Origin of the sequence: Gordonia sp. 852002-51296_SCH5728562-b, assembly GCF_001665475.1 — a bacterium.
GTDB lineage: Bacteria > Actinomycetota > Actinomycetes > Mycobacteriales > Mycobacteriaceae > Gordonia > Gordonia sputi.
Map to the genome: position 1 here is coordinate 1 of NZ_LZMI01000059.1, position 57671 is coordinate 57671.

The 57671-nt window shown below is 66.2% G+C and carries 49 protein-coding genes, 1 other RNA gene and 1 riboswitch (1 of these 51 running past the window's edge); of the genes, 26 read left to right on the forward strand and 24 right to left on the reverse strand.

The window, feature by feature from the left end:
• The 4 genes from A5766_RS10085 to A5766_RS10100 form a co-directional block, all read right to left on the reverse strand.
• The coding region (locus A5766_RS10085) for a glycosyltransferase family 4 protein (protein ID WP_064904675.1) at positions 1-835 on the reverse strand (835 nt) is incomplete at its 3' end.
• 12 nt (positions 836-847) lie between these two features.
• Positions 848-2338, reverse strand: coding sequence for a peptidase MA family metallohydrolase (locus tag A5766_RS10090; protein ID WP_064904563.1), 1491 nt, complete (start codon positions 2336-2338; stop codon positions 848-850).
• 12 nt (positions 2339-2350) lie between these two features.
• Entirely contained in the window at positions 2351-3430 is a 1080-nt protein-coding gene (locus A5766_RS10095; protein ID WP_442902955.1) for an NlpC/P60 family protein, read from the reverse strand.
• Positions 3431-3585: 155 nt separating this feature from the next.
• The gene (locus tag A5766_RS10100; protein ID WP_064904565.1) at positions 3586-4287 is read right to left on the reverse strand and encodes a C40 family peptidase; all 702 of its coding nucleotides are present in this window, start codon (positions 4285-4287) and stop codon (positions 3586-3588) included.
• Positions 4288-4303: 16 nt separating this feature from the next.
• Positions 4304-4488, reverse strand: a riboswitch (cyclic di-AMP (ydaO/yuaA leader).
• A gap of 629 nt (positions 4489-5117) precedes the next feature.
• Here A5766_RS10100 and A5766_RS10105 point away from each other — a divergent pair.
• The gene (locus A5766_RS10105; RefSeq protein ID WP_064904568.1) at positions 5118-6971 is read left to right on the forward strand and encodes a DEDD exonuclease domain-containing protein; all 1854 of its coding nucleotides are present in this window, start codon (positions 5118-5120) and stop codon (positions 6969-6971) included.
• A complete protein-coding gene (locus tag A5766_RS10110) occupies positions 6968-7246 on the forward strand; it encodes an Lrp/AsnC family transcriptional regulator (protein WP_005176218.1) in 279 nt (92 codons plus the stop codon). Before A5766_RS10105 ends, A5766_RS10110 begins: the two co-directional genes overlap by 4 nt.
• 36 nt (positions 7247-7282) lie before the next feature.
• Here A5766_RS10110 and trpD read toward each other — a convergent pair whose 3' ends face one another.
• Both trpD and A5766_RS10120 read right to left on the reverse strand, forming a co-directional pair.
• A complete protein-coding gene (trpD, locus tag A5766_RS10115; RefSeq protein ID WP_064904570.1) occupies positions 7283-8347 on the reverse strand; it encodes an anthranilate phosphoribosyltransferase in 1065 nt (354 codons plus the stop codon).
• A gap of 91 nt (positions 8348-8438) precedes the next feature.
• Positions 8439-8951 carry a hypothetical protein gene (locus tag A5766_RS10120; RefSeq protein ID WP_051993801.1) on the reverse strand — a complete coding sequence of 171 codons (513 nt, stop codon included), beginning with the start codon at positions 8949-8951 and terminating at the stop codon, positions 8439-8441.
• 160 nt (positions 8952-9111) lie between these two features.
• On the opposite strand from A5766_RS10120, the gene ctaE reads away from it, so the two are divergent.
• The 5 genes from ctaE (at position 9112) to A5766_RS10145 (ending at position 15201) form a co-directional block, all read left to right on the forward strand.
• Entirely contained in the window at positions 9112-9726 is a 615-nt protein-coding gene (gene ctaE, locus A5766_RS10125) for an aa3-type cytochrome oxidase subunit III (RefSeq protein WP_174273044.1), read from the forward strand.
• 118 nt (positions 9727-9844) lie between these two features.
• The gene (qcrC, locus tag A5766_RS10130) at positions 9845-10813 is read left to right on the forward strand and encodes a cytochrome bc1 complex diheme cytochrome c subunit (protein ID WP_005205528.1); all 969 of its coding nucleotides are present in this window, start codon (positions 9845-9847) and stop codon (positions 10811-10813) included.
• Positions 10810-11970 (forward strand): cytochrome bc1 complex Rieske iron-sulfur subunit, encoded by a 1161-nt coding sequence (gene qcrA / locus A5766_RS10135; protein WP_005205527.1) that lies wholly within the window; start codon positions 10810-10812, stop codon positions 11968-11970. The genes qcrC and qcrA overlap by 4 nt, the downstream gene beginning before the upstream one ends.
• Entirely contained in the window at positions 11967-13580 is a 1614-nt protein-coding gene (gene qcrB / locus A5766_RS10140; protein ID WP_005205525.1) for a cytochrome bc1 complex cytochrome b subunit, read from the forward strand. The genes qcrA and qcrB overlap by 4 nt, the downstream gene beginning before the upstream one ends.
• A 112-nt stretch (positions 13581-13692) precedes the next feature.
• The gene (locus tag A5766_RS10145; RefSeq protein ID WP_064904572.1) at positions 13693-15201 is read left to right on the forward strand and encodes a bifunctional phosphatase PAP2/diacylglycerol kinase family protein; all 1509 of its coding nucleotides are present in this window, start codon (positions 13693-13695) and stop codon (positions 15199-15201) included.
• Between the two features lie 312 nt (positions 15202-15513).
• On the opposite strand, the gene A5766_RS10150 is transcribed toward A5766_RS10145, so the two are convergent.
• Both A5766_RS10150 and ctaC read right to left on the reverse strand, forming a co-directional pair.
• Complete coding sequence (locus tag A5766_RS10150; RefSeq protein WP_064861425.1) at positions 15514-15930, reverse strand: cytochrome c oxidase subunit 4; 417 nt, start codon at positions 15928-15930, stop codon at positions 15514-15516.
• Entirely contained in the window at positions 15927-17024 is a 1098-nt protein-coding gene (ctaC, locus tag A5766_RS10155) for an aa3-type cytochrome oxidase subunit II (RefSeq protein WP_005205517.1), read from the reverse strand. Before ctaC ends, A5766_RS10150 begins: the two co-directional genes overlap by 4 nt.
• A gap of 416 nt (positions 17025-17440) precedes the next feature.
• On the opposite strand from ctaC, the gene asnB reads away from it, so the two are divergent.
• Entirely contained in the window at positions 17441-19366 is a 1926-nt protein-coding gene (gene asnB, locus A5766_RS10160; protein WP_064904574.1) for an asparagine synthase (glutamine-hydrolyzing), read from the forward strand.
• 113 nt (positions 19367-19479) lie between these two features.
• On the opposite strand, the gene A5766_RS10165 is transcribed toward asnB, so the two are convergent.
• From A5766_RS10165 to A5766_RS10175, 3 genes are all read right to left on the reverse strand, one after another.
• Complete coding sequence (locus tag A5766_RS10165) at positions 19480-20451, reverse strand: carbohydrate kinase family protein (RefSeq protein ID WP_197501409.1); 972 nt, start codon at positions 20449-20451, stop codon at positions 19480-19482.
• Positions 20452-20656: 205 nt separating this feature from the next.
• Entirely contained in the window at positions 20657-21016 is a 360-nt protein-coding gene (locus tag A5766_RS10170; RefSeq protein WP_005209017.1) for a HesB/IscA family protein, read from the reverse strand.
• Between the two features lie 212 nt (positions 21017-21228).
• Entirely contained in the window at positions 21229-22299 is a 1071-nt protein-coding gene (locus A5766_RS10175) for a glycerate kinase family protein (RefSeq protein ID WP_064904576.1), read from the reverse strand.
• 145 nt (positions 22300-22444) lie between these two features.
• Here A5766_RS10175 and A5766_RS10180 point away from each other — a divergent pair, with 145 nt between their 5' ends.
• The 3 genes from A5766_RS10180 to A5766_RS10190 are packed head-to-tail and all read left to right on the forward strand — an operon-like array spanning position 22445 to position 25767.
• The gene (locus A5766_RS10180) at positions 22445-23131 is read left to right on the forward strand and encodes a DUF3043 domain-containing protein (RefSeq protein ID WP_064904578.1); all 687 of its coding nucleotides are present in this window, start codon (positions 22445-22447) and stop codon (positions 23129-23131) included.
• 7 nt (positions 23132-23138) lie between these two features.
• On the forward strand, positions 23139-24962 hold the full coding sequence (gene cobT / locus A5766_RS10185; protein ID WP_064904580.1) for a nicotinate-nucleotide--dimethylbenzimidazole phosphoribosyltransferase: 1824 nt from the start codon (positions 23139-23141) through the stop codon (positions 24960-24962).
• Positions 24963-24969: 7 nt separating this feature from the next.
• A complete protein-coding gene (locus A5766_RS10190) occupies positions 24970-25767 on the forward strand; it encodes an adenosylcobinamide-GDP ribazoletransferase (protein ID WP_197501412.1) in 798 nt (265 codons plus the stop codon).
• Between the two features lie 113 nt (positions 25768-25880).
• Here the strand turns inward: A5766_RS10190 and A5766_RS10195 are convergent, their stop codons facing one another.
• From A5766_RS10195 to A5766_RS10205, 3 genes are all read right to left on the reverse strand, one after another.
• A complete protein-coding gene (locus A5766_RS10195) occupies positions 25881-26987 on the reverse strand; it encodes a branched-chain amino acid aminotransferase (RefSeq protein ID WP_064904581.1) in 1107 nt (368 codons plus the stop codon).
• A 204-nt stretch (positions 26988-27191) separates the two neighbouring features.
• Positions 27192-28301 (reverse strand): glycine cleavage system aminomethyltransferase GcvT, encoded by a 1110-nt coding sequence (gcvT, locus tag A5766_RS10200; protein WP_064861432.1) that lies wholly within the window; start codon positions 28299-28301, stop codon positions 27192-27194.
• Between the two features lie 58 nt (positions 28302-28359).
• Entirely contained in the window at positions 28360-29040 is a 681-nt protein-coding gene (locus A5766_RS10205; RefSeq protein WP_442902956.1) for a CHAP domain-containing protein, read from the reverse strand.
• 87 nt (positions 29041-29127) lie between these two features.
• Between A5766_RS10205 and A5766_RS10210 the strand changes: the two genes are divergently transcribed.
• The 7 genes from A5766_RS10210 to A5766_RS10240 all read left to right on the forward strand — a co-directional run bounded on the left by A5766_RS10210 (position 29128) and on the right by A5766_RS10240 (position 36615).
• A complete protein-coding gene (locus tag A5766_RS10210; RefSeq protein ID WP_064904584.1) occupies positions 29128-30702 on the forward strand; it encodes a leucyl aminopeptidase in 1575 nt (524 codons plus the stop codon).
• A 198-nt stretch (positions 30703-30900) separates the two neighbouring features.
• Positions 30901-32682, forward strand: a complete 1782-nt coding sequence (gene sucB, locus A5766_RS10215) for a 2-oxoglutarate dehydrogenase, E2 component, dihydrolipoamide succinyltransferase (protein WP_064904586.1) — start codon at positions 30901-30903, stop codon at positions 32680-32682.
• Between the two features lie 7 nt (positions 32683-32689).
• The gene (locus A5766_RS10220; protein ID WP_064904588.1) at positions 32690-33574 is read left to right on the forward strand and encodes a TIGR01777 family oxidoreductase; all 885 of its coding nucleotides are present in this window, start codon (positions 32690-32692) and stop codon (positions 33572-33574) included.
• An 8-nt stretch (positions 33575-33582) separates the two neighbouring features.
• On the forward strand, positions 33583-34314 hold the full coding sequence (lipB, locus tag A5766_RS10225; protein WP_064904590.1) for a lipoyl(octanoyl) transferase LipB: 732 nt from the start codon (positions 33583-33585) through the stop codon (positions 34312-34314).
• Positions 34311-35348, forward strand: coding sequence for a lipoyl synthase (gene lipA / locus A5766_RS10230; protein WP_064904591.1), 1038 nt, complete (start codon positions 34311-34313; stop codon positions 35346-35348). Before lipB ends, lipA begins: the two co-directional genes overlap by 4 nt.
• 102 nt (positions 35349-35450) lie before the next feature.
• Entirely contained in the window at positions 35451-36194 is a 744-nt protein-coding gene (locus tag A5766_RS10235) for a DUF4191 domain-containing protein (protein ID WP_005206465.1), read from the forward strand.
• A gap of 16 nt (positions 36195-36210) precedes the next feature.
• The gene (locus A5766_RS10240; RefSeq protein WP_064904593.1) at positions 36211-36615 is read left to right on the forward strand and encodes a nuclear transport factor 2 family protein; all 405 of its coding nucleotides are present in this window, start codon (positions 36211-36213) and stop codon (positions 36613-36615) included.
• On the opposite strand, the gene A5766_RS10245 is transcribed toward A5766_RS10240, so the two are convergent.
• A complete protein-coding gene (locus A5766_RS10245) occupies positions 36602-37099 on the reverse strand; it encodes a transporter (RefSeq protein ID WP_039855816.1) in 498 nt (165 codons plus the stop codon). The genes A5766_RS10240 and A5766_RS10245 overlap by 14 nt on opposite strands.
• Before the next feature lie 402 nt (positions 37100-37501).
• On the opposite strand from A5766_RS10245, the gene glnA (A5766_RS10250) reads away from it, so the two are divergent.
• The 3 genes from glnA (A5766_RS10250) (at position 37502) to A5766_RS10260 (ending at position 40065) form a co-directional block, all read left to right on the forward strand.
• Complete coding sequence (gene glnA, locus A5766_RS10250) at positions 37502-38935, forward strand: type I glutamate--ammonia ligase (RefSeq protein WP_064861437.1); 1434 nt, start codon at positions 37502-37504, stop codon at positions 38933-38935.
• A gap of 169 nt (positions 38936-39104) precedes the next feature.
• The gene (locus A5766_RS10255) at positions 39105-39791 is read left to right on the forward strand and encodes a DUF4189 domain-containing protein (protein ID WP_064904595.1); all 687 of its coding nucleotides are present in this window, start codon (positions 39105-39107) and stop codon (positions 39789-39791) included.
• Positions 39792-39879: 88 nt separating this feature from the next.
• Positions 39880-40065, forward strand: coding sequence for a hypothetical protein (locus A5766_RS10260; protein ID WP_049698283.1), 186 nt, complete (start codon positions 39880-39882; stop codon positions 40063-40065).
• Between the two features lie 32 nt (positions 40066-40097).
• Here the strand turns inward: A5766_RS10260 and A5766_RS10265 are convergent, their stop codons facing one another.
• Complete coding sequence (locus A5766_RS10265) at positions 40098-40937, reverse strand: MFS transporter (protein WP_231894610.1); 840 nt, start codon at positions 40935-40937, stop codon at positions 40098-40100.
• A 400-nt stretch (positions 40938-41337) separates the two neighbouring features.
• Between A5766_RS10265 and A5766_RS10270 the strand changes: the two genes are divergently transcribed.
• Positions 41338-42690, forward strand: coding sequence for an anaerobic C4-dicarboxylate transporter family protein (locus tag A5766_RS10270; RefSeq protein WP_064904597.1), 1353 nt, complete (start codon positions 41338-41340; stop codon positions 42688-42690).
• A gap of 18 nt (positions 42691-42708) precedes the next feature.
• Here A5766_RS10270 and A5766_RS10275 read toward each other — a convergent pair whose 3' ends face one another.
• From A5766_RS10275 to A5766_RS10295, 5 genes are all read right to left on the reverse strand, one after another.
• The gene (locus A5766_RS10275; protein ID WP_005206457.1) at positions 42709-43338 is read right to left on the reverse strand and encodes a biliverdin-producing heme oxygenase; all 630 of its coding nucleotides are present in this window, start codon (positions 43336-43338) and stop codon (positions 42709-42711) included.
• Positions 43335-44285 carry an endonuclease/exonuclease/phosphatase family protein gene (locus A5766_RS10280; RefSeq protein ID WP_005206456.1) on the reverse strand — a complete coding sequence of 317 codons (951 nt, stop codon included), beginning with the start codon at positions 44283-44285 and terminating at the stop codon, positions 43335-43337. Before A5766_RS10280 ends, A5766_RS10275 begins: the two co-directional genes overlap by 4 nt.
• 59 nt (positions 44286-44344) lie before the next feature.
• Positions 44345-47353 carry a bifunctional [glutamine synthetase] adenylyltransferase/[glutamine synthetase]-adenylyl-L-tyrosine phosphorylase gene (locus A5766_RS10285; protein WP_197501414.1) on the reverse strand — a complete coding sequence of 1003 codons (3009 nt, stop codon included), beginning with the start codon at positions 47351-47353 and terminating at the stop codon, positions 44345-44347.
• 57 nt (positions 47354-47410) lie between these two features.
• A complete protein-coding gene (gene glnA / locus A5766_RS10290; RefSeq protein ID WP_039855829.1) occupies positions 47411-48751 on the reverse strand; it encodes a type I glutamate--ammonia ligase in 1341 nt (446 codons plus the stop codon).
• 85 nt (positions 48752-48836) lie between these two features.
• Positions 48837-50417, reverse strand: coding sequence for an alpha/beta fold hydrolase (locus tag A5766_RS10295; RefSeq protein WP_231894611.1), 1581 nt, complete (start codon positions 50415-50417; stop codon positions 48837-48839).
• A 195-nt stretch (positions 50418-50612) separates the two neighbouring features.
• Here A5766_RS10295 and panB point away from each other — a divergent pair, with 195 nt between their 5' ends.
• The 3 genes from panB to A5766_RS10310 all read left to right on the forward strand — a co-directional run bounded on the left by panB (position 50613) and on the right by A5766_RS10310 (position 54106).
• A complete protein-coding gene (panB, locus tag A5766_RS10300) occupies positions 50613-51497 on the forward strand; it encodes a 3-methyl-2-oxobutanoate hydroxymethyltransferase (RefSeq protein ID WP_005206452.1) in 885 nt (294 codons plus the stop codon).
• A gap of 97 nt (positions 51498-51594) precedes the next feature.
• The gene (gene pip, locus A5766_RS10305; RefSeq protein WP_005206451.1) at positions 51595-52563 is read left to right on the forward strand and encodes a prolyl aminopeptidase; all 969 of its coding nucleotides are present in this window, start codon (positions 51595-51597) and stop codon (positions 52561-52563) included.
• A gap of 46 nt (positions 52564-52609) precedes the next feature.
• Positions 52610-54106, forward strand: a complete 1497-nt coding sequence (locus A5766_RS10310) for a CYTH and CHAD domain-containing protein (protein WP_005206450.1) — start codon at positions 52610-52612, stop codon at positions 54104-54106.
• 65 nt (positions 54107-54171) lie between these two features.
• On the opposite strand, the gene A5766_RS10315 is transcribed toward A5766_RS10310, so the two are convergent.
• Positions 54172-55620, reverse strand: coding sequence for an RNB domain-containing ribonuclease (locus tag A5766_RS10315; RefSeq protein WP_005206449.1), 1449 nt, complete (start codon positions 55618-55620; stop codon positions 54172-54174).
• Positions 55621-55794: 174 nt separating this feature from the next.
• On the opposite strand from A5766_RS10315, the gene rnpB reads away from it, so the two are divergent.
• Positions 55795-56198, forward strand: an RNA gene (rnpB, locus tag A5766_RS10320) — RNase P RNA component class A.
• A 115-nt stretch (positions 56199-56313) separates the two neighbouring features.
• Here rnpB and A5766_RS10325 read toward each other — a convergent pair.
• Together A5766_RS10325 and A5766_RS10330 are read right to left on the reverse strand one after the other, a co-directional pair.
• Entirely contained in the window at positions 56314-56973 is a 660-nt protein-coding gene (locus tag A5766_RS10325) for a histidine phosphatase family protein (protein WP_005206448.1), read from the reverse strand.
• A gap of 8 nt (positions 56974-56981) precedes the next feature.
• Positions 56982-57671: the 3' portion of a zinc ribbon domain-containing protein gene (locus A5766_RS10330; RefSeq protein WP_005206447.1), read on the reverse strand. 48 nt of this gene lie beyond the right edge of the window; 690 of the gene's 738 nt are visible here — the last part of the coding sequence; the start codon falls outside the window, past its right edge; it ends in the stop codon at positions 56982-56984.

Genomic DNA, 57671 nt, shown 5'->3' on the forward strand with positions numbered 1-57671 from the left:
CGCGTGTGCGCGCAGGCATGGCGAAGACGTCGGCGATGTTGTGGTAGTCCGGAAGTTCTTCTGCCGGAACAGAACCGGTGAAGATCACGTGATCAGCCACTCCCTCCTCGCGGGCGAGGCGGTGCAGTGTGTCGGCGTATGGCCCACCACCGACGATGACCAGCACGACGTCGGGCATCTCTTTGCGGATCAACGGCAGGGCACGGATGAGCATGTCCTGCCCCTTCCGCGGCACCAACCGCGACAGACACAAGATGGTCGGAGCGTCGCCGAGCCCCAACCGTGCGCGAACCTCTTCGCGGGCAACAGGATTCGGCGCGAAACGATCGGTGTCGACGCCGGGGGGAAGGTACTCGAGTGAGGCAGCGCGGCCGAAGGCCGAAGCGAAGCGATCCCTGGTGTACCTACTGACGTAGGTGATCGCGTCGGTGTGGTTTCCGATGTGGCGCAGCACTTGTCGAGCAACGGGCAGCATCGACCACCCCACCTCGTGGCCATGCGTGCTGGCGATGACGCGCTCAGCTCCCGCCCTACGCATCGCGGGAGCCATCACCGCGAGCGGTGCCGCGGCACCGAACCACACGGTCTCGATGCCCTCACTGCGGATGATCTCTGCGGCGCGACGCGCGACGAATGGCGTGGGCAGCATCAACGTCGTCCGGTGCCGGTAGACGCGATACGGTTGTCGCGCATCGAATTCCACGCTGCCCTTCCATCGGGGCGCGTAGACCACGACATCTTCGGGCGGCAACCTGTCGACGAGATTCTGCAGATACGACTGGATCCCACCGGCCCGTGGCGGAAAGTCGTTGGTCACCAACAGGGTTCGACGCACGGACCGTACTCCTTATCTCGGAACCTGTTCCGCGAGCCATCTGCGCCAGTCGGCGATCAGACGGTTGCGATCGACACCGAGAGCAGTCGCGATCGCGTTGTCTTGTCGGCCGACGTCTCCCGACGCCGCCACCCCGCGATAGAGGGCCTTCAGACGTGTTTCACCGTAGCGGTCGGCGACGTAGGCCGCGAGCGCCCACGCGGACTGGTACGCCAGAGCCGACTTGTCAGTCGCCACACCGAAATCCTCGTCCGACGGCAGCGCATCGGGACTCTGCCCCGCCCGCACCTGCGCGGCGAGATCCGGGGCGGCGTCGTCGAGACGCACGTAGGTTCCCTTACGGCCGACGTATTCGGCAACACCCTCGGTGATCCACAGCGGCGCGTCCTTTGCAGTCACCGAGCGCGTCGCGACGTGCGTGAGCTCGTGCCGCAAGACCACGGCAAGAGCCGGGGCGGGTAGGTCGTTGGCGGACGGAGCGAGCACGACGCGCTGACCGATCACCGTGTCACCGTCGACTCGATCGAACACGGTGGCCGCCGCGGCGGCGGAGGTGTCGGTCGCAGAACTGTGCGCGATCGCGGAGAACTCCTCCGGGGTCGCCGTTGCGACGACGACGGCCCGCCGCGGCCACTCCGAACCCCAGAACGCGGTGACGGCCGATACCGCCTGGCGCAGCGAGCGTCGCGTCCGATCCACTGTGACGGCGGTACCCGGGTACGACACCACTGCTGACGGCCCTCCCCCGGTGAGCACGTCCGTGGCCTCGAGACCCGGCAGGTTCCAGAGCTGGGTTGCCGGGGCGTCGTCGCCGAGAAGCGTTGCGTCGCCGACCAGTTTCCAGCTGTCCCCGTATCGCGCCACCACAAGCTCGCGATCCAGCGTGACCGTCGGCTCGTCGACGCCCGGCGTGCCGGCACCGCCGAGCGCATAACGCAACTGCACCGGCGCGACCCACGAGTCGGTACTGCCCTGCGCTTCGAGTCGGGCGGCAACCTCTGCGGGCATCTGGACCTCCGTACCCTGCGTCGACGCGAGCTGGTAGCCGAACTCCTTGAGCTTCAGAGCGGTTCCACGCGCGGGCACCGTGGTCGGCGAAGGCTGCGACTGTGAGGACGGCGACTGGGGGTTTGCTGACCGGGGGTTTGTCGACGGCTGCGACGCTGCGGCCGAGGTAGGTGTGGAGGTGCCTGTTCCGGAGAGATTATGGGCCGCGACGTTCAGGGAATCGCGGAACGTCGGAGACGTCGAGGAGTCGAGGAGTCCGTCGAGGCGAGCCCGATCCCCATCCGTCAGGGCGCGGGTGAGGTCGTCGAGGAGTCGCGCGACACCCTCCGAGCGTTCCTGCAGATAGATGTTGGGATTCGTGGTCGTCGTCGTGACCGACGACGACGTCGCTTGCTGCGGTTGACTATCCGACGAACAGGCCGACACACCCGCTGCGAGTGTCGTGGCAGCGAGGATCACACACGCGACGCGCGCAGCCGAGGCCTCAGCGTGCACGCTGTCCGCGCATCAGGCGTATCGCCGCGCGGCCGCGTACGGCCCGGCCTGGTCAATCGGCACCACCTTGACGGGTACGCCGAACGTCGACGCATGGATCACGTAGCCGTCGCCGACGTACATGCCGACATGGTGGGCATCCGGGTAGTAGATGATCAGGTCGCCGGGCTGAAGGTTGCCGCGGTCGACGGCCGTTCCGGAGCCCATCTGTGCCTCGCTCGAGCGCGGAAGCGTTTTACCCGCCTGCTGGTAGGCCCACACCATCAACCCGGAGCAGTCGAAGGAGTCAGGTCCGGTGGCGCCCCAGACGTAGGGATCTCCGATGCGGGTGAGCGCAGCCTGCACGGCAGCGAGCGCGGCGGACGTTCCCTTCGGCACCGCGCGGGGATCGAAGTCGAACTTGGGGCCGCGAAGTGCGCCGAGTTGCTTGCCGGTCATCGACTCGTACACGGCACGCACCTGGACCGCCTGCAGCTGCAGGTTTGCCTGCTTGGCCTGGACGTCGCCGCGCACACGCTCGGCAGCGGAGACGGCAGTCGTCGCCTCTGCGGCGGTGCGGTCGGACTTCGCCTTCGCCGCGGCCATCTGGGCGCGAGCCTTCTTGAGCCCCTTGAGATCAGCCGACGCCTGGCGGGAGATCACCTCGAGGCCAGACATCTGGTCGAGCAGTGACTGTGGCGAGTCGCTGACCAGCACCGCATAGAGCCGGTTGACCCGCGCACCCTTGTAGCTGGCGCGGACGATCGTGTCGACGCGCTTCTGATACGAGCTGAGCGTTTTGCGCGAGGTCTCGAGACTCTTCTGGGCCTCGGTCGAGTCTTTACGAGCCGCAGTGACGATGCCGCGCTGCTTGTCGTACTCGATCTGAGCGTTGTGCATCGCCTCCGACGACTTCTCGGCGTCGGTACTCAGTTTCTTGTACTGGGCGAGGAGCTGGTCGGGTGTGCGAGTCGGTTCCGCGTTCGACGGACCTGCTGTCGCCATCGAAAAGACTTGTGCGACAGCGATGATCACCGCTGTCACGACAACGACGTATGCCGCTCGCGATCGATGCGCCATTGCCTGCGATCCCGCAACCACTTCTGTGTTCACTCCCCTCACCGCCAGCAGCCTCCGGTCTCCGCAGAGGAGACCCGAACGCCGCGCTCCACCCTAACGTGAGTGTCGCGGGCAGCGACTGCGAGTCGGGCAGATCACGCATTCCTGCGTGATCTGCCCGACCTCACGAACTCGATCGATCTCGCCGCTCAGTAGCGACGGATACCGACCAAACTCCAATTCTTCACGACGTCCTTCTTCACGGGGACGCCGTAGGTCGATGCGTGGATGAACTGTCCGTTGCCGATGTAGAGGCCAACGTGTCCGCCACCGTTGAACACCAGGATGTCGCCCGGCTTCGCGTCGGCGAGCGAGGCAACCGCGGTGCCGCCGCCGAGCTGTCCGTAGCTGTCGCGCGGAATCGTCAGACCCGCCTGACGGAATGCCCAGCTGGTGAGGCCCGAGCAATCGAAGGCATTGGGGCCGGAGGCGCCGTAAGAGTAGGGCGAGCCGATCTTGGTCTCGGCAGCGCGCACGGCCTTCTCACCGGCGGTCTGCGTCGGTGCGAGCAGCGGAGCTCCGCCGCGCGGGCGCAGTTGCTGGGGGACCTGGTTGTCGCTGATGCCCGGAAGCGTGAACTTGCCGACGTTGGGGATCTCGACCGTGGCGTCGGGTGCCTTCGCGACGTCCTGCTTCTTGACGACCGGCGCCTTCTGCTGCTGGAACTGTGCCGGAATCTGCTTGGTGTCGACGCCGGGAAGCTCGAACGTGCCGACATTGGGCACGGTGACCGGCGCGGCCAGAGCGGGACCTGCGGCAGCGGCAAGCGAGCCGAACGTGATCGACCCGGCGATTACCGCCTTCTTTGCGACCTTGCCGCGGTCGGGCTGTTCCAAACGATGTTTGGCCACGAAGGGTGTTCTCCTTTTGTTCTCCCTCTACCGCCGACCGGGTTAGCTGTCGGGTTCGGGCCGGAAGAAATGGCCCTACGCGCATGCGATTCGAGTGCGAACACCCGGATCGAGAGCGCGATTCACCCCCATTCGGAAAGCTCCGAAAAAATGAGTGGTTCCCCGGTACGCCAAGACTCATAGCCTTGGCGATTGAGCGGTGACCCCCGCGAACCTCTCCTGTTGGAGCGGGACGCTTCGCAAAGGTCTCGGAAAGGTTACGAAACCGGATGCGTGTCTGTCCACTAACCGACAAACAGCGTGTTCGACGGCCGCACCTCAGCCCGCACGCAATGTCGGCGATCCAGACGACGAATTGGCCGCTTGAACTGCACAGATGCTTGCTCTTGCAGATCGTGCATCGGCGTTGGAGGCCATTGCAGCATGCGTGAATGTATCGATGGCGGCATGGATCTCGGCGTCGTTATCTCGGGCCTCTCTCGGCCATCCGCGCCGCGCGCCGGCGGCGGCATCCTGGCTGTTCAGCGGGCCGAAAAGCACTGTCATCACACAGCCGTCGCATGCGTGGTCGCGACCGGGGCAGGTGCTGCAATCGATGTCCATAATGTGATCTCCGTCTCAGTGGGGTGAAATCCTCGGGGATGCGCATGTCGTCGGGAGGCTTCCCCTCCTCCCGCCGGCGTCGCGCACCACTGACTCCTTCTGACGGGGAGACTAGGCACCCCCACCGACAAGTCCGGTCGACCGCGTCGAGCAGATGTCGCGCCTACAGGCGGCCCAGGGCGCGTCGCCACATCCGGAACACCCGTCTCACCAGCAACGAACCATCGATGTCGGTGGTTCGAACTATTGTTCGCGACGTGACGTCCTTTGGTGACCAGCTCTCGTTCTCTGACCTCGCGAGCTCCGACCTCGAGGGCTCCGATGTCGAGAACGCTCTCGACAACGAGTTCTCCGATCGGTCCCTGTTCGACACCACGCTCGTCGTGGTCGACCTCGAGACCACCGGCGGCAGTGCCACGAACGACCGCATCACCGAGATCGGCGCGGTGAAGATCCGCGGCGGTGAGGTACTCGGCGAGTTCGCGACCCTCGTCGATCCGGGACTACCGATTCCCCCGCAGATCGTGGCGCTGACCGGGATCACGGAGGCGATGGTCTACGACGCGCCGCGTATCGACGAGGTCTTGCCGTCATTCATCGAATTCGCGCGCGGATCGATTCTCGTCGCCCACAACGCCCGGTTCGACATGTCGTTCCTGCGGCAGAACGCCCTGCGCCTACACCTGCAGTGGCCGTTCAGCGCAACACTGTGCACGGTCACCATGGCCCGACGCATCCTCGGACGCGACGAGGCGCCGACGGTGCGCCTGTCCGCCCTGGCCGATCTGTTCGACGTCACCGTCCGCCCCACGCACCGCGCCCTCGACGACGCCCGCGCGACCGTCGAGGTCTTTCACCATCTCCTCGAGCGCGTCGGGAATCAGGGCGTGCAGAGCTATCGCGAACTCACCAGCTACCTGCCCCGCACCGATCCCCGACTGCGCGCCAAGCGGCATCTGGCCGACCGCATCCCCGCGCGCCCGGGCGTCTATCTGTTCCGCGGGCCGAGCGACGAGGTCCTCTACGTCGGCACGGCGTCGGATCTCCGTCGACGTGTGAGGTCCTATTTCTCGGGAGCCGATCCCCGACGCAGGATCGGCGAGATGGTGATGCTTGCCGAACGCGTCGATCACGTCGAGTGCGCGCACGCGCTCGAGGCAGGAGTTCGCGAGCTCCGATTGCTCGCCGCGCACGCCCCCGCGTACAACCGACGCTCGACACAACCCCACCGCGGCTGGTGGGTGACGCTGAGTAACGAGCGGTTCGCGCGGCTGCGCGTCGCCCGCACCCCGGGAGAAGTGGGCATCGGGCCGATCGGTAAACGCACCACGGCGACCGTGATCGCCGACCTCATCGCTCACGCCGCAGGGTTACGCACCTGCACAACCCGACTCGGCGCGACCGCCAGCCATCATTGGTGTCGACTCCCCGACGACGGCGGTCAAGTCGTCGGTGGATGTGCCGCCGCCTCGACACGCCCCCAGACGCTTCCCGACTACCTACCCGCGGTCACATCCGTCGTCGATCTGCTGCTCGGACGATCCGACACCATCCTCACGCGGCTCGCACACCGGCTCGACGTGGTCGCGGGAGCACAGATGTATGAGACCGCCGCGCGCCACCGGGACCGGATGGCCGCAACCATCGATCAACTCGCACGGAGTCAGCGCCTGAGTTCCCTCTGCGCGATCACCGAGCTGGTCGTCGCACGCTCGGACGGCGCGGGCGGCTGGGAGTTGGCGGTCATTCGGCACGGACGCCTCGCTGCGGCGGGCACCGCTCCTCGGGGACACGCACCGATGCCGGTCGTCGCGGCGCTGGTCTCGGCTGCCGAGACAGTGCTGCCGGACGACACCCCGCTTCGGGGCGCCTCGCCGGAGGAGGCAGGTCTGCTCTATCGCTGGGTGTCCGACCCCGCCACGCGCATCGTCGACGCCAGCGACGCGCTCGCCACGCCCATCGGATCGGCGCAGCGCTGGCTGGAGTGGTCACAGAGCGCCCACGACGCGCGGGACATCCGCACGTCGGGTCACCGGTCACGCCCGCGCGCCGATGGTGGCCGACTACGCTTGCCCGCATGATCACCGCCATCGTCCTGATCGACGCCGACGTCCACCAGATCCCCGAAACGGCACAGGCCGTTGCCGATATCCCGGGCGTCGAAGAGGTGTACTCATGTGCGGGCGATGTCGATCTGATCGCGAAGATCCGCGTGCGCGACCACGAGCAGATCGCCGAGGTCGTGACCGGCAAGATCAACCGGCTGCCGGGAGTACGACACAGCGCGACCCACATCGCGTTCCGCAGCTATTCGTCGAGCGCGGTCGAGGGCGGCTTCTCCATCGGCGAGGAGTGACCCACACCGAAGTGACCCACACCGGGCAGTCGGTACCTACTTGTCGGCGAGTTCTCCGCTGACCTGAGCCCACCGGTCGAGCAGCCGCGCGGCAGCGCCCGAATCGATCGACTCCGCGGCACGCTCGGTTGCCGCCGCGAATGCCGCGGTGAGCCCGGCGTTGTCGGTGGCTGACGTCTGCTCGTTGGCGACGAGTGCCCCCGCAGCATTGAGGAGCACCGCGTCGCGTACCGGACCCGTCGTTCCCGACAGCAGTTCCCGCGCGATGGCGGCGTTCACCGTCGCGTCTCCGCCCTGCAGCGCCGAGAGGTCGACGTAGTCGATCCCGAGGTCGCGCGGATCGATCGTCAGTTCGGTGACCGTGCCGTCGACGACCTGCCACACCGACGACGTGGTGGTCGTCGTGAGTTCGTCGAGGCCGTCGTCGCCACGCACCACGAGTACGGAACTGCCCCGCTCTGCGAATGCACGCGCGAGAACCGGAGCGAGATCGTCGAACGCACACCCGATCAATCCCGCACGCGGTTGTGCCGGGTTCGTCAGCGGGCCGAGCACGTTGAACACAGTCGGGATACCGATCTGCTGGCGTGCGGGAGCGGTGAAGCGGAACGCGGGGTGAAAGACCGGGGCGAAGCAGAACCCGATGCCGATCTGGTCGATGCACGCGGCAACCTCGGTGGCACCGAGCGAGATCGTCACGCCCAGGGCCTCCAACACGTCGGCTCCGCCGCTCTTCGACGACGCCGCGCGATTACCGTGCTTGACCACCGGCACGCCTGCAGCGGCGACGACGATCGACGTCATCGTCGAGATATTGACGGTGTGCGAGCGGTCGCCTCCCGTTCCGACGATGTCGATCGCCGCACGGTCGGTGTCGACGAGGGTGGCGTGGTCGAGCATCGCTTGCGACAGGCCTGCGAGTTCTGCCGGCGCAGCGCCCTTCATCTTCACGCCGACGCCGAACGCGGCGATCTGCGCCGACGTCGCGCTATCGGTCATGACCTCGTCCATGGCCCATCGTGCCTGGTCGACGGTCAGGTCGATGCCGTCGGTGACGGCCCCGAGGACCTGCGGCCAGGTGTAGCTCTGCTCGCTGCTCACCCCATGCACCTTAGTTGACCTGCGCACACGACCTGCTCGCGGTCACGCCCTGCGTCGTGCGATGCGCACGCAGCGAAGCCCGCGGTGCGATTCACCCCCGCCGCTGGACTATCTGCCACCCCACCGCGACACCCGCGTGCCTCGACGCCAAGCTCGCCATTCGCGAGCGCTCCTGCGAGAGGTGCAGCGCGTCGACGAGCTGGACGCGCGCAAGAACCACCGGTGCCAACCCGGCCGGAATCGCGAACCGGTCGGCGACAACGTCGACGGGTATCGCCTCGTACTCATCGAGCGCAGCCAGGCCCACTGCCGCCTCGACACTCTGGTCCGGCAGCGCCAGGACATGCCTCACCACGGCCTGAGCGTCGGGACGCAGCGTCGAAGTCTCGAGGATCGATGAGCTCGACGCTGCCTCGTCGTCGGACTCACCGACCACGACGACGTCGCGCTCGGTCACCGTGAGGACGTCGCGCGGCGTGGCTCGGCCTCCGATCATCGCGCGCCGCAACGTTTCCCAGCGTCGCGGCGCCATCGGCCGACCGTTGAGATCGAACTGTCGGCCGTCGCGCCGCGACTCCGGATCGTCGTGGTCGGAGGTACCCATGGAATCGAGCAAAGCACGGCGCCGACCCCTGGGTCCACCGGCACCCCTGACACGCCGAAAGACACCTCCGACCGGCGCCTACCAGCGGGAAGAGAAATAGTTCCCACGAATATCCGACCCGAGTGGTCAGGGCGTACTACGAACCGTCATACTTCAACCTGTGACTAGCGCTGTAGGTACCTCGGGAACAGCCATCACCTCGCGCGTGCACTCGCTCAACCGCCCCAACATGGTGAGTGTCGGCACGATCGTGTGGCTGTCCAGTGAGCTGATGTTCTTCGCTGGACTCTTTGCGATGTATTTCGTCGCACGCGCCAACGCCGGCCCAGCCGGTTGGCCGCCGGAGCCCACCGAACTGAATCTGAAACTGGCCATCCCGGTCACCACCGTCCTCATCTTGTCGTCGGTGACCTGTCAGATGGGCGTGTTCGCCGCCGAGCGCGGCGACGTCTTCGGGTTGCGCCGCTGGTACATCCTGACGTTCGTGATGGGCGCCTTCTTCGTCTGCGGCCAGGCCTACGAGTACTACCACCTGGTCGCCGAGGGCACGACCCTCTCGTCGAGCGCCTACGGCTCGGTCTTCTACATGGCGACCGGCTTCCACGGCTTGCACGTGATCGGCGGTCTCGTCGCCTTCATCTTCCTGTTGGTCCGCACCAAGCTCGCCAAGTTCACTCCGAACCAGGCGACTGCTGCGATCGTCGTGTCCTACTACTGGCACTTCGTCGACATCGTGTGGATCGCCCTGTTCGTCACCATCTACTTCATCCGATGAGCACTTCATCCGATGACACCGATCGCAACGAATAACTGACATGAGGCGAGAACGGTTCCATCCCGAACCACGTTCTCGCCAACAGCTGAGAAGTCCGTCCGCTAGTAGAGAGACCACGATGAGTTCATCTCCACCGGGACCGTCGGATAGCCCTTCCGACGTCGGTCAGGTCGACACAGTTACCTCGAGCAAGGCGCCGAACGCCGCGAAGAAGGCTCGTTCGCGTCGCAAGTTGCGCCGCCGCGCCAGTGGCGCGCTGCTGCTGCTCGCCGGCCTCATGATGGCAGGCGTTCTCGCGTCGTTGCTGTCGCCCAAGCCCCAGGTCGCCGTCGCAGATACCAACGACGCCGCTCTGATCCAGGACGGCAAGAAGCTCTACGAGAGCTCGTGCATCACCTGCCACGGCGCCAATCTGCAGGGTGTGGCCGACCGCGGCCCCTCGCTGATCGGCGTAGGCGATGCGGCCGTCTACTTCCAGGTTTCCACCGGCCGTATGCCCGCCGCACGTGGCGAGGCTCAGGCCCAGCGCAAGCCACCGAAGTTCGACACCGCGCAGATCGACCAGCTCGGCGCCTACATCCAGTCGCAGGGTGGCGGTCCGCGTCCGCTGTTCGAGAAGAATCCGGATGGCACCCGCAAGACCGAGAAGGTCATGCAGCGTCAAGCCGACGGTTCGATGAAGGAAGTCGTCCTGCCGGTCCTCGCACAGGACTCGCTGCGCGGCGACAACCTCGGCCGCGGTAGCGAACTGTTCCGTCTGAACTGCGCGTCGTGCCACAACTTCACCGGACGCGGCGGTGCGCTGTCGTCGGGTAAGTACGCGCCGACGCTCGACCACGTCAAGGAACAGCAGATCTACACGGCGATGCTCACCGGACCGCAGAACATGCCGAAGTTCTCCAATCGCCAGCTCTCGCTGGACGAGAAGAAGGACATCATCGGCTTCATCAAGTACGTCACCGAATCCAAGCCCCAGGGCGGACTGAGCCTCGGCGGCTTCGGCCCGGTCAGTGAGGGCATGGTGATGTGGTTTGTCGGAGTTGTGGCGGTCGTCGCCGCCGCGATGTGGATGGGATCACGAACATGAGCACCACGGACAAGGACACTCCGTCCGCTGATGAGCTTGACCAGATGACCAACGATGAACTGGTCAAGCTCGGTACCAACCTCGACGGCGTCGAGATCATCCATCGCGGTGAGCGCTTTCCTGAGCCGGGCACGAAGGCCGAGAAGCGCGCAGAACGCCAGATCGCCGTCTGGCTGATCATCGCAGGCATCTCCGCGCTGGCCTGCTTCGTGATCTTCCTGTGGAACCACTGGGAGTTCGCGCTGCCGGGGACCTCCGACTACTGGCGCTACACCCTCAACACACCGTTGCTCGGTGTGACGTTCGGTCTGTCGATCCTGTCGATCGGCGTTGCGCTCGTCCTCATCACGAAGAAGTTCATCCCGTCCGAGATCGCGGTCCAGGACCGTCACGACGGTCCGGGATCGACCGAGGTCGACAAGAAGACCATCGTCGCCGAACTCGTCGACTCGGGCTCGAAGTCGACGCTCGGCCGTCGCAAGATGCTGATCGGCTCCGGCCTCTTCGCATTCGGTGCGCTCGCGCTGACCGGCGTCGTCGCAGGCCTGGGTGGATTCATCAAGAACCCGTGGGCCAAGCGCGAGGACGCTCCCCTGTGGCATACCGGTTGGTCGCCGATCTACAACCCCAAATCGCAGCCCAACGAGACCGTCTTCCTTCGTCGCGATACCGGCAACCCGCACCAGGTGGCCCTGGTCCGGCCCGAGGACCTCGACGCAGGCGGCATGGAGACCGTGTTCCCGTGGCGCGTCTCCGATGGATATGGCGAGACCGAGGAGTCGCGCGAGAAGCTGCTCTGGGGACTGCGCTACGTCTCCAACCCCGTGATGCTCATCCGCTTGCGTCCCGAGGACGCAGCCCGGGCGATCAAGCGCAAGGGCCAGGAGAGCTTCAACTACGGCGACTACTTCGCCTACACGAAGGTCTGCAGCCACCTCGGTTGCCCGACCTCGCTGTACGAGCAGCGGACCAACCGCATCCTCTGCCCGTGCCATCAGTCGCAGTTCAACGCACTCGAGTACGCCAAGCCGGTGTTCGGTCCGGCCGCGCGTGCACTGGCGCAACTGCCGCTGACGGTCAATGATCAGGGGTACATGGTTGCCGCAGGCGACTTCATCGAACCCGTCGGACCCGCATTCTGGGAGCGCAAGTCATGAGCAATCGTCTCGCGAAGCAGGCCGAAGAGGTCGATTCCCGGTACCACCTCGCCGCGGGTATGCGGCGCCAGATCAACAAGGTGTTCCCGACCCACTGGTCGTTCATGCTCGGTGAGGTCGCGCTCTACAGCTTCGTCATCCTGCTGATCTCCGGTGTGTACCTGACCTTCTTCTTCGATCCGTCGATGTCCGAGGTCACCTACCACGGCGCATATCAGCCGCTCAACGGCGTCATGATGACCCGCGCGTACGAGACCACCCTGAACATCTCCTTCGAGGTGCGCGGCGGTCTGTTCGTACGCCAGATCCACCACTGGGCAGCGCTGCTGTTCGCGGCATCGATCATCATCCACATGGCCCGCATCTTCTTCACCGGCGCGTTCCGTCGCCCGCGTGAGGCCAACTGGATCATCGGCTGCCTGCTGCTGGTCCTGGCGATGTTCGAGGGCTTCTTCGGCTACTCACTGCCCGACGACCTGCTTTCGGGCACGGGCGTTCGCGCCGCGATGAGCGGCATCGTGCTGGGAATCCCGCTGGTCGGTACCTGGATTCACTGGGCACTGTTCGGTGGACAGTTCCCCGGCGACATCATCATTCCGCGCCTCTACGTGCTGCACATCCTGCTGTTCCCGGGCATCATCCTCGCTCTGATCGGTGCCCACCTGGCGCTGGTGTGGTACCAGAAGCACACCCAGTTCCCCGGCCCGGGACGCACTGAGAAGAACGTTGTCGGCGTCCGTATCCTGCCGGTGTTCGCCGCCAAGGGTGGAGCGATGTTCGCGTTCACCGCGGGCATTCTCGCGATCATGGCGGGCATCTTCCAGATCAACCCGGTGTGGGTGATCGGACCGTACAACCCCGCACACGTGTCGGCCGGTTCTCAGCCCGACATCTACATGATGTGGACCGACGGTCTAGCCCGTCTGATGCCTGCGTGGGAGCTGTACCTGGGTCACTACACGATTCCCGCGATCTTCTGGGTCGTCGTGATCATCACGCTCATGTTCGTCGTGATGTTCGCCTACCCCTGGATCGAGAAGAAGTTCACCGGCGACGACGCTCACCACAACCTGCTGCAGCGTCCGCGCGACACCCCGGTGCGCACGGCTATCGGCGCGATGGCGTTCTCGTTCTACATCATCCTGACGTTGAGCTGTATGAACGACATCATCGCCCTGAAGTTCCACATCTCGCTGAACGCGACGACGTGGATGGGTCGTATCGGTCTCATCATCGTGCCGCCGATCGCCTACTTCATCGCGTACCGGTGGGCCATCGGCCTGCAGCGCAGCGACCGCGCGGTGCTCGAGCACGGCATCGAGACCGGCATCATCAAGCGTCTGCCTCAGGGCGAGTACATCGAGATCCACCAGCCGCTCGGCCCGGTCGACGATCACGGTCACGCGATCCCGTTGCCGTACGAGGGCGCTGCGGTTCCGAAACGAATGAACAAACTCGGGCAGTCCGGCGCTCCGGGCACCGGTTCGGTGCTTGTCGCCGACCCGCCCGAGCAGCAGAAGCGCAACGTCGAGTTCGAGCACGAGCAGGAACGCGAAGAGATCGACGCCCTGCGCGAATTGCAGGCCAAGGGCGGCAACCCGCTCGACTGACCAGCTCTCGAAAACAGCAGTCTCCACACGGCTGCCGTCGCACTCCCGACGGCAGCCGTGTGTTGTTGTGGGACAAGCACTCCCCTCCCCCGCCGACCGCTACGGTTGAACGATGACACGAGTGCGACACATCGGACATCGCGACAAAGACCAACTACATCAGCTGACGAAGGAGCTCGGCACACTCGACGCCAACCTCTTCCAGGCGATCGCTCGTTCACCGAGCCCGCTGCTCGATAAGACGATGCCCAAACTCACCGCGGCAGCCGACTATTCGAAGCTGTGGATGGGCATCGGAGCCGGACTCATACTCAGCGGGCGCCCTCGCTGGCAGCGAGCAGCGGTCCGCGGGCTCGCGTCGCTCGCAGTGTCCAGTCTCGTCACCAACCAGGGCGCAAAACGGATCCGGCAACGCAAGCGACCCTCACCGTCGGTCGTGCCACTGGTGCGGCGGGCGGCGCACCAGCCGACGTCGAACTCTCTGCCGTCAGGCCATTCAGCAAGTGCCGCAGCCTTTTCCGTCGGTGTGGCGCTCGAGTCCCCGCCACTGGGCCTGGTCATGTCTGCACTCGCAGGCCTTGTCGGACTGTCCCGCGTCGCCACCGGAGCGCACTATCCGGGCGACGTGTTCATCGGGTTCGGGATCGGCGCAGCGGTAGCCACGCTCGGTGGCAAGATCGCGCCGCCGATCATCCCGCACAACATCGCGACACCCACCCCCACCACCGAGGCTGCGGCGCTACCCGTCGACGGTTCGGGACTGGTGGTCCTCGGTAACCCGGCGTCGGGTGACGGCAACAGCGAGAAGGTGCTTGCGGCCGTCCGGGCGGAGCTGCCGGGCGCCGAGATCATCGAACTCGGGCCAGATGACGACTACGCGTCGGTCGCGCGTGACGCAGCTCGACGAGCCAGCGCGCTCGGGGTGTGCGGCGGCGACGGCACGGTGGCCACCGTCGCGGCAGCGGCGCACGCGGCCGACCTCCCGCTCGCCGTCTTCCCCGGTGGCACGTTCAACCACTTCGCACGCGACATCGGGTGCGACACCGTCGATTCAGCGCTCGCCAAGGTAAGTGCGGGCGTCACGACCGCCGTCGACGCGGCAACACTCAACGACGAACGGCTCATCCTCAACACGGGGAGCATCGGTGCCTACCCCCATTACGTACGCGCCAGGACCAAGTGGGAGCACCGCGTGGGCAAGGGTGCTGCCAGTGCACTGGCGATGCTCCAGGTCGCCCGTCACTCCACACCGGTCGAGATCACCATCGACGGTAAGACCGTCAAGACATCACTGTTCCTCGTCGGAACGTCGATGTACGGCTCGGCAGGGTTTGCACCGGCACGACGCGAAAGACTCGACGACGGGCTCCTCGACGTCCGCTTCCTCGAGGCAGGCAAGCGGCTGGCGACCCTACGGGTACTGGCGAGCCTCGTGACCGGGCTGCTGCAGCGATCGAAGCTCTACCACGAGATGCAGGTGCCCGAGTTTGCCTTCACCACCGACGAACCCACCACCATCGCCCACGACGGCGAGGTCGGCGAGTCGTACACCTCCGCGCGTTTTCGCGCCGAGTACAGAACTCTGAAGGTCTACGGCCACAGCATCGTCGACGAGGACTGAGCCTTACGCGGCGGGCCGCACCACCCACGAGACCGCCGGATCACCAGACCGCCGCATCACCAGACGTCCCCGGCTCTCCACTCGCAGGAGAGCCGGGCGGCGGTTGAGTCAATCTCGACGTCGCGAATCAGAACCGCCCCTTCGTTGCACCGAGCGCGTGGTCGAGGTCGGTGTTGTCGAAGTCACCGTCGAACGCGGCGTCGAGTAGGCGCATCAGTTGGGGCATCCGCCCCGGCTCGAGGTATGCGGTATGACAAAGCCGCACCCGAGGGTCGGATGCGGCTGTCACGGAATGCGAAATGGGTTGGTGTATCAGTGCTTTTCGGGTCCGACGATGTACTCGAAGACGAGACCTGCCGCTGTGCCGATGATGCAGGCCGCGGCGAAGATCGCCAGCCAGATGTTGCCCGTCGCGAAAGCGATGGCGAACAGTGCAGCGCTCGCCGCGATCAGGATCGGCCACCAGGAGCCCGGGCTGAAGAAGCCCAGCTCGCCCGCGCCGTCCTCGATCTCGGCGTCTTCGTAATCCTCGGGACGGATCTCGACGCGTCGTGAGACGAACCGGAAGTAGGTACCGGCGATCAGGGTCAGACCGGCGCTGAAGAACATGCCGACGACTCCGACCCATTCAACGCCGTTGTCGGTGAGCGCGGTCAGCACTGTGTAGATGACACCGGCGCCTGCGAAGAAGAGCGTGAGCAGCTCGAAGAGTCTCGCTTCGATTTTCACTGGAGTGCTCCGATCGTGCAGTTCGCAAGCTTCGTGTTGCCGGCGTCACCGGAGGCTCCGACGGACCCGTCTGTGGCCCGACGCGTATCGAACGGAACGGTCACAACCGACTCGGGCTGCTGGCAGATGTGCTGCAGCGCCTGCGCGTTCGTCTTGCCGGGATTCTCCTGCCGGTACTTGATGTACGCGTCGAAGTCCTGTGGCGACACTGCACGAACCTCGAAGTTCATCATCGAGTGGTACGTGCCGCACATTTCCGCGCAGCGACCGACAAATGCACCTTCACGGTCGATCGAAGAGATCTGGAAGCGGTTGTCGGTGTGGTTCTGCTTCGGGAACGGCATGACGTCGCGCTTGAACAGGAACTCCGGAACCCAGAACGAGTGGATGACGTCGGCAGACGCCAGATCGAACTCGATCCGCTTGCTCGTCGGCAGCACCAGAACGGGAATCGTCGCCGACGATCCGACAGTCTCGATCTGGTTGAACTTCAGGTAGTCCCGCACGTCGTTGCTACGGCCACCGTCGGGGCCGGGGAGCTCGATGGTCTCGCCGTCGTGGATCTGACGGGTGTTCGCGGTCTCGAGATCGAACGGGTTACCGTCGCGGACGAAACCGTTGTACTTACTACCGTCGTCGAATGTGACGTCGCGGTAGCCGAACTTCCAGTTCCACTGGAACGCGGTGACGTCGACGACGACCTTCGAATCGTCGGTCTTCTTCTCGACGTTGGTCTGCACGATGACCGTGAAGTAGAAGAGCACCGCGATGATCACGAACGGGATGGCCGTATATGCCAGCTCGAGCGGCACGTTGTAGGCGGTCTGACGAGGGAACTCGTCCTTGCCCTTACCCGGCTTGTAGCGGTGGAAGGTGATCGTCCAGAAGATCAGAGCCCAGACGATGATGCCCATCACGAGTGCCGCGATGACCGACCAGCTCCACAGGTTGCCCATGTCAGTGGCCTCGGGGGTCACACCGTGCGGCCAGCCGAACCGCATCGCGGTTCGTCCGTCGCAACCCGACATCAACAGTGCGCCGACGCCAAGCGCCGCGACAGCTCCGACCCGCTTGAGGCCGACCCGGTTGGCCATCCGCGACGCCGACGTGGCACGCCGTACGCGGGGCCGTTCACCGTGTGCCAATTTCACGCCTTCCTGCCAGCTCGGAACCGTCGATCAGACGTCCGAGTCGCATCCCACCTGACCTGCAATGACACGCTTGGCGACATCGAACCCGCAGGCAACTGTCACCGTGCAGCGGGCACCGAAGCGCAGCCTTCGCGCCATGTACTACGCAGCGTAGACCAACTCGCGGGAACTTTTTCGGTTGGGGTGACTTCGCGCGTCGAAATCGTTTTCCGGCCCAGGTAATCCCCTCTCGACCGCGTGTTTCGACGACCCGCGAGCCCTATCCGGAAGGGTGTGTCGACCCCGCATACGGCATACTCGTCACCGCGGCGGTGACGTCATCGCCGCCCCTATTTTCCACGTCGAAAGAGGCTTTACTGGTGTGTGGCTTGCTCGGTCTGCTGACCTCCGATGAGACGGCGGCTGGTGCCGTCGACCTCGTCGCCAACGCCTCGCACTGCATGCGCCACCGCGGCCCGGACGAGCCCGGCACGTGGAACGACGCCGACATCGTGCTCGGCTTCAATCGCCTGTCGATCATCGACATCGATCATTCGCATCAGCCGCTGCGGTGGGGACCGCCGGAGAACCCCGACCGTTACGCGCTCGTCTTCAACGGCGAGATCTACAACTACCTCGAGATCCGCGCGCAGCTCGCCGCGGACGAAGGCGCGACCTTCCGCACCGAGGGCGACGGCGAGGCGATCGTCGCGGCCTTCCATCACTGGGGACCCGACGCCGTCCGACGTCTTCGTGGCATGTTCGCCTTCGCGATCTGGGACACCGAGACACGCTCGCTGTTCCTCGCCCGCGATCCGTTCGGTATCAAGCCGATGTTCATCGCGACCGGCCCCGGCGGGACCGCGTTCGGCAGCGAGAAGAAGAGCCTCCTGGAGCTGATCGGGCGCCTCGGCCTGCCCGACACGCTCGACGAGCGCGCACTCGAGCACTACGTCGTGCTGCAGTACGTTCCAGAGCCCGAGTCACTGCACTCGTCGATCCGTCGGCTCGAGTCGGGTTCGTACGCGACGGTCCGTCCGAGCGGCGCGCCGTCGGTCACCCGGTATTTCAGCCCGCAGTTCTCGGTCCGCCCCTTCACCGACGCCACACGTCAGAAGCGCTACGACGAGATCGCCGACGTCCTCTCCGACTCCGTCGCCAAGCACATGCGCGCCGACGTCACCGTCGGATCGTTCCTGTCCGGCGGTATCGATTCGACGGCCATCGCTGCGCTCGCGATCCAGCACAACCCCGATCTGATCACCTTCACCGCGGCGTTCGAGCGCGAAGGCTATTCGGAGGCCGACGTCGCAGCCGAGTCTGCGGCCGCCATCGGGGCCCGGCACATAGTGCGGACCGTGACCCCCGAGGAGTACATCGCCGCGATCCCGGAGATCATCTGGTACCTCGACGATCCGGTCGCCGACCCCGCACTCGTCCCGCTGTACTTCGTGGCCCAGACCGCTCGAGAGCACGTCAAGGTGGTGCTCTCGGGCGAGGGCGCCGACGAACTCTTCGGCGGGTACACCATCTACAAGGAGCCCCTCTCCCTGAAGGGCTTCGACCGCCTGCCCTCGACGCTTCGACGCCTCGCGGGCAAGGTCTCCGACCGCATCCCCGAGGGCACCCGCGGCAAGAGTCTGTTGCATCGCGGATCGCTGACACTCGAAGAGCGCTACTACGGGAACGCACGGAGCTTCGACGACGCCCGGCTCCGCGCCGTGCTGCGCGACTACCGTCCCGAGTGGACCCACACCGACGTGACCGAACCCGTCTACGCGCGCAGCGAGGGCTGGGACCCTGTCGCGCGGATGCAGCACATCGATCTCTACACATGGCTGCGCGGCGACATCCTGGTCAAGGCCGACAAGATGACGATGGCCAACTCACTGGAACTGCGCGTGCCGTTCCTGGACAACGAGGTCTTAAAGGTCGCCGAGGCGCTGCCGTTCGACGAGAAGATCAGTCACGGGACCACCAAGTACGCTCTCCGCAAGGCGCTCGAACAGATCGTCCCGGCGCACGTCCTGCATCGAAAGAAGCTCGGTTTCCCTGTCCCCATCCGCCACTGGCTTGCAGGCCCGGAGATGTACGACTGGGCGCGCGAGACGATCGAGAAGTCGCAGACCGACTATCTGCTGAACAAGCAGCCGATCCTCGACATGCTCGACGAGCACCGCGCAGGCACCGTCGACAACAGCCGGCGCCTCTGGACGCTCTTGATGTTCATGATCTGGCACGCGATCTTCGTCGAGAAGACGCTCATCCCCAACATCACCGACCACAGCTACCCCGTGCGGCTGTAGTGATCTCGACAAGCTCGATCAGCGGAGGTGGCTCGCCCCGCTGGTTGAGCCGGCCGCGAGCGCAGCGAGCAGCCGTAGTCGAAACCACCCCACCCGCCGCGCGGAAGCCCCGCTCAGATCGCGGCGGCGATCTCCTTCGCGGCGTCGGCGCCATAGGCGCCCTCGATCCGAGTGAGCGCGGCGTCGCGGTCCCACGACCAATCCTGCGTCGACACCGTTTCGAGGACCAGTACGGCGACCATCGAACCGACCTGTGCGGCGCGCTCGAAGCCGAGGCCCGCCGACAGCGACGAGAGGAATCCCGCGCGGAAGCCGTCGCCGACGCCGGTCGGGTCGACCTTCTCCGTCTCCGGAACAACGGCCACATGCGTGCGCGTGCCGTCGCGGTCGACAATTTCGACACCGCCGGAACCGAGGGTCGTGACGCGCACGCCGATCAACTCGGCGACCTGCGCCTCCGACAGCCCGGTCTTCTGACGCAGCAGACCCCACTCGTACTCGTTGGTGAACAGGTAGGCGGCGCCGTCGATGAGCTCCCGTGCCTGCTCACCGTCGAGTCGCGCGAGCTGCTGCGACGGGTCGGCGGCGAATGGGATGCCGAGACGTCGACATTCCCTGGTGTGCCGCAGCATCGCTGCCGGATCGTCGGCACCGATCAATACGATCTCGGGTGCACCGACGCGTTCGACGACCCCGCCGAGATCGATCTCGCGCGCCTCACTCATCGCTCCCGCATAGAACGTCGCGAGCTGCGCCATCGTCTCGTCCGTGGTGCACATGAAGCGAGCCGTGTGGTGCGTCTCGGAGATGCGTACTCCGCGGCAGTCGACGCCGTGCGCCTCGAGCCACTGGCGATAGTCGTGAAAGTCCGATCCCACAGAACCGACGAGCACCGGCGACTGCCCCAGCTCGCCCATCGCATACGTGATGTTGCCTGCGACACCGCCGCGTCGGACCACGAGATCCTCGACAAGGAAGCTGAGCGAAATGTGCTCGAGATGATCGGCGAGAATCTGCTCCGAGAACTTCCCCGGGAACTTCATCAGATGATCTGTCGCGATGGAACCACATACAACGATTGCCACGTACTCTCCAAGCCTCTCAGCGTTTGTGATGGCCCGCCGCGCGAGCCGGCGTTTGAGATGGCCCGCCGCGCGAGCCGGCGTTCGAGATGGCCCGCCGCGCGAGCCGACCATGAACCGCATCACACGCTACCGAAAGCCCCGGAAAAGACTGACCGCACCCCGGCGTCGCCGAGGTGCGGTCAGAAATACAGGCGTACTACAGCCGTCAGTTGAACGAGTCGCCGCAGGCGCAGCTACCCGTCGCGTTGGGGTTGTCGATGGTGAAACCCTGCTTCTCGATGGTGTCGACGAAGTCGATCGTGGCGCCCTGCACGTACGGCGAGCTCATCCGGTCGACAGCCAGCTTGACGCCACCGAAGTCTGCGGTGAGGTCGCCGTCGAGCGAGCGGTCGTCGAAGAAGAGCTGGTAGCGCAGGCCTGCGCAGCCTCCGGGCTGCACTGCGATACGCAGCGCCAGGTCGTCACGACCCTCTTGATCGAGCAGCGCCTTGGCCTTGGCGGCTGCAGCGTCGGTCAGGATGACGCCGGTGGTGGTCGCGGTTCCGGATTCGTTCTGAACGGTCATCGATGCTCCTCGTACTGTGATGGTGCCGTTAATGCTCGGCCCCGGTCGTGCTGCCATGTGTCACACAGCTCTGATGTACGCCGCGCTGTGGCAGCGACTCGAACGCGTCGGCTGACGATGCAGGCCTTTTGTTCGTCTGTTGTCAACGGTACCCCCTATGTGCATATTCCCGGAGTGTGCACACACCTGTGGGTCGTCGACCGCAGGCTTTCTCACCCACTCGGGAGCCACGACGCCGCGGCGCGCGCCGCAAGAGCGGTGAGTTGATTTCGTGCGTCGCTCATCGCGAGTTCGACCGATCCCGCCTGGTCGACGATCGAGTGGGCGCCGGCAATCCCGGCCTCGGCGATCTCGTCCGGAGTCAACGCCACCTGACCCGCGAACACGACCGTCGGCGCACCCACCTCGGTTGCCGCGGCATTCAGCGCCGACACGACCTTCCCGCGCAGCGTCTGGGAATCGAACTTTCCCTCACCGGTCAGCACCAGATCCGTACGAGCGATCGCAGTGGCCTGATCGGTCGCCTCTCCCACAACCGTCGCACCGGACACGCGACGCGCACCCAGTGCGAGCAATGCCGCCCCGAGCCCACCAGCGGCCCCGGCTCCCGGCTCACCACTGACGTCACGACCAGCGATCGATGCCAGCACCCGCGACCACTGCGCGAGTCGGTCTTCGAGACGCCCGACGGTCTCGGGGTCCGCACCCTTCTGAGGGCCGAACACAGACGCGGCTCCCAGCGGTCCCAGCAGGGGATTCTCGACGTCGGACGCAGCGATCAGCGCGACGTCGGCGAAACGCTCCGCTGCCCGCGCCGACCCACCCAGGGCGTCGATCAACCCATGGCCGCCGTCGGTCGTGGCACTCCCACCCAGACCAACGACCACTTCGCGGACCCCGGCCTGTAATGCAGCGTCGACGAGCAGCCCGACACCGTAGGTGTCTGCCGACTGCGCGGTGCGCGGCGTCGGCCCACCACCGAGTTGATGCAGGCCGCACGCCTGCGCGCACTCGATGTAGGCGACGAGCCGCTCGGGCTCCCTGTCGTCGAGCAACCACTGTGCCGTGATCGCGGCGCCGAGTGGCCCGACGACCCGTTCGGTCACCGTGCGTCCGAAGCGTGCTGCGAGGACGTCGACGAATCCCGGTCCGCCGTCGGACTGCGGCGCGAGTGTGATCTCGTCGTCGGGCCTGCCCGCCGACCATCCTTCGCCGATGGCGTTCGCGGCCTCGACCGCCGTGAGCGTGTCGCCGAACGAATCCGGCGCTATCAGGACTCGCATCCGCCCCACCTCTGCTCGCTCGACACCCGGGCGTCGACGCAGGTGCTCGCGGTCGTCTCCCACACTCGTCTCCTCGGGCCCATGCCCGGGAAGTATAGGGAGGTCGACGAACCGCGGCAGCGCTAGATCGCCTACCCTCGAAGACGTGAGACTGCCATGGAACAAGGACGACGACACCGCCGACGAGGGCCCCCTGTCGCTCAAAAAAGCGCCGACGACGACCGTCGACGACACGGAGACCGAGTCCGAGACCAAGGGCAGCGCATACACAGCGGGTAAGGGACGCCCGACACCGTCGCGTCGCGAGGCAGAAGGCCGACGACGTGGCCCGGTCGCGCCTCCGCCGACGACCCGCGCCGAGGCACGTGCGCGCAAGAAGCAGCTCAAGAGCTCGATGTCGCGTGAGGATCGTCGCAAACTCAACGACGATCGCCGCAACCAGCGAGCCAAGCAGCGCGAAAAGATGATGGCAGGCGACGAGCGCTACCTGATGCCCCGTGACAAGGGGCCGGTGCGGCGCTACACCCGCGACCTCGTCGACTCGCGACGCAACTTCGCAGGACTGTTCATGCCGTTCGCGGTGGTGCTGATCGTGGTGATGTTCCTGCCGTCGATCGCCGCGTACGCGAACTTCGTATTGCTGGCATTCGTGGTGCTGATGGCCGTCGACGCCGTCATCCTGGGCAGGCTGGTCAACAAGCGCGTCCGTGAGCGCTTCCCCGACACCGACGACACCGGCTTCCGCCTCGGCTGGTACGCCTTCACCCGCGCCATGCAGCTCCGCCGGATGCGCGCACCCAAGCCGCAGGTGTCTGCGGGCGACGAGGTCTGAACCGGCAATGACCACGAGGGGCACCCGCACACTGGTGCTCGGGGGCGTGCGGTCGGGCAAATCGGGGGTCGGCGAGGCACTGCTCGCCGAGCACTCTGAGGTCCGCTACATCGCGACCGGGCCGACACTGACCTCCGATGCGGAGTGGGTCGCGCGAGTCGAGGAACATCGACGACGCCGCGACGAGCGGTACACGACAGTCGAGACCACCGATCTCACCGCCGAGCTGTCGACAACGCCCGATGTCGCCACACTGGTCGACGACCTCGGCAACTGGCTCGCCGCCGACATCGACGCCACCAACGGCTGGGAATCTCCGATCGACCGCTCCGACCGCACGGCGCAACTGTGTGCGGCGATCAGCGACGTCACCTCGGATCTGGTGATCATCAGCCCCGAGGTCGGGCTCGCTCCGGTCCCACCGACCCCCGCCGGCCGCGCATTCCAGGACGAACTGGGCGCAGTGAACTCGGCCGTGGCAGCCGTCTGCGATCGCGTCCTGCTCGTCGTAGCCGGCCGCGTCGTCGAACTCCCAGCTGAATTCCCAGCTGGACTCCCCTCCCCCGTTGCTCAGAAGGCACAGCAGGAAGCGGCACCAGCGGCGGCAACACAGAAACCGGCAGCGACACCGGACGTCGCACCGGCAGCAGCAGTGCTCGCACCGGCAGCCGCAGATACGCCACCGACGGCCCCCGAAACCACACCGGCGGCATCCGGCAACGTTCCGGAGACCAGCGACATCGTCGCGACCGACGCCGAGGTCTTCGACCACATCGACCGTCCCGACGAGTCCGTCGCGCAGGCGGCACGCGAGCGTCAGCTCACGTTGACCAAGCCCGCAGGTTCGCTCGGCAGGCTCGAAGACCTCAGCGTGTGGATCGCCGCATGCCAGGGCGTGTGTCCGCCCCGCTCGATCGAGCAGGCGAACGTGGTGGTGTTCGCGGGCGATCACGGTGTGGCGCAGGCGGGCGTCTCCGCCTACCCACCCGAGGTGACCGCCCAGATGGTCGCCAACATCGCCTCAGGTGGGGCCGCGGTCAACGTCCTCGCCCGCCAAAGTGGCGCGACGGTGCAGGTCGTCGACATGTCGGTCGACGCCGACACCGCACCCGGGGTCTCGCGCTACAAGGTACGACGCAGCAGCGGCGACCTCCGAGCCACCGATGCGCTGACCATCGCGGAGGCTCGCAAGGCCATCGCGGCGGGACGCGCAATCGTCGACGACTTGGTCGACTCTGGCGCCGACCTTCTCATCGCGGGTGAGATGGGCATCGGAAACACCACTCCCGCAGCGGTTCTCGTCGGTACCCTGACCCGTCACGAGCCCGTCGAAGTCGTCGGCCGTGGCACCGGCATCGACGACTCCGGCTGGATGCGAAAGACCGCAGCCATCCGTGACGGCATGCGACGCGGCCGACGCTACATCCACGATCCCCTCGCACTCGTCGCGGCCGTCGGCGGCGCCGACATCGCCGCGATGGCCGGGTTCCTGGCCCAGGCCGCCGTGCGTCGCACACCGGTGATCCTCGACGGTGTGGTGGTCACGGCGGCGGCACTCGTCGCGGCCGAACTGGCGCCCGGCGCCGTGAGCTGGTGGGTTGCCGGTCACCGGTCGGTCGAACCCGCGCACACCTTCGCGCTCGAACACCTCGACCTCGAGCCCATCCTCGACCTGCGGATGCGCCTCGGCGAAGGCAGCGGCGCACTGATGGCGCTGCCCGTCGTCTCCTCGTCTGTGGAGATCCTGCGGGGCATGTCGACGTTCGACGAGGCGGGAATCAGCGATTCCGACTCGTCAGCGGCCCTGACCACCAGCGACGCGGGGGTCTGACCCGGGCGTGGGCGGCAGGATATCGCCGGCCGACGCACTCGCGGGCGCGTTCTCATGGCTGACTGTCGTGCCGATCCCATTGCGCAACAACACTTTTAATCGACGATTCGGTGGCGCCTCGATCGCCGCGGTCCCGGTTGTCGGCCTCGCCCTCGGCGCTCTTGTCGCTGTCGTGGCGTGGGCACTGAGCCTGACCGACCTCTCCACCGCCTTGATCGGCATTCTGCTCGTCGTCGTCCTCGGTGTCGGGACACGGGGCATGCATCTCGACGGCTTGGCCGACACTGCGGATGGCCTCGGATGCTACGGCCCGCCCGACCGGGTCGCCGAGGTGATGCACAGCGGCTCAGCGGGGCCGTTCGGGGTTGCGACGATCGCGGCAGTGATGATCATCGACACCGCGGGATTCGCTGCGCTAGGCGGTGATTCACGATGGCTTGCGATCGCCGCAGCGGTGTTCGTCGGACGCGTGGCCGTCGTGATCGCCTGTCGACGGTCACTTCCGCCGGCACATTCCACCGGGTTCGGCGCACTCGTCGCGGGCACCCAACGGGCATCGGTCGTCGTGTGGTCGGTGTCGGCGATCGTCGCGATGGTGTTCGCGGGCGGTTGGCAGTCGCTGTCACCCAACGGATTCGACGTCGGATCGGCGTTGCGTGCGGCCATCACCGCCGTGATCGTACTGGGCTTCGCATGGTTGTTCACCCGGCACTGCGCGCGCCGCATGGGCGGGATCAACGGCGACGTCCTCGGCGCGGTGATCGAGCTGTCGACAGCCATAGCCCTTGTGGGACTACTGATCTGACGTCGGAGTCCGCCCCGCTACCGACCCGGCGGATTCTGACCCGGATACACCGCGGGCCCCCGAAACCTGAGTGTCGGGGGCCCATCGGATGTCTGCATCACACCGGATCTGGATCAGGCCGGGTACAGGGTCGTCATCCATCCGTGGGTGTCGGCGAACGTACCGCGCTGGATGCCGGTGAGTGTGTCGCGAAGCGCCTGCGTGACCTCACCGGTGGTGCCGTTGCCGATCGTGTAGTCGTCGGTCTCGCTCTTCACGTGGCCGACCGGCGTGATGACCGCAGCGGTACCGCACGCGAAGACCTCGGTGATGTCGCCCGACGTGACGCCCTTGCGGAGTTCCTCGGTGGAGATGCGTCGTTCCTCGACGGAGAACCCGGCGTCGATCGCAAGGGTGAGCAGCGATTCACGCGTGATACCCGGCAGCAACGAACCGGACAGTTCCGGGGTGACCAACCGCGCGTCGGCTCCCGAACCGAACACGAAGAACAGGTTCATGCCGCCCATCTCCTCGATGAAGCGACGCTCCACCGCGTCGAGCCAGACCACCTGGTCGCAGCCCTGCGCGGTGGCCTGCGCCTGCGCCAGGAAGGCCGCGGCGTAGTTGCCGCCGCACTTCGCGGCGCCGGTGCCACCGGGTGCTGCGCGGACGTATTCGGTCGACAGCCACACGCTCACCGGCTTGATCCCGCCGGAGAAGTAGGCGCCCGCGGGCGAGCCGATCACCGAGTAGACATACTGCGACGACGGAGCGTTGACTCCAAGCCCCGCCTGCGAGGCGAACATGAACGGGCGCAGGTACAGCGATTCCTCGCCGCCGGCGGGCGGAACCCATGCGTTGTCGGCGTCCAACAGCGCGCGCAGCGATTCGATGAAGTCGTCGACCGGCAGTGGCGGCATCGCGAGGCGCTCAGCGGAACGCTGCAGCCGCAGGGCGTTGGCCTCAGGACGGAACGCGGCGATCGAACCGTCGGGCTGCCGGTACGCCTTCAGACCCTCGAAGACTTCCTGTCCGTAATGCAGAACCATCGCCGACGGATCGAGCGCGATCGGTCCGTAGGGCGTGACCTTCGCACTGTGCCAACCGCGATCTACGTCGTAGTCCACCAGCACCATGTTGTCGGTGAAGTACTTGCCGAATCCCGGCGCGGAGAGGATCTCCGCCCGACGGGATTCCGACACCGGATGGGGATGCTCGGTACGGGTGAACTGCAAGGTCATTGGCCTATGGTAACGCCGCGAGGAAAAGCAACCCTCACCGACCACCCACGCTGATCGAGACGCCCCACCCGCTGATCGAGCTTGTCGAGATCACCCGCTGATCGAGCCCGTCGAGATCGCCCGCTGATCGAGCCTGTCGAGATCACCCGCTGATCGACGCCCCACCGCTGATCGACGCCCCACCGCTGATCGAGCTTGTCGAGATCACACGTGCGACTCGACGAACGGCGGGATCACCACCTCGCAGGTCAGCTCACGCCCGCGGACGTCGATCACGACCTCCGCACCTTTCTTGATGCCCGACGCCGTGTCGATCAGCGCGAGCGCGATGCCCTGCTTGAGGGTCGGAGAGAACGTCCCGGAGGTCGTCTCGCCGACAGTCTCGCCGCCCGGCCCGGCCAGCACCGTCAGTCCCGCGCGCGGAACGCCGCGGCCGGTGGCCTTGAGTCCGTAGAGACGCCGGGCAGGTCCGGCCTCCTTCTCCGCCACGAGGGCGTCGCGACCGAAGAACGCGGGCTTGCCCCACCCGACCGCCCATCCGCTGCGTGCCTGGTTGGGCGTGATCTGCTCGGTGAGTTCGTGACCGTGCAGCGCGTAGCCCATCTCCGTGCGCAGGGTGTCGCGAGCACCGAGTCCGGCGGGCTGGCCCCCGGCGTTGGTCACCTCGGTCAGCAGCGCGTCGAAGACGGGCCCGGCATCGCTCCATCGCGGGAGGATCTCGTACCCACGCTCGCCGGTGTATCCGGTACGGCACACTCGCACCGGATACGACGCATCGTCGGTCTTGAGATCGGCGTCCGCGTACGCCATGTACTCCATGTCGGTCGGAAGACCAACGGCGGCAAGCACATCGGGGCTCTTCGGTCCCTGGACGGCAAAGACCGCGTAGTCACGATGCGCGTCGATGATCTCGATACCGTCGGGCGCGACGGCCTGCAGCGCGGCGACGACCTTCGCGGTGTTCGCGGCGTTGGGAACCAGGAACACTTCGTCGTCGGAGACGAGGTAGGCGATGAGGTCGTCGACCACTCCCCCGGACTCGTTGCAGCACAGTGTGTACTGCGCCTTGCCCGCGTGGATCTTCCCGAGGTCGTTCGTGAGTGTCGAGTTGACGAAATCTGCTGCGCCAGAACCCTTCACGAGCGCCTTGCCGAGATGACTGACATCGAAGATCCCGACGGCCTCGCGAACGGCGTTGTGTTCCGCGACGGTGCCCGCATATGAGACGGGCATGTGCCATCCACCGAATTCGGCGAAGGTGGCACCGAGTGCGTAGTGGCGGTCGGCGATGGGTCCGGCGAGCAATTCGGTCATGCGGGCAGATTACCGATCCACGTCGAGCCCGCGCACCTCGCACGACACGACGGCCGACTCAAGGGACGCCATAGCCCTGCACGCCCTCGACCGTCCGCAGATCGAAGTGGTCGACCGTGATCCCCTGCGCTTCGGCACCGCCCACCGTCGTCACGACGTTGCCGTCACGCGCGACGACGATGTTCGTGTGCTGGCGAAAGTGACTGGGCTTGTCGTAGAGCACGATGTCGCCCGCGGCGGGCACCCGCGAGGCCGGACGCCACCGCCCGCTCGCGTGCAGATAATCGGTCAGCGTCGCGACGCCAGGGATTCGCCATGATCCGGAGTTCGGATTGTCAAACGGCACACCGGCTTTGCGCATCACGGTGCTGACGAAGTCGGCGCACCACGATTCGTCGACTCCCTCGGAGTACGTCGTGCCCGCCGCGTTGCGGTCGTACTCGGAGTGCACGACGTCGACGATCCGCGCGCGCACCGGATCCGCTCCGCTGGTGTCGACCGTGGGGAACGCCTGCCGTGACGAACCCACGCCGACCTTCGCGTCGGCACGCGAGAGCGGATCGTCGTCGCCAGAAGCGGCGCGTAGTCCGACCACCGCCCCGGCAGCGATCACCACCACGACCACCGCCCCGGCAGCGATCACCACCACGACCACCGCGACGAACCACCATCGACGACGACGTGTGGCAACCCCGGCCGTCGCGCGCTGCCCGGTGCGCCTCGTCGTACCCACGCTCATCGGGTCACTCTAAGCAGGGTTGCCGGTGTCGGACCCGCTCTGGGGAGATCGTGTCGGTCCGCGGAATGACGTGGCAGAGTTGAGCGGGTGAGTAAGAACGAGAGCGTCGACCGGACACGCGGTCCCAAGATCCAACTGGCAACCTCCCTCGACAAGAACGACGAGGTGCTCGTCATCGGGCTCGTATCACCCGAGAGTCCCAACCCCGAGGACCCGAACTCCAAAAACACAGACTCCAAGGACACTGACTCCGACGCGGCGCCCACCCTGTTCATCGGCGACGGGCTCCTCGACGACGCGCAGGCGTCGGCCGTCAGCGATGCGCTCGTCGCGGTCGGCGCCAGCGGCGCACACGGTGATGTGGCCACCGTTCCCGCACCTGAGTCGCTCGGCGTCGACGCCGTGGTGGCCGTCGGCCTCGGCTCGTCCGACGACGTCGAGAATCCCGAGAAGCTCCGCCAGGCCGCGGGCATCGTGGCCCGTGCACTGAACGGTCGCGAGCGAGTCGCCACCACTCTCGCCGCCGGAGGCATCGAGCCCGTTGCCGAGGGCTTCTTCCTCGGCGCATACCGGTTCGACGAATTCCGTTCCGCCAAAACGCTTCTCAAAAAGACTCCGCCGACCACGGTGCGCCTGCTCGTCGAGAACACCGGCAAAACCGCCACCGCGCAACTCGACCACGCCGTCGCCGTCGCTGATGCCACCGCGATCGCCCGCGACTTCGTCAACACCCCGCCGAGCCACCTCTACCCGGAAGAGTTCGCCGAGCGCGCACGCTATCTCGGTAGCAAAGTCGGCTTGAAGGTCGAGATCCTCGACGACACGGAGCTGGAGAAGGGCGGGTACGGCGGCATCATAGGCGTCGGCAAGGGCAGTTCACGCCTGCCGCGACTGGTCCGGCTGACGCACACGGGAAAGAAGGACGCCAAAAAGGTGGCCCTCGTCGGCAAGGGGATCACCTTCGACACCGGCGGCATCTCGATCAAACCCGCAGCCAACATGGATCACATGACCTCCGACATGGGAGGTGCCGCCGCCGTCATCGCGGCCACCATCCTGGCCGCTCGCCTCGACGTCGACGTCTCGGTCACTGCGACCGTGCCGATGGCCGAGAACATGCCGTCGGGTACCGCGCAGCGCCCCGGCGACGTACTCACCCAGTACGGCGGAACCACCGTCGAGGTCTTGAACACCGACGCCGAGGGCCGCCTGGTCCTTGCCGACGCGATCGTGCGCGCATGCGAGGACGAACCCGACTACCTCATCGACACCGCGACGCTCACCGGCGCCCAGATGGTCGCACTCGGGGCACGTACACCGGGTGTGATGGGCACCGAGGAGTTCCGCGACCGCGTCGCCGAACTCTCGCAGGAAGTCGGCGAGAACGCGTGGCCGATGCCGCTCGCCGCGGAGCTACGCGCCGACCTGAAGTCGCGAGTGGCCGACCTCGCCAACGTCACCAACCACCGCAACGGCGGCATGCTCGCCGCGGGCCTGTACCTGAAGGAGTTCGTCGCCGACGGCGTGCAGTGGGCCCACATCGACGTCGCCGGACCGGCTTTCAACTCCGGAGCACCGTGGGGTTACACCCCCAAGGGCGGAACCGGCGTCCCGGTCCGCACCATCGCGCGCGTGATCGAGGACATCGCCGAGAACGGCTGAGCGCACCCCTATCCGCCACCGTCCCCGACTCGCCAACGCAGTTGCGTCGACACGCCACATGGCGCGGGCCGGTGGCGGGTAGGGTTTAGCGCGTGGGCATCGGCCACCCGCCGACGCCCGTGTCCCGGAGGCGCACACACCACCGCGACAGACCACACATAACCCAGACACGTATGTCGAGTCGAGGAGTCAACAACGATGGCCTTCTCCGTCCAGATGCCAGCCCTTGGTGAAAGCGTCACCGAAGGAACAGTCACGCGGTGGCTGAAGGAGGAGGGAGACACCGTCGAGGCCGACGAGCCATTGCTCGAAGTCTCCACCGACAAGGTCGACACGGAAATCCCCGCTCCGACATCAGGTGTGCTGACGAAGATCGTCGCCCATGAAGACGACGTCGTCGAGATCGGCGGCGAACTGGCAGTCATCGGCGAAGCGGGCGAAGAAGCACCGTCGGATGATTCCGATTCGTCGGGCGATTCCGATTCGGCTGCCGGCACCGAGCCCGAGCAGGCCGCAGAACCAGAGCAGGAGCCCGAGGCGCCGTCAACCGACGCCGACGCCCCCGCCGAGAAGCCCGTCGCGCAGGCGGCGCCGAGCGGATCGACATCCGGAACCGATGTCCTCATGCCGGAGCTCGGTGAGTCGGTCACCGAAGGCACCGTCACCAACTGGCTCAAGCAGGTCGGCGACGAGGTCGCCGAAGATGAGCCGCTTCTCGAGGTCTCCACCGACAAGGTCGACACCGAGATCCCATCTCCTGTCGCGGGCACACTGATCGAGATCGTCGCCAACGAAGACGATGTCGTCGAGATCGGCGGCAAGCTCGCGGTCATCGGCGACAAGTCCGCGGCCGGCGCAACTCCCGAGCCCGAACCCGAGCCGGAGTCCGAGCCCGCCAAGGCAGAGTCCGAGCCCCAACCGGAGCCAGAGCCCGAAAAGGCTGCTCCGGAACCCGAGCCCGCCAAGGCCAGCACCGCCCCCGCGGCCAAGGAACCCTCCGATCCACCGACCGTCGAATCCACGCCGTACGTGACCCCACTGGTCCGTAAGTTGGCCTCCGACAACGACATCGACCTCAACTCCATCAAGGGCACCGGTGTCGGAGGCCGTATCCGCAAGCAGGACGTGCTCGCGGCGGCAGAGGCCAAGAAGGCTCCCGCACCCGCTGCTGCTCCTGCCGCGTCGTCGACGCCGGCTGCTGCCGCGGCGTCGAGCCCGTCGGGCCACGGACCCGAGGTCCGCCCCGAGCTCGCCAAGCTGCGTGGAACCACGCAGAAGATCAACCGCATCCGGCAGATCACGGCGAAGAAGACGCGCGAGTCCCTACAGGAGAGCGCACAGCTGACCCAGGTCTTCGAGATCGACATGTCGAAGGTCGCGACCCTGCGCAAGGCTGCCAAGGAGTCGTTCAAGGCGGCCGAGGGTGTGAACCTCACCTACCTGCCGTTCATCGCGAAGGCCGTCGTCGAGGCGCTCAAGGCGCACCCGAACGTCAACGCGTCGATCGACGAGGAGAAGAAGGAGATCACCTACTACGACAAGGTGCATCTCGGAATCGCCGTCGACACCGAGAACGGACTGCTGTCCCCGGTGATCCACAACGCCGACGACCTCTCGCTCGCCGGTTTGGCGCGTGCCATTGCCGACATCGCGGCACGCGCTCGCTCGAACGGCCTCAAGCCCGACGAGCTCGCGGGTGGCACGTTCACCATCACCAACATCGGCAGCCAGGGCGCGCTCTTCGACACACCGATCCTCGTTCCGCCGCAGGCAGCGATGCTCGGCACGGGCGCGATCGTCAAGCGTCCGGTCGTGATCACCGGCGACGACGGTTCGGAGTCGATCGCGGTCCGCTCGATGTCGTTCTTCCCGCTGACCTACGATCACCGCCTCATCGACGGCGCCGACGCGGGCCGCTTCCTGACGACCATCAAGAAGCGCCTCGAAGAGGGCGAGTTCGCAGCGGAACTCGGGCTGTAAGGCTCGCATGCTGATTGCCGTCGCGGGTTCCCACGGGCTGATCGGTTCGGCTCTGGTCACCTCGCTGACCGATGCCGGCCACACTGTCCGACGCCTGGTTCGTCACGAACCACTGTCCGACGACGAATTCGGTTGGGACCCCGAGACTCTCGGGGTTCCGGCCGAAGCCCTCGACGGTGTCGACGCCGTGGTCAGTCTCGGCGGGGTCGGGGTGGGCAACCAGTTGTGGACGGGTCGGTTCAAACAGGAGCTGCGCGACACCCGGATCACTCCGACCGAGGTGATCGCCGAAGCCGTGCGGAAGGCGGGAGTCCCCACCTTTCTCAGCGCCAGTGCGTCGGGCTACTACGGCGACACCGGCGAACACGAGGCGATCGAGTCCGACGGCCCGGGAAGCGGTTTCCTCGCCGACCTCGTCGTCGACTGGGAGGACGCAGCGGTGCGCAACGCGGGCGAGAACACTCGCGTCGTGTTGTTGCGCACAGCTCCGGTGCTCTCCGGCTCCGGCGGGCTGCTCGGCAAGCTGCGGCCTCTGTTCAAGCTCGGCCTCGGCGGCACCATCGGGAGTGGGCGCCAATACTTTTCGTGGATCACGCTTGTCGACGAGATCCGCGCCATCGAGTTTCTCCTCTCGTCGACGATCAGTGGACCGGTGAACCTCGCGGCTCCCGGCGCAGTACCGTTCGCCGACTTCGTGTCGGCGTTCGGTCGGGCCGTGCACCGTCCGACACTCGCGCGAGTGCCCGGTTTTGCCGCGAAGTTCGTGGGCGGCGAGATGGCGCAGGAAATGATTCTGTTCAGTCAGCGCGTTGCACCAGGAGTGCTCAGCGACAACGACTTCACCTTCACCCACCCGGACATCGACTCCGGACTGGCCTACGCGAATCGGTAGGGCTCCCCATGCCACGCGAATCCATCCGTACGGATTCTGAGACTCCTTTCGAGGTACGCACCCTCGGCGTTGTCGACTATCAGGACGCGTACGAGACCCAACACGCCCTCGCTGCCGAGCGTGCCGACGGCACGCTCGGCAGCGATCTCCTCCTGCTACTCGAACACCCCTCCACGTACACGGCGGGCAAACGCACCGAGCCGTCCGACCTGCCGACGAACGGCGCGAGCGTCGTCGACGTCGACCGCGGTGGACGCATCACCTGGCACGGCCCCGGCCAGCTCGTGGGCTACCCGATCGTCGCTCTCGCGCAGCCGCTCGACGTCGTCGACTACGTACGACGCATCGAGTCGGCGCTGATCGCGGTCTGTGCGCGGTTCGGCGTCACCGCCGGACGCGTCGACGGCCGGTCGGGAGTGTGGGTCAGCGACGACGCGGGCGAACGCAAACTCGGCCAGATCGGTATCCGCGTGGCGCGCGGAATCACTCTGCACGGGTTCGCACTCAACGTGAACCCCGACATGAGCGCATTCGACGCCATCGTCCCCTGCGGCATCGCCGACGCCGGCGTCACCTCGCTCGCGCTGGAAGCGGGCCACGAGATCACCGTCGACGAAGTGCTCGTCGACGTCGTCGACGCGGTGCGCTCGGCGTTCGACCACCGCGACGTCGGCGCCGATGTGATCGGTGTAACGGACCCGCAGTCGACCGTCGAGCCGGGCGTAGCATCGGTGCGGTGACCGTGTCTGATTCACAAGCCTCCACTCCCACCGCCCCCGTCGGCCGCAAGCTGCTGCGTCTCGAGGTCCGCAACGCGCAGACCCCGATCGAACGCAAACCCAAGTGGATCAAGACGCGCGCGACGATGGGCCCCGAATATTCGGAGCTCAAGGGACTCGTGAAACGCGAAGGGCTGCACACGGTCTGCGAAGAAGCGGGATGCCCCAACATCTACGAGTGCTGGGAAGACCGCGAGGCCACCTTCCTGATCGGTGGCGAACAGTGCACCCGACGCTGCGACTTCTGCCAGATCGACACCGGTAAGCCGGCAGAACTCGACCGCGACGAACCCCGCCGCGTTGCCGAGAGTGTGCAGGCGATGGGTCTGCGGTACTCGACGATAACCGGCGTCGCACGCGACGACCTCCCCGACGAGGGCGCCTGGCTCTACGCCGAGACCGTGCGAGCCATCCACCGCCTCAACCCCGGCACCGGCGTCGAGAACCTGATCCCCGATTTCCACGCCAAGCCCGAGCTCCTCGACGAGGTATTCGACGCACGTCCCGAGGTGCTGGCACACAATCTCGAGACCGTCCCCCGCATCTTCAAGCGCATCCGGCCCGCGTTCCGGTACGAGCGCTCCCTCGACGTCCTCACCCAGGCTCGCGATTTCGGGCTCGTCACCAAGTCGAATCTGATCCTCGGCATGGGCGAGACGCCCGAAGAGGTCCGCGAGTCCATCGTCGACTTACACGAGGCGGGCTGCGACATCCTCACCATCACGCAGTACCTGCGCCCCTCGCCGCGGCACCATCCCGTCGAGCGGTGGGTGAAGCCGGAGGAGTTCGTCGAGCATTCCGACTTCGCGCGCGAGGTCGGATTCGCCGGTGTTATGGCCGGACCGCTGGTTCGCTCGTCGTACCGCGCCGGACGTCTCTACGCGCAGGCGATGGCTCACCACGGCCGCGAAATCCCCGCCGCAATGGCTCATCTCGCCACCGAGGGGTCGGCGAGCCAGGAAGCGTCGAGCGTCCTCTCCCGCCTCGCGCACTGATTTCCGACGAGCGCCCACCCCGTCAGCGCCGCAAACGCCGACGCCTGAGTGCTCGGCCAACCCCCGGCGTGCCGGTCGGTGGTCGGACGTATCCTAGAGGGCATGGCAAAGGCGTCTGCAGCAAGCAAAGAGGAAAAGGCCGCGGCGAAAAAGGCTCGTCGTAAGGCCTCGCGCGAGCGTTACACGCAGCTCTGGCAGGCGTTCCAGATGCAGCGTAAAGAAGACAAGCGGCTCATCCCGTACATGGTCGGCGTCTTCCTACTGGTCGTCGCGGTGTTCGTCGTTCTCGGTCTCGTGCTTGGTAGCCCGTGGCTGTTCATCCCGGTCGGCGTCATCCTCGGACTGCTCGCCGCGTTCGTGCTGTTCGGGCGTCGTGTCCAGAAGACCGTGTACACGCGTGCCGAGGGACAACCCGGCGCGGCCGGTTGGGCGTTGGGCAACATGCGCGGACAGTGGCGGGTCAGCCAGGCCGTCGCGGGCACCAGCCATCTCGACGCCGTGCATCGCGTAATCGGCAAGCCCGGCGTGATCCTGGTCGCCGAGGGTTCTCCCACACGGGTGCGCTCGCTGCTGGCACAGGAGAAGAAGAAGGCTGCACGCGTCGTCGGCGACACCCCCATCTACGAGGTGTACGTCGGCAACGACGACGACCAGGTACCGCTTTCCAAGCTCGAACGCCACCTCAACAAGCTGCCCCGCAACATCGACGGCAAGCGCATCGACGCCCTCGAAGGGCGGCTCAGCGCGTTGAGCAGCCGCGGCTCCGGACCCGCGATGCCGAAGGGTCCGCTGCCCGCGAACGCGAAGACGCGCAGCATGCAGCGCACCGCGCGTCGTCGTAGCTGAGGCGGTCCGCACCACCATGCGTGAATTCAGAGAAGCCGTCGAGCGCGGCGACGAGGCCGCGATGGCCGCATGCCTCGCCGACGACGTCGTCTTCACCAGCCCGGTCGCCTTCACCCCCTACGAGGGAAAGGCCATCACAGCGGCGATTCTGCGCGGTGTGATGCGGGTCTTCGAAGACTTTCATTATGTGCGGGAGATCGGCGCTCCCGACGGGCGCGACCATGCACTGCTGTTCGAGGCAAAGGTGTCGGGCAAGACCGTGTTCGGTTGCGACTTCTTCCGCCTCGACGACGACGGTAGAATCGTCGACTTCACGGTGATGGTGCGGCCACTGTCAGCGGCGGTCGCACTGTCCGAGGCGATGGGTGCCCAGTTCGATCGGATTCGCACAGAGGCGATGGCAGAGCTCAGCGGGTCCTGATCATTGCGGTGCCGGTCGCGCGATCATGCAGCGCGCGGCCGTTGTAGTCGTTCATGAGCGCGGGCACGATGAACACGATGAGCACCTGGCGCGCCAGCGCACGGATCGGGCCCACGGCCGCGAAGTGCTCGGAGCCGCTGACCTCCGCCGAGGTGCGATCGGGGCCGTAGTCGACGCGTGCCACCCGCGTACCCACGGCGAATTGCCCCGGCGTGAAGCCGAACAACGTCACGGTGACGACACCGACGACAAACCACACCGCCAGGATGACCGTGCCCATGTCGGGTGAACCGAAGCGGACGAACAACAACGAGAGTCCACCGGCGATCAGCCAGTCGACCATCAATCCGGCGACGCGATGCCAGCCACCCGCGAGCGAACCCGGACCGGTCTCGGGAAGCCCGAGGTCGGCGCCACGGTATTCGACGTCGACGTCCTGGCCGGCCTGCGGCCCCGACAGCCATGATCCGGTAGCGCGACCCATCGCAGGCACCCTCTCTCCTCGTCCGCGACGGGGTGAACCCCGCCGGAATGTACGCCCGACGAGCGGTGCAGCGCGCTCGTCTCTGCACGTCAGTGTATGCCCCGCACAGGAGGGCACCGGCAGCCCCGCACACGACGGCACCGGCGCTCATCGTCGAGCATCGGTACGCATCGTCGACGAGTGGTCAGATTCACCACGCGCGCAAGGCCGGAATCAGGAATAGTTATGGTGTCCCACGTCCGCGGTGTGTAACACAGGAGAAACACGTCCTTGACGCGCGGGCAACGTCCGATCCATACGGTCTGAGCTGAGATCCGCTGCTGTCTCTCGGTGGCGGACGAGCGTGTCGGGTGACCGTCTCGTGGCCACCCGCCGGCGAAATAGTGAAGGAGTCACCGCACGGTGTACAGCAGCAAAGAAGAACTACTCGAGGGCATCAAGAAGGAAGGTGTCGAGTACGTCGACATCCGATTCTGCGACCTGCCCGGCGTGATGCAGCACTTCTCCATCCCGGCGACGGCGTTCGACGAGAGCGTCTTCGAAGACGGCCTCGCCTTCGACGGTTCGTCTGTCAGTGGATTCCAGTCCATCAACGAGTCGGACATGATGCTGCTGCCCGACCCGGCAACTGCTCAGATCGATCCCTTCCGCAAGGCCAAGACGATGAACGTCAGCTTCTTCGTCCACGACCCGTTCACTCGTGAGGCCTACAGCCGCGACCCGCGTAACGTCGCCCGTAAGGCCGAGGACTACCTGGCCTCCACCGGCATCGCCGACACCTGCTTCTTCGGTGCTGAGGCCGAGTTCTACATCTTCGACGGCGTGTCCTACGGCTCGGAAATGAACGGCACCTACTACGAGGTCGAGTCCGAGTCGGGCTGGTGGAATGCCGGTTCGCCCGTCGACCCCGACGGCTCGCCGAACCTCGGTTACAAGGTGCGCCCCAAGGGCGGCTACTTCCCGGTGGCGCCGTACGACCACTACGTCGACCTGCGCGACGAGATGTCGACCAACCTGACCAACGCGGGCTTCGAGCTCGAGCGTGGCCACCACGAGGTGGGCACCGGCGGCCAGGCCGAGATCAACTACAAGTTCAACACGCTGCTCCACGCAGCCGATGACGTGCTGCTGTTCAAGTACATCATCAAGAACACCGCATGGGCGAACGGCAAGTCGGTCACCTTCATGCCGAAGCCGCTCTTCGGAGACAACGGCTCGGGCATGCACGCTCACCAGTCGCTGTGGAAGGACGGCAAGCCGCTGTTCCACGACGAGGCCGGCTACGCGGGCCTGTCGGATCTGGCTCGCTACTACATCGGCGGCATCCTGCACCACGCTCCGTCGCTGCTGGCGTTCACCAACCCGACCGTCAACTCCTACAAGCGTCTGGTGCCGGGCTACGAGGCTCCGATCAACCTGGTCTACAGCCAGCGCAACCGGTCGGCCTGTGTGCGTATCCCGATCACGGGCAACAACCCGAAGGCCAAGCGCCTCGAGTTCCGCTGCCCCGACAGCTCGGGCAACCCGTACCTCGCCTTCGCCGCGATGATGATGGCCGGACTCGACGGCATCAAGAACAAGATCGAGCCGCACGAGCCCGTCGACAAGGATCTCTACGAGCTTCCTCCGGAGGAGGCCAAGAGCATCCCGCAGGCACCGACCTCGCTGAGCGCCGTCATCGACAAGCTCGAAGAGGATCACGAATACCTCACCGCCGGTGGAGTGTTCACCGAGGACCTGATCGAGACCTGGATCGCGCTCAAGCGTGAGAACGAGATCGAGCCGGTCCAGATCCGCCCGCACCCCTACGAGTTCGCGCTGTACTACGACTGCTGAGTCCCAGCACAACAGCACCGCACACCGCCCGCCCGACGACTCGTCGGGCGGGCGGTGTGCGTCGGGAGTCATCGACTGTGCGTTCTGGCGTCATTCACACGGCCAGACCCCGACGCCGACAACCGAACTCGGCATCGGCGCACGGACGACGCCGTGCAATGCTGTTCGCATGACCTACCCCGGATCGGGACCGAACGGACCGTGGCCGCCGCAAGGTCCTCCTCCCCAGGGCCCACCACCGCAGGGCCCGTATCCGTTCGGTCCCGGTGGTCCGGGAGCCGGAGGATTCGGGGGACCCCCGCAGCCTCCACGGCGCGGGAACGGCACGCTCGTCGCCATTCTCGCGGCCGTGGGTGTGCTGGTGATACTCGCGATCGTTGCGGTGGTCGGCGTGGTGATCTGGGCATCCAATCGCTCCGACGACTCGTCGACCGTCGCGTCGTCGACGAGTACCACGACCACGACGACCGATGACTACAGCGCGCCGACCACCCGCGACTACGATTCGACGGCCACTCCCGTCCTCCCTCCGCCCGCAGCCCCCACCACCACAGCCATCGACTATTACGGCGCCATCGCGGTGTCGACGCAGACCAACCAGATCGGTTATGCCGTCAACTCGCTGACGCGGGCGGACGCCGAGCGTCAAGCTCTCGATCAGTGCGGGGTTTCGAGTTGCCAGGCGGCGATCTGGTGGCGCAACGCCTGCGGCGCCATCGTGCAATCCCAGACCGACCTGTCGTGGGGATGGGCGTGGGCTACAACCGAACAGGCCGCCAGCGACGCAGCCACCACGAGGCTGACGGGTGGTTCGCCGAAGGTGATCTTCAGTCACTGCACCACCAACGCGGGCTAACTCTGCTGCCCTGGTGATGCACTTCACAGCGGGTAATGGGGCCTTCGTACCCTCACACCAAGTGCCAACTACACGTAATCTCTTGGTCATGACCCGCATGCTTTTTGTTGAAGATCTCGTGCCAGGTGACCGCATCAGCATCGACGGGATCAAGGCCGTCGTACGCAAGCAGGTGCCCCACGGCGAGACCCAGCGACTCATCGAACTCGCACACAGCTCCGACAGCCGCACCGACATGATCGTCGACGTCGGCGTCAAGATCGAAGTCTTCTGAGTCACTGCTCCTGAGCTGTCACTGCTCCTGAGTCACCCCACCTGTTCGTTCACGCTCTTGTCGGTGGCCTGCATGTCCGACGTCGTCGTCATGCAGACCACGAGCAGCGCCGTGGCCAGAAGCACTCCGCAGCCAACCCACGCCGCGGCCGACGCCCCATCGACGAAAGCTCCGCGGGCGGCATCGAGCACACTCGATGCCCGGTCCTCGTCGAGATGTCGCGCGGTTGCCGTTGCGCCCGCGAGGCTCGTGCCCGCCTCCCCGACTGCCGGCTGCGCCGGAAAAGCCATGCGATACACCAGGTTCAGCACACTTCCGAGCAGCGCGATACCGACCGCTCCACCGAGTTCGCTCGACGTCTCCAACAGCCCCGACGTCGCACCCGCACGGTCGGCAGGCGCGACACCCATCACGTAGTCGGCGATCACCGACGATGCCGAAACGATCCCCGTCGCGAGCAACGTCGACCCGATCAGTGCGACGAGAAGCGTGTGCACCCCGAGCAATCCCGCGAGCACCCCGAATCCTGCTGCTCCTGTCAGCAATCCGGCGATCATCACCGTCGGTCTGCCCCATCGCACCGAGGCGACGGCTGCCAGTGGTGCGGCCACAGCGACCAACGCGCTGGGCGCGATACTCCACAGCGCGGCCTTCAGCGGCGAGTAGCCGAGCACCGACTGCAGATACTGCGTCACGATGATCGAGTTCCCGAGCAGCGCGAACATACACACGACGTTGGTCCAGATCGACACAGTGAAGCGCCGATCGTCGAAGAGGTCGAGGTCGATCATCGGGTCGTCGAGCCGTCGTTGACGCGCAACGAAGACCGCACCGAGCGTGAGTCCGACGACGAGTGCGACCGCCCCGTCCACCGACCATCCTTCCGCGGCGAACTCCTTGACCGCACCGGCCTGGTCAGACCTGCCGCGCAATAGGCGTCTTTGTCTGTATGCCAGAAAAGGAAACTCGTGACCGAATCCCGTGGATGGGTCGAGTGCACTCGGCGAATCATTTGAATTAATTCATAAATCCAATCGGCACGAAATACATACGCGCACAACATCGTTGACTCCTGCGACTCGGACAGCCGCGGATTCGTGACCAATTCAATGCGATTCCGCGCCTCGCCAAGGGATCGGCCTATTCCCCATGGCGATTGGTCTTATGGTGTGTGAACAACACAAGATCATGCATCTCGAATTGAGCTCAAGTGGCTCGACTCCAGCCACATACCCATGCCCGCGGCCGTGTGCCCGGCCGGAGGAAACACCCGTGTACGCGCTATACGTCATCGTCCAGATCCTGCTGTTTCTGATCCCTTTGGCACTAGGAGCCAAGTACGGCCCGATGGCGCTCATCGGTATGTCCGGCGTCTCGGTTTTCATCCTCGTCGAGTTCATGCGTCTGCGGCCGGCATCCCCACCGCTGACCGCCATTTTCATTGTGCTGGCGGTTATTTCGGCCAGTGCAGCGATGTCTGCGGCCGGCGGCATGGACTATCTCGTCGGCATCGCCGAGAAGGCGTTGCGGGCCCATCCCACACAGATACCCGTCGTCGGACCGCTGGTGGTGTGGCTGTTCACCGTGCTGTCAGGTACCGGCAACATCGCCTTCGCGCTGATCCCGATCATGTACGAGGTCTCGTACGCGGCCAAGATCCGGCCGGAACGAATCCTCTCGACGGCAACCACCGTCTCCCAACTCGCACTGCTGGCCAGCCCGGTGGCAGCGGTGACGTACATCTTCCTCACACTGACCGAGGGCACGGGCAACACTCTGGGCAAGATTCTGCTCGTCACCGTCCCCAGCACACTCATCGCGACGATCCTGACTTCGTTGCTCATGTCGCGGTGGGGGAAGAATCTCGACGACGACCCGGAGTATCAGCGGCGCTTGGCGGCCGGCGAGGTGGAACCACCCAGGCCGGCCGGCGAGGAGGTCGATCGCGAGCTGCCGCCGCGAGCGGCGTGGAGCGCCTACATCTTCCTGGTCGGCGTGATCATCGGTGTCGTACTGGGACTGTTCCAGTCTCTGCGCCCGCACTACGAGAAGTCGCTGTCCGACGGGACCTTTGAAGAGGCGACCGTGTCGATGACCTTCCTGATCCCGATCATCATGTTCGCCGTCGCCGGTTTGATCATGATCGTCTGCAAGATCAAGACGAAGCGAGTGCTGGAGGAAGACATCATCGGTACCGGCCTGATCGCGGCACTGTTGCTGACCACGGTGCCGGTACTGGCGGGCACCATTTTCAACGACCACACAGACGAGATCGTCTCGTTCGTCAACAGTGCCATCGGGCTGTCCGTCGTGCTCTTCGCCTTCATCCTGTTCGCGTTGACAGCGCTGATCCAGAGTCAGTCGGCAACCGTCGCGATCATCGTCCCGGCGGCACTCACGGCAGGTCTGGGTGTCGGACCTATGGCTGGCATGCTCGGCGCCACGGTCGGCAACAACGTACTCGCGTCGATGAGTGGCCTCGGCCAAGCCTGCATCCTGACCGACAAGACCGGGTCGACCAAGCAGGGCTCATTCCTGATCAACGGCTCGTTCCTGGCGCCGATGCTCTTGTGCGCGGTGTTCTCCGTCGCCGCAGGCCTGCTCATACAAGCAGTGGTGTACTGACCGGGCCTCCGGGATAGATCACGCTGCGGTCGCGTCCCCGTCGAGATCGGCAAACAGTTCCTGATTCAACTCGAACGCCGAGATCGCTTCCGCCACAAGGTTGTCGACGTCGTCCTCGTCGATGTCGAGCGCATCGATCCGGTCGCGATAGGCGTCCTTGTAGCGCTTGAGCTTGTCGATGCCGTCGAACGCGTAGAAACTCAGCGTCGACGCGTCGAGGCCGTAGTGTTCGCGCATGCGATGAGCGACAACCTGTCCGCCCGACAGATCGCCGAGGTACCGCGTGTAGTGGTGCGCGACGTACCGTGCCGGGTCGTGGACCGTCGCCTCGATCGTGTCGACATACCGTTGCACGGCAGGCAGTGGCGTGATCATCTCCGGGTCGATCCCGAGTGCGACGAGGTCGGAGCGGAGCCTTTCGGTCCGACGCAGGCGGTCGTCGAGCACGGCGTCGGCAATCGGGTCTCCGGCCAACGCCGAGCCGACCTCTTCGAGCGCGCGGTAGACGAAGTACAACTGCGCTGCCAGCCGTCCGTACTGGTCGGCGTCGAGGCGGCCCGACAGCAGATCGTCGATGAAGGTGGCACTCTCGGCCTGCTGGTGTGCGACGGCGGTTGCCTCGCGCAGCCGTTGGGAGATGGTCGTCATGATGCAACCAGTGATACCACCACGCCCCGGTGATCGGAACCGCGGAGGTCGAAGGTATCAACCGACGACGCGATGAATCCGCGGACGACGACGTGATCGAGCGCGAGGAACGGCGTGCCGCCCCACTTGTCCGTCGGATAGGTGGGCACGAAACCCGCGCCGGATTGCTCTGTGGTGTCGGCGAATCCGTTCTGGAGGAAGTCGCGGTAGCGCACCTGATCCCACGTCGCGTTGAAGTCGCCCGCCATGATTGCCCGCCCCGCCGGAATCGACTGCATCCGAGCGTGCAGCAGGCCCATGTCGCGTACCCAGACATCCGTGCGGCCTCGCAACGGGGCTCCTGGATGCATCGCGAACACCTGGGTGTCGCGTGCGCCGGGCAGATCGGTGCGCGCCTTCAGATTGTGCAGCGCGGTGTTCGGATCGATCTCTCCCTGCCCGGTCAGCGGCGTACGACTGAAGATCGCGGTTCCCATCGCGAGCGTGCCGGGCGAAGCATACGAGTACGGCAACTCCCGGCCGACACCACTGGCCTGCAATCGCGTGAGCGACTCGGGCGTCACCTCCTGAAACGACGCGAAATCGACGCCTTCGCGCGTCACCACATCGGCAAGTTGGTCGACGTCGGCGCCGCCGAACAGCAGGTTGGCCGTCAGCACGGTGAACCGCTCCCCCGCGGGCGGCGACTGCCCGACCCACAACGGCAACTGTGTGAAGCACAACGCCAGTACCGCGGCGATCGCCACCGGCAGAGTCAACCAGCGTCGGAACACGACGAACACGACGACGGCGAGCACTCCGGGCACGATCGCGAACGGCACCGCGCTGGTGAGGAAGATGGTCAGTTCACCGCGCGAGCGAGAGTAGTGCAGCCAGACCGCGACACCGACTGCGACCACCATGGCCCAGCCGACGAGCAGCAGTGCGAACCTGAAGAACCGGCGCATCAAGCCCCACCAACTCTCATCAAGCCCCACCAACTCTCATCGAGCCCTACAAACTCTCATCAAGCGCCGAAGACCTTGAGTACAACGGCTTTTGCGCGGCGGGTGACCCGGAGGTAGTGGTCGAGGAACTCGGCCGCCTGATCCTCCGGCCAGCCTGCAGCAAATGCTATCTGCCGCAACTGCTTTCCCGGGCCGGGGAGCTGATCGACGGGTTTGCCGCGCACCAGGACCAGGCAGTTGCGTGCCTTGGTCGCGGTGATCCACGCGTCCTTGAGCAGCGCGACGTCGTCTTCGGCGAGCAGTTCCGCCGACCCGATCGCGTCGAGCGACTGCAGCGTCGACGTGTTGTGCAGCGACTGGTAGCGGTGTCCGTACTTCAGCTGCAGCAGTTGGACGGTCCACTCGATGTCGGCGAGTCCACCGCGGCCGAGCTTGGTGTGGGTGGCCGGATCTGCTCCGCGTGGCAACCGCTCGGCATCGACACGAGCCTTGATTCGACGGATCTCTTTGACAGAGTCAGCGGAGACGCCACCTTCGGGGTAGCGGATGCGATCGGCCATGTGCAGGAACTCGATTCCGAGATCCTCGTCGCCCGCGACCTGGTGTGCGCGAAGCAGTGCCTGCACCTCCCACGCCTGGGCCCACTGCTCGTAGTACGCGGCGTAGGCGGCGAGCGTGCGCACGACGGGTCCGTTGCGCCCTTCCGGGCGCAACCCTGTGTCGACGATCAGCGGCGGGTCGTCGCTGGGCGTTCCAAGCATCGAGCGGACCACCTCGGCGATGGTCTGCGCCCACCGCACGGCCTTGGTCTCGTCTTCGCCGGGATTCGGTTGGCAGACGAAGAGCACGTCGGCGTCGGAACCGTAGCCGAGTTCGCCACCGCCGAGCCGACCCATACCGATCACCGCGATCCGCGCGGGTGCCGCGCGGCCCTCGACGCGTTCGGAATCCTGGATCGCAAACGTCAACGCGGCGTTGAGAACTGCGGCCCAGACACTCGACAGCGCCTCGCACACCTGCGGTACGTCGAGCAGGCCGAGAACATCCGCGGACGCAATACGCGCGAGTTCGGCACGCCGATGCGACCGCGCTGCCGCAACCGCTCGACGCAGGTCGGGCTGTCGCACTGTCGACGCGACGAGTCCCTTCGCCACGTCCTCCGGACGTACCTCGCACAGTCGTGGGCCGTCGGCACCGTCGGTGTAGAGATTGATCACCTCAGGCGAACGCATCAGCAGGTTGGCGATGTACTCCGACGTGCCAAGCACATGCATCAGACGAGCCGCGACGACTCCGTCGTCACGCAGCAGACGCAGGAACCAGTCGTTGTCCATCACGTCGCACAGCCTGCGATAGTTCAGCAGACCGGCGTCGGGATCCGGTGTGTCACCGATGTATTCGAGCAACTGCGGCAGGATCAAACGCTGCACCTGACCACGTCGACCCGACGCGGATGCCAGCGCACGGATATGACTGAGTGCCCGCTCGGGCTGCGCATAGCCGAGCGCGGAGAGGCGCCGCTGCGCCGACTCGTCTGTCAGCGTCAGTTCAGTGGTGTCCAGGCGGACCGCGGCTTCGAGCAGCGGGCGGTAGAAGAGCTTCTGGTGCAGTCGTCGCACACGGAGGCTCTGATGCTTGATCTGCCTGCGCAGCACCGACGTTGCGTCGAGGTCGCCCTCCCGCCTGATGTGCGCGGCGCGGGCAAGCCACCTCATGTTGTCGTCGTCGTCGAGCTCCGGGAGCAGGTGGGTTCGCGACATGCGCTGCAACTGCAGCCGGTGTTCGAGCAGCCGGAGGAACTGATACGACGCATTGAGGTTGGCGCCGTCGTCGCGGCCGACGTATCCACCCGCCGTCAGCGCATCGAGTGCCTCGACGGTCGAACGGACCCGCAGCGACTCGTCGACGCGGCCGTGGACCATCTGCAGCATCTGCACGGCGAACTCGACGTCGCGAATACTGCCGCTGCCGAGCTTGAGGTTGCGGTCGCGTTCTTCTTCGGGCACAAGCGATTCCACACGACGTCGCATCGCCTGGACCTCGGGCACGAAGTCGTCGCGCTCGGATGCCTGCCACACCATCGGGTTGATGGCGTCGTGATACCGCTGCCCGAGTTCCATGTCGCCGGTCATCGGTCGCGCCTTCAGCTGCGCCTGGAACTCCCACGTCTTCGCCCACCGGTTGTAGTAGGCGACGTGCGAATCGAGCGTGCGGGTGAGCGCCCCGGACTTGCCTTCTGGGCGCAGCGCGGCGTCGACCTCGAAGAAGGCCAACGACCCGACGCGCATCATCTCCCCCGCGATGCGTGCCGACGTTCCGTCTGCCGGCTCACTGACGAACACCACGTCGACGTCGCTGACGTAATTCAGTTCTCGTGCACCGCATTTGCCCATAGCGATCACCGCGAGCCTGACCGGGATCGGCTTGTCGCCACACACCTCGCGGAATGCGACGGCCAGCGCCGCGGTCAGCGCGGCGTCGGCGAGGTCGGCGAGGAGCGCTCCGATCTCGGGAAACCAGATGACCGGTTCGTCCTCGACCGTCGATGCGACATCGTGCGCCGCAACCTGCAAGACGAGGTTGCGGTAGGCCGCCCGCAACGCCACCACGGCCTTCGGGCCGCTGAATCCCGCGCGGTAGATCTTGTTGCCCCGCTCGGTCTCGCCCGGCTCGGCGACCGCGTCGACGGCCGCGAGCATCTGCCGGTTGATCTCGTCGGTGTCGGGGAGTTCGGCCGGAATCAGACGACGCCACGCCTCCGGCTCGGCCACCATGTGGTCGCCGAGGGCGTCCGACGACCCGAGGACCGCCAGGAACCGACCGCGAAAGCCCTTGTCCGTGCGCAGCAGCGTGTCGATTTCCGACCAGTCGTCGCCCACCTGCGATCGCATCCGGACGATCGCGCGCAGCGCGAGGTCGGCGTCGGGTGAGCGCGACAACGCCCACAGCAGTTCGATGGACTCCTCGTTGTTCCACCCGAGGTCGGAGAGATTCTTCTCGGCGTCAGGGTCGAGCAGACCCAGACGCCCCACCGCCGGTACGCCGCCCCGCCCTCGAAGTGTTGTCACACCTAAGAAAATAGCGCCCCGCCCACTGATACCGGACACGGGTTGCCAACAAAGCAGCTACAGCGGGAGGTAGTTCCTCAACTCGAACGGGGTGACCAGGCTGCGGTAGTTGTCCCATTCAGCCCATTTGTTGCGCAGGAAGTAGTCGAAGACATGCTCGCCGAGCGTCTCTGCCAGCAACTCCGACTTCTCCATCTGGTGTAGCGCGTCGGCAAGGCTGCCGGGCAGTTCCTTGTAACCCATTGCGCGACGCTCCGCAGGCGTGAGTGCCCACACGTCGTCTTCGGCCTCGTCGGGCAGTTCGTAATCCTCGACGATCCCCTTCAACCCAGCGGCGAGCAGCACCGCGAAGGTCAGGTAGGGGTTGCAGGCCGAATCGGGGCTGCGGACCTCGACGCGGCGCGACGACGCCTTGTTCGGCGTGTAGAGCGGCAGACGCACGAGTGCCGAGCGGTTCGCGCCGCCCCAGGTGGCCGCGGTCGGTGCCTCCCCACCGTAGATCAGGCGCTTGTAGCTGTTCACCCACTGATTGGTGACCGCACTGATCTCGTTGGCGTGGTGCAGGATTCCCGCGATGAACTTCTTGCCGGTCTCCGACAACTGCATCGGGTCGTCGGGGTTGTGGAAGGCGTTGGCGTCGCCCTCGAACAGGCTCATGTGGGTGTGCATCGCCGATCCGGGGTGATCGCTGAAGGGTTTGGGCATGAACGTCGCCCAGACACCCTCACCGATCGCGACCTCCTTGATCAGGTACCGGAACGTCATCACGTTGTCGGCCATCGAGAGCGCATCGGCGTAACGCAGGTCGATCTCCTGCTGTCCCGGCGCGCCTTCGTGATGCGAGAACTCGACGGAAATGCCCATCGACTCGAGCGCCTCGATCGCGTGCCGACGGAAGTTGGGAGCGGCGTCGTGCACGGCCTGGTCGAAGTAGCCACCGCTGTCGGCGGGCGTTGGGACGCTGCCGTCGAGGGGGGCGTCCTTGAGGAGGAAGAACTCGATCTCGGGGTGTACGTAGCAGCTGAATCCCTGGTCAGCTGCCTTGTTGAGCTGGCGACGCAGCACGTGCCGCGAGTCGGCCCAACTCGGTGTGCCGTCGGGCATCACGATGTCGCAGAACATGCGTGCCGAGTGATGCCTGCCCGACGACGTGGTCCACGGCAGGATCTGGAACGTCGACGGATCAGGCTTGGCGACGGTGTCGGCTTCGGAGACACGCGAGAATCCTTCGATGGCCGAGCCGTCGAAACCTATACCCTCTGAGAACGCGCCTTCGAGTTCTGCGGGCGCGATCGCCACGGATTTCAGATATCCCAGGACGTCGGTGAACCAGAGACGAACGAATCGGATGTCGCGCTCTTCGAGGGTCCGCAGCACGAATTCCTTTTGGCGATCCATGACCGCCGACATTAGAAGTAGCCTGTTAAATCGGTGTTACGTTCATAATTCAAACTCGACAACCTGCACATTTGGCGCAGCCATCTCAGCATGCGAGAGGCCCATTCAACTCAGCGAGATTCGAAAGGTAATCGTCGACGGCCCTGTCGACGCACCGATTACCCTGTAGCGCCGCAGTATGGCCGTATCCGTCGACTGTGATCAACGTGCCGCGGGTGCGCCGAGCAATCTCCTCGCCCACGGCGTACGGCGTCGCCGGATCATGCGTCACGGCGACGACCAGCGGCGCGGGAGACGGCACGCTCGCCGCCGCTCCGGTCTCCGACTGCATGCTCTGGCTCGACGTCGCCGCTGCGTCACTGATCGGCGGCCAGAAGGCGCACGGATCCAGCGGTGCATGCCCGGTCCCGCGACCGTCATCGGTGTAAGGCGCGGCGGCGCGCAGTCTGCGATCGAGGTCGTCATTGTCAGCACGGTCGGTGATGCGCGGACCGTCGGCGCACCCGATCGCGAGGTAGGCGTCGGCCGAGTTGTCATAGCGTCCGCCGGGTCCCCAGCCCTCCAACAGGTCGGCTAGCGACATCAGCGACTCGCCCCCGCGTCCGGCAGCGAGGTCGGCGAGTCCCGAGCGCAACGTCGGCCACAGGTCGGTGCGATAGAGCGCCATACTCGTGCCGTCGACCGCCGATTGGAAGTCGAGTGTGCGACCAGACCCGGCGGGCGCGGGGCTCCGCGTCAATGGCCGTACGAGGCGTTGGTAGTGCACCAGCGCGTCCGCGGGGTCGGCGCCGAGCGCGCACCCCGGCACCCGCGTGCAGTCACGAGCGAAGCCGTCGAACACCTCCTGGAATGACCTCGCCTGCGTCACGGCGGCGTCAATCGGAGCCGCGTCGGGGTCGACCGCCCCGTCGATGACCATCCGAAACAGGCGGTCCGGGTAGCGCTGCTGGTATTCGAGCCCGATCTTCGAGCCGTAGGAGAACCCGATGAAGTCGATTCGGGAGCGGCCCAGTGCCGCGCGGAGCCGGTCGACGTCGTCGACGACCTGGGAGGTGCCGAGGAGTCCGAGGAACTCGTCGCCGGTTCGCGTCGAACACTTCTGCGCAACGCCACGGTTCATCGCCTCTGCGTCAGCGATTCCCTGCGGCGAACGATCACCGGTGTCCGCCTCGCGCTCGGCGTCGAGTTCGGCCGCTGTCCGACACCGCACCGTCGGGACCGACGCACCGACCCCACGAGGGTCGAACGCGACGACGTCGCTGTGCGTCGTGAATCGTTGTGCCGCAAGACGATCCGCGGCTCCGAGGAGATAGTCGACGCCCGAGGCCCCTGGCCCTCCGGGATTGACGATCACCGTCGCGTCGCTGCGCTCCGACGCCCGGAGCCGGGCCACCGCGAGCGTGATCGTGCGACCGTGCGGCTTCGAGGGGTCGAGCGGCACCGCGAGCGTCCCGCACTCCACCCGCGCGGCCGACGGGCCTGCGCCCACACCGTGTGCGCACGCTCCCCAGTCGATCGTCCCGACCTCGGCGGCGCGATCGGTCGACGCGCAACCCGCGCACACCAGCAGCCCCACCATCACCGTGGTCAGCAGCCGCCCCACGCGACCCTGCCCGCACGCACGTCGAGACCGCAGAGGCCTCCGCGCGAGAAAAGAGCAGGTCACCACGGTGATGGTACGGACGCGCGTGTCGACACCGCTGGTCGAGCTTGTCGAGACCCCGAGTGCACATGCCTGCGCGATGTGAGCAATCACACGTCTATCGCGGGTTTTCACCCAGCACTTCGGTGGGACCATGGAGGCGTCCGAACACAGCCCGGGTACCCGCCACGCGGGACTCGAGGAAGAAAAGAGACAACGATGTCCCACGAGGCAGCTCATTCCGACGCGCCCATCTACGGTGGCGCTCCCACGTCCGGCACTTCAGCATCCGGCGAATCCGCACCGCGTCGACGCACCACCCGCATCCATCATCTGGCACAGATGAAAGAGCAGGGCGAGAAGTGGTCGATGCTCACCGCATACGACTATTCGACGGCCCGCATCTTCGACGAGGCCGAGATCCCCGTTCTTCTGGTCGGCGATTCGGCCGCCAACGTCGTCCTCGGTTACGACACCACCATCCCCGTCTCCATCGACGAGCTGATCCCGCTCGCACGCGCCGTCGTCCGCGGCGCACCCCACGCGCTCGTCGTCGCCGATCTCCCGTTCGGCAGCTACGAAGCAGGCCCGCAGCAGGCACTCGAGACAGCCGTCCGCTTCTTCAAGGAGACCGGTGCACACGCGGTCAAACTCGAAGGCGGAGAACGCGTTGCCGACCAGATCGCCACGCTGACCGCAGCCGGAATCCCCGTGATGGCGCACATCGGTTTCACCCCGCAGAGCGTCAACGGACTCGGCGGGTTCCGCGTCCAGGGTCGCGGCGACGCGGCGGACCAGCTCATCGCCGACGCGATCGCCGTCCAGGAAGCCGGCGCATTCGCAGTGGTCATGGAGATGGTCCCCGCAGAACTCGCGGCACAGATCACGCGCAAACTCACCATCCCGACGGTCGGCATCGGAGCGGGCAACGAGACCGACGCCCAGGTACTCGTCTGGCAGGACATGGCAGGCTTCACACACGGCAAGACCGCACGGTTCGTCAAGCGGTACGCCGACGTCGGCGGCGAGTTGCGCACCGCCGCAGCAACATACGCCGACGAGGTGCGCCGCGGGGTATTCCCCGCTCCGGAGCACAGCTACTGATCGTCTGATCTGATCCGCGCGCGGGGCGGCCGACCCGACCCGCGCGCGGATGCGATCGGCGCGGCCGATCCGAAACAGGTCGGCATAGGGTGAGGGCATGCGAAGCCTCTACCCGCCCATCGAGCCCTACGCGTCGGGACACCTGGCTGTCGATGACGGCCAGGAAATCTACTGGGAGACCTCAGGCAACCCCGACGGCAAGCCTGCGGTGTTCGTCCACGGCGGCCCCGGCGGAGGCACCGGCCCCGATCAGCGACGCTTCTTCGACCCCGCGCGCTACCGAATCGTCCTGTTCGACCAACGCGGATGCGGAAAGTCGCGCCCCCACATCGCCGACGGCGCCGACCTCTCGGTGAACACCACACCCAAGTTGATCTCCGACATGGAGTCGCTGCGCACGCACCTCGACATCGAGCGCTGGCAGGTCTTCGGCGGCTCGTGGGGTTCGACGCTCGGGCTCGCCTACGCGCAGGCGCACCCCGACCGCGTCACCGAGTTGGTGCTCCGCGGGATCTTCCTGCTGCGTCGCAGCGAAATCGACTGGTACTACAACGGCGGTGCGGCGCACATCTACCCCGACGTGTGGGAGTCCTATCTCGCGCCGATCCCCGAGAACGAACGCGACGGCGACCTTGTCGCCGCCTATCACCGACTACTCACCTCCGACGACACCGACGTCGCGGTCGCCGCCGCACGGGCCTGGACCGGCTGGGAGCAGGCGACGAGCTACCTCATCCCCAAGCCCGAGGAGGCAGCGGCGTCGAAGGAAGACGTGGGATCGCGGTTCGACCTCGCATTCGCCTCGATCGAGAACCACTACTTCGTTCATCACGGCTTCCTCGAGGATGGCCAGCTACTCCGCGACATCGACCGCATCGCACACATCCCCGCGGTGATCGTGCAGGGCCGATACGACGTCGTATGCCCGATGCGCAGCGCCTGGGATCTGCACCGCGCATGGCCGTCGGCGACGCTGCACGTCGTCGCCGATGCCGGCCATGCGTCCTTCGAACCGGGCATCGCACATCATCTCGTCGAAGCAACCGATGTCTTCGCCGATCGCTGACTCGCTCGCCTAGACTCAATTCAGCCATTACCGACAGGAGGACGAGTTGCCCGCAAGCGAGCAGGTCGAGGTGGAGCTCAAATTCGATGTCGATCCGGGCATCACGCCGCCCGACCTTCGCGTCCTCCCGGGCGTGGTGGCGGCCACGGAACCGGAGACGTTCACCCTCGACGCAACGTACTTCGACACAGAGAACCTCGACCTCGCGTCGAACCGAATCACCATGCGGCGCAGGCGCGGTGGACACGACGAGGGATGGCACCTCAAGCGCCCCGGCGATGTCCCGGGCGCACGACGCGAACTACAGGTGACTTTCGACGAGGCTCCCGCCGACGGCGACATCCCCGACGCACTCGTCGACCCGGTACTCGTCTACACCCGGCATAGGCCACTGCTACCGGTGGCGGCGATCTCGACGGTCCGCACGATCACGACGCTGCTGGGCACCGACGGCGTGAAGCTTGCCGAGTTCGCCGACGACCGCGTGACCGCGCAGTCGTTGCTGCCGGGCGGGTCGTCGCAGCAATGGTCCGAGTGGGAGTTCGAACTCCTCGAGGGCGGCACTCAGAAACTACTGAAGGCCGCGCACAAACTGCTTCGTGGCGCCGGTGGTCAGGAACCGTCGAGTGCGTCGAAACTCGCGCGCGCCATCGGCTCGACGCCCGCGGTGACACCGCCTCCCACGCTGGGGCGCCACCCATCGGCGCTCGAATTGGTGATCGCCGACGTCACGCGGCACCGCAATTCCCTCATCGCCTGGGATCCGCTGGTTCGCGAGGACGCCGACGACGCGGTGCATCAGATGCGCGTGACCGCACGCCGCATGCGCAGCGTGTTCTCCGGCTTTCCCACAGTGCTCGACGCCGCCCGCACCGAACACATCGCGGGTGAACTGAAACTGCTGGCGCGCATCCTCGGCGACGCACGCGATTCCGAAGTGCAACTGGAGATCGACAGCACTCTGCTGCGCGACGAAGTGGCATCGGAGACGCTGGTGAACGCGCTGGCGGGCACGGAATCCGCGGCACACGATCGCGCCGTCGCCGCGACCCACGCGGCGATGAACTCGCAGCGCTACTTCCGACTGCTCGACGCCATCGACGAATTGATCGCCGATCCACCAGCCGGACCGGATGCCGACCTGCCTGCGACGACCGCCGTCGACAAGGCGATCAGCAAGAGCCGCAAGCACATTCGGAAGGCACATCGCGAGCTCGCGGAGTTGCCCGAAGGATCGCACGAGTGGTCGGAGCAACTCCACACCATCCGCAAACGCGCAAAACGACTGCGCTACAGCACCGATGCCGCCGAACCGCTGCAGAAGAAGAAGTACAAGCAGATCTCGAAGACGGCGAAGGACCTCCAGTCGGCGCTCGGCGACTACAACGACTCGCGTATCAATCGCGCACGGCTGGCCGAGCTGGCGGCGTCGGGCGAGTTGTCGGGCATGGATCTGTTCGTGCTCGGTCGAATCGACGCCCGTGAACAGGCCAACGGAGAGCAGGCGATTGCCGCATACCGCAAGGCCGCCAAGGATCTCTGAGCCGAAGGCGGTCCCGGACTGCTGAGCCGAAGCCAGTCCCGGACTGCTGACGCCGAAGGCTGCCGCTAGGCGTTCGATGGTGCGAAGCGTACTTTGCGCGACGCCGGATCGGCTGCGGTCAGGGTGACGTCGATACGCGAGGCCGCGGTCGGAGTGCCGTCGCATTCGGCCAGGATCGGCGGTTGTGCGATGAAGATCTTCGCGCGCTTCTTCGCTGCCGCTCCGGTCTTCGCTGTCGCCCCGGACAGGACCACGGCGTCGAAGCGCTCGCCGACTCGGTCGGCGAGTATCACCGACTCGGCGAGGTCGATACTCTCCCGGTCGGCAGACGACCCGAGCGAGTCGGCAGAACGCAGGATGCCCGGCAGTGTCGGCAACGCACGTAACACCCAGTCTGGCACCGGGTTTCCCGATGTGACGGCCAGGCACACCTCGGTGGCGAATCGATCGCCGAGGCGTCGCAGTGGCGCGGTCACGTGTGCGTAGACGCCACCGATCGCCGAGTGGACCATCTCGTCGCGCGTTGGAGGGGCCGTGTCCGCCTCACCGGTCTGCACGCCGAGCGGGAGGTACCCCGCGCCGCGCATCAGCGAACTCGCCTGCGACATCAGGGCGAGGGTCGACGGCTCGTCGACCGGCAGTGCCGCGAGGAAATGTCCGGGGGTCGCGTCGTCGGGCCACGCGACGTCGAGAGCGTCGGCGGTCGCTCTGAGCTTGTCGACGGCGTCGGCAGGTGCCGGTGGAAGCGTGCGCAGCAGACCGATACCCGCGTCGGCCATGATCTTTCCCGCACAGGTGCCGGTGAGAAGCGACAACTGCGAGTTCCACATATCGGCGGGCGTGCGAGCCGCAAGGGCGAGCACCCATCCGTCGTCGACGCGGGTCACCTCCTGGTCGGGAAGGTCGAGTTCGATTGCCCCGCGCGCCAACGCAACTCGACGTCGGAGCTCACCGAACGCGGGCAGCGCGCTGATCGACGGATGCAGGGTGCGTGCGGCGGCGTCCGCCGTCACTCCCGCATAGTCGAGTCGTGCGACCGATTCCACGAGTGCACGCTCGAGGTGTACTCCGGTCACGTCGCCGTCCGGTGCAACGCGGATCGTCCACAGCACCGCGGGGCGCGTCACGCCGGGGAGCAGCGATCCCGATCCCTCCGACAGCACCCTCGGATGCAACGGCACCGAGCCGTCGGGGAAGTAGATGGTCGCGCCTCGACGTCGACTCTCGGCGTCGAGTGCATGCTCTGGCCGAACGAGCGCGGCGACGTCGGCTATCGCGTAGTGGACCTCGAAGCCGTCTGCGTCGAACGACATCGCGACCGCCTGGTCAAGGTCCATCGACCCCGGCGGGTCGATCGTGACCAGCGGGATGTCGCGACGGTCTACCCGCTCGGCGTGTGCGTCGACCGCGTGCTCCGCCTCGTCGAGCGCGGCTTCGCCGTAGTCCTCGCAGATCCCCAGCTCGGTGCGGATCGACTCGAAGTCGATGTCGGGGGCGGAGAATCTGCGCTGCACTCTTTCGACACTATCGCCGACCGTGCGCTCCAGAGTGCCGACTGGGCGCCTCAGACCGTCGATTGTGCGCTCCTGACCGTCGACTGGGCGCAGCAGAACGTCGGCTGGGCGCTCCCCGCAGCTCCAACGGGCGTGCTGGATGCCCGTGTCAGCGGGCTAAGCTGTACGGGCGAACGAGTCGGCCGGGCGGCCGCGGCGAGCGGAACGGCCAGATCACTGGCAATGCCGCGCGCCGAGGAAAGTCCGGACTCCGCAGAGCAGGGTGGTTGTCAACGGCAACCCGGGGTGACCCGCGGGACAGTGCCACAGAGAACAGACCGCCGATCGAAAGATCGGTAAGGGTGAAACGGTGCGGTAAGAGCGCACCAGCGACGCGGGTGACCGCGTCGGCTTGGTAAACCCCACCCGGAGCAAGGCCGAAGCACGGACCGCGAGGTGCGTGTGCACGGATGATCGAGGGCTGCTCGCCCGAGTCCGTGGGTTGGCTGCTCGAGGCACCCGGCGACGGTGTGTCCAGATGGATGGTCGCCGCCGACTTCGTGTCGGCACAGGATCCGGCTTACACGCCGACTCGTTCGCCCTCGGTCCGGATATACCCACTCGGCACGACACGACGCCCACTCGGCTGTACACGACACCCAGTCGGCAGTACGGGACGCCCAGTCGGCAGTACGGGACGCCCGGTCGGCAGGGTCAGTTCAAGTGGGCGGTCTCGTTGACCGAGCGCACCACCGAGCCGCCGTCCGGGTAGAACTCGGTCACCGACACCGACGCGAGGTCGAGGTGGAGGTGGAACAGCAGCTCCGGTCCGACTGTCAGCGCATGTTGGAGCAGCGTCTTGATCGGTGTCACGTGCGACACCACCACCACGGTCCGCCCCGAATACTTCTGGACCAGTTGGTCTTTCGCCGCGATCACCCGCTCAGCAACCTGCGCGAAGCTCTCGCCGTCGGGTGCCGGGGCGGTGTAGTCGCCGAGCCAGCGGGCGTGTACCTGCGGGTCGCGGGCCGCGGCCTCGGAGAACGTCAGCCCTTCCCAGCCACCGAAGTCGTTCTCGATGAAGCCTGCATCCTCGATCACCTCGCCGCCGATCCGGTCGACGACGGCCTGCGCAGTCTGGCGTGCGCGGTCGAGTGGCGAGCTGACCACGGCAGCGACGTCGGCCTCAGCGGCGATGCGCGACGCCGCGGCGAGTGCCTGCTGTTCCCCCAGCTCGGTCAGCCGGGGGTTGCCCCGGCCCGAATAGCGTCGTTCGATCGACAGCGGCGTCTGGCCGTGTCGCAGCAACACCAGGCGCGTCGGTTCTGCACGCTGCCCCTGCCACGACGGCGTGGCCGCCGAACCGGAGCTCACGGTTGCGCCTACAGACCGGACTCGTTGGTACGGACGAGAACTGCGCCGCATTCCTCGCACCGGACCACGTCGTCTGCGAGGGCAGCGGCGATCGAGGCGAGGGTTCCGCGGTCGAGCTCCATCCGGCACGCTCCGCAGCGTCGCGCCCGCAGCAGTCCCGCACCGATCTTGCCCGCGGCGCGCTGCCGGTCGTAGATCGCCAGGAGGTCCGCGGGAATGTCACCGGCGATCGCCTCGCGGCGTGTGATCGCGACCTCGCGATCAGCGTCGACAGCAGCCTTCGCCTCGTCGCGTCGCTTCTCGGCGTCCGCGAGCTGGGTCTGCAGATGTTCGACGGTCGCCGAGGCGCGCTGCCGTTCGGCTTCGACGGCTTCCTGTCGTTCCATGACGCCGAGCAGGTCGTCTTCGAGTACGGAGCGGCGGCGGGCGAGGCTACCGAGTTCGTGCTGCAACTCCGACAACGCCTTGGGCGCCAGTCCCCCACCGGCGAGCAGCGCGGAGTCCTTGCGCTCGCGGTCGGCCATTCCGGTCACCTCGCTGTCGACGCGTCGATACTCGCGGGTGAGGTCTTCAGCGGAGATGTCGGCGCGCACAAGGTCGTCGCGAGTCGAGTCGATCTTGGTGGTCAGCTCGGCGATCTCGGCCACCTCCGGCAGCGATTTGCCGCGATGGTCGACGCGGGCAACGGCGGCATCGGC

Bases quoted from the DNA above. Each gene is read 5' to 3' on its own strand.
- A5766_RS10205 (WP_442902956.1), bottom strand. From the start codon at position 29,040: ATGAGCGTGGGTACGACGAGGCGCACCGGGCAGCGCGCGACGGCCGGG.
- A5766_RS10245 (WP_039855816.1), bottom strand. From the start codon at position 37,099: ATGGGTCGCGCTACCGGATCATGGCTGTCGGGGCCGCAGGCCGGCCAG.
- A5766_RS10105 (WP_064904568.1), top strand. From the start codon at position 5,118: ATGTCGGTGGTTCGAACTATTGTTCGCGACGTGACGTCCTTTGGTGAC.
- A5766_RS10220 (WP_064904588.1), top strand. From the start codon at position 32,690: ATGCTGATTGCCGTCGCGGGTTCCCACGGGCTGATCGGTTCGGCTCTG.
- A5766_RS10235 (WP_005206465.1), top strand. From the start codon at position 35,451: ATGGCAAAGGCGTCTGCAGCAAGCAAAGAGGAAAAGGCCGCGGCGAAA.
- A5766_RS10255 (WP_064904595.1), top strand. From the start codon at position 39,105: ATGACCTACCCCGGATCGGGACCGAACGGACCGTGGCCGCCGCAAGGT.
- A5766_RS10110 (WP_005176218.1), top strand. From the start codon at position 6,968: ATGATCACCGCCATCGTCCTGATCGACGCCGACGTCCACCAGATCCCC.
- cobT (WP_064904580.1), top strand. From the start codon at position 23,139: ATGACCACGAGGGGCACCCGCACACTGGTGCTCGGGGGCGTGCGGTCG.
- panB (WP_005206452.1), top strand. From the start codon at position 50,613: ATGTCCCACGAGGCAGCTCATTCCGACGCGCCCATCTACGGTGGCGCT.
- A5766_RS10240 (WP_064904593.1), top strand. From the start codon at position 36,211: ATGCGTGAATTCAGAGAAGCCGTCGAGCGCGGCGACGAGGCCGCGATG.
- lipB (WP_064904590.1), top strand. From the start codon at position 33,583: ATGCCACGCGAATCCATCCGTACGGATTCTGAGACTCCTTTCGAGGTA.
- ctaC (WP_005205517.1), bottom strand. From the start codon at position 17,024: ATGGCCAACCGGGTCGGCCTCAAGCGGGTCGGAGCTGTCGCGGCGCTT.
- A5766_RS10175 (WP_064904576.1), bottom strand. From the start codon at position 22,299: ATGCGAGTCCTGATAGCGCCGGATTCGTTCGGCGACACGCTCACGGCG.
- sucB (WP_064904586.1), top strand. From the start codon at position 30,901: ATGGCCTTCTCCGTCCAGATGCCAGCCCTTGGTGAAAGCGTCACCGAA.
- A5766_RS10120 (WP_051993801.1), bottom strand. From the start codon at position 8,951: ATGGGTACCTCCGACCACGACGATCCGGAGTCGCGGCGCGACGGCCGA.
- qcrC (WP_005205528.1), top strand. From the start codon at position 9,845: ATGAGTTCATCTCCACCGGGACCGTCGGATAGCCCTTCCGACGTCGGT.
- pip (WP_005206451.1), top strand. From the start codon at position 51,595: ATGCGAAGCCTCTACCCGCCCATCGAGCCCTACGCGTCGGGACACCTG.
- A5766_RS10195 (WP_064904581.1), bottom strand. From the start codon at position 26,987: ATGACCTTGCAGTTCACCCGTACCGAGCATCCCCATCCGGTGTCGGAA.
- A5766_RS10275 (WP_005206457.1), bottom strand. From the start codon at position 43,338: ATGACGACCATCTCCCAACGGCTGCGCGAGGCAACCGCCGTCGCACAC.
- A5766_RS10280 (WP_005206456.1), bottom strand. From the start codon at position 44,285: ATGCGCCGGTTCTTCAGGTTCGCACTGCTGCTCGTCGGCTGGGCCATG.
- A5766_RS10170 (WP_005209017.1), bottom strand. From the start codon at position 21,016: ATGACCGTTCAGAACGAATCCGGAACCGCGACCACCACCGGCGTCATC.
- A5766_RS10145 (WP_064904572.1), top strand. From the start codon at position 13,693: ATGACACGAGTGCGACACATCGGACATCGCGACAAAGACCAACTACAT.
- glnA (WP_039855829.1), bottom strand. From the start codon at position 48,751: ATGGATCGCCAAAAGGAATTCGTGCTGCGGACCCTCGAAGAGCGCGAC.
- gcvT (WP_064861432.1), bottom strand. From the start codon at position 28,301: ATGACCGAATTGCTCGCCGGACCCATCGCCGACCGCCACTACGCACTC.
- qcrB (WP_005205525.1), top strand. From the start codon at position 11,967: ATGAGCAATCGTCTCGCGAAGCAGGCCGAAGAGGTCGATTCCCGGTAC.
- A5766_RS10260 (WP_049698283.1), top strand. From the start codon at position 39,880: ATGACCCGCATGCTTTTTGTTGAAGATCTCGTGCCAGGTGACCGCATC.
- qcrA (WP_005205527.1), top strand. From the start codon at position 10,810: ATGAGCACCACGGACAAGGACACTCCGTCCGCTGATGAGCTTGACCAG.